The sequence below is a fragment of the Rhizobium sp. NLR22b genome (assembly GCF_019685295.1).
GTDB lineage: Bacteria > Pseudomonadota > Alphaproteobacteria > Rhizobiales > Rhizobiaceae > Rhizobium.
Map to the genome: position 1 here is coordinate 1 of NZ_JABDWM010000008.1, position 54482 is coordinate 54482.

Consider the following 54482-nt stretch of genomic DNA (forward strand, 5'->3'; position numbering starts at 1 on the left):
AGCTTCATCGCTGCCGCCGAGCCGATGCGTCGCGGCACCACCTCGCTTCCGCGGGGGCGGACTTATGGGGCGCGGCACCACCTCTCTTCGGTCATCCCAGGGCTTGACCCTGGGATCCATGCGGCTGGCACTGCGGGAAGAGCGCTGGCATCTTCTCGTAGGGAAGGAATTGAAGCCGCGTGCTTGGCTGTGGATCCCAGGGTCAAGCCCTGGGATGACGGAGTGTGGGGTGGCGATGTTGCCAAACGCACCGCCGGCGCAGCTTGAGAACCGGCGCAGCTTGTGAGACCTCGCTTTCGCCGAGGCTTGTGTGGGGTCGCTTTGCCGAAGCTTCCTCACCGCTGCTGAGCCGACGCGTCGCGGCACCACCTCGCCTCCGCGCTGGCGGCCAAATACATCCCGCCACCACCTCTCGTCCGCGCCGGCTTGTGCGTGCCGGCACCACCTCTCCTCCGTCATCCCAGGGCTTGACCCTGGGATCCATGAGGCTGGCGCTGAGCAGCAATGGCCACCCACCGCAGAGAAATTGAAGCCGCGTGCCAGGTCGTGGATCCCAGGGTCAAGCCCTGGGACGACGGAGGGTGGGGTTGGCGTCCTCGCCAAACGCCGATGACCGGCTCCCGGAGGGATTCCAGCGAGACCAGTGCCGCAGCGGTTCAACTCGCCGGCGCCGTTTCCCTCTTCCTCAGCCCGAGACCGAGAACCAGCGGCACGGCGAGCGCATAGACGGCGACGACCGACAGCCAGATGACGCCCGGCCAGTCCTGCCGGACGAGGAAATAGAGGCTGGAAAAGCCGAGCGGCGCCACGATCGAGGCGAGGCTGACGGCCGAGGCGAGCACGCCCTGGAATTGGCCTTGCCTGGATTCGTCCACCTGCCGGGTGGCGAGCGACTGCAGCGCCGGTACGCCGATGCCGCCGAGCGTGAAGACCGGCATGATCGCGAAGATCATCCAGCTGCGGTCGGCAAAGGCCATGACGGTGAGCGCGAGCGAGACGCCGGCGATGCCGCTCAGGATCGCCCCGCGTTCGCCGAGCAGCCGGACCGCCGGTCCCGGCAGGAAGGCCTGGGCCAGCGCCTGGCAGAGGCCGAAGGCGCCGAGCGACAGGCCGATCGCAAGCCCGTTCCAGTGGAAGGCGTCGCTTCCCCAGAGCGCCCAGCAGGTGCCGTAGGCCTCGCCGGTGGCGCTGAAGATGAAAAAGAGGATGACAACCGGCAGCCGGCTCCTGACCGCCAGCACCGAGCGCAGCGGCCGGAGCGGATTGAGCGCGGCAAGGTCGATCCTCGCGCGGCTGCCCCGGCGCGATTCCGGCAGGATGAAGCAGGCGAGCAGCAGGTTGGCGCCGTTGAGTGCGGCGGCCGCGATGAAGGGCAGCCGCAGCCAGTGATCGCCGAGCACGCCGCCGAGGACCGGGCCGATGATGAAGCCGAGGCCGAACATGGCGTTGAACAGGCCGAACCGGCGGGCGCGTTTTTCCTCCGGCGAGATGTCGGTGATATAGGCGGTGGCCACCGAGACGTTGGCGCTCGTCAGCCCCGCGACCGCCCGGCCGATGAAGAGCAGCAGCAGGTTGGGCGCGAGCGCCAGGAACAGGTAGTTGACGGCTGCACCGGCAAGCGAAAGCAGCAGCAAGGGCCGCCGGCCGAGCCGGTCGCTCAGCGCCCCGAGCACCGGCGCGAAAATGAACTGCATCACCGCGTAAAGCGCGGTCATAGCGCCGATATAGGGGGCGACGTCGCCACTGTGGGTGATGTCCTGGAGCAGCGACGGCAGGATGGGGAAGATGAGCCCGATGCCGATGGCATCGAGGACAATGGCGGTAAAGATGACGATAAGGGATCTGGTCATGGGTGCGTTCCACGGTCGACGCAAGCCGGGAGGCTCGCCAGCGCTTCCCTGATTTCGTTCAAATCACGGAATTGCGTCGCGACGCCGAGGGCTCACGATGAGGCCTGATCTCGTCAGGCGCTGGTTTCAGGGAGTGCTGGCCGAACCATGGCTGAAGCGCATGGCCGGCGTGTGCTCGACCGCCTGGACGACCCATTCGTCCACCTGTTTACTCCGCCACTGAGCGGATCAAGGGAGGCAGTCGCTTTTCGCGACGGGCAAGACATACGCCGGATGGTTGCGTGCGGCAAGCCCGTTTTTGTGCGGGGATGGTTGCGGCTGTGATGCTTTGTGGCGCCGCGCTCACGGTTCGCTTCGCGCCCTGACGAGGCTTTTGGTCCCCGGCACTACCTCTCCTCCTCCATCCCGGGCACCACCTCTCCTCCGTCATCCCAGGGCTTGACCCTGGGATCCATGCGACTGGGACGAGGTGGATCGGGGCAAAGAAATAGCAGTCCGCGCGTCCTTGGTTGTGGATCCCAGGGTCAAGCCCTGGGACGACGGAGAGTGTGGTTGGCTTTGTTGCCAGACGCACCGGCGATGCAGCTCGCGGCACCACGTCTGCCCCTCCATCCGCAGCACCACTTCTCCTCCGTCATCCCAGTACCGCCGATCTCCAGGCAGGAAAGCGCGTCGCGTCCCCCCGCCCATCGCGCCATCATCAACGATACGACCCCGATGACGCGTTTCGCCTGTCGTTCGGCGCAGATGAGGTTGTCTCGGCGGAACAGTCGCTTCACCATGAAGGCAACTTCAGCTCCGCAAACAGACAGGCAGGCCATGACAGATATCGCGCAGATGCAGGAACAGCGATTGAGCGCCCTTCGACAGACCGCGTCGGGCGCGCCGAAGCTGCCGTCCAACCCGTTCTTCGGCGTCGGGCCGATCACCGATGCGACGACCGATGAAGTCGATAGCCGCCTGCGGCGCATCGCCTTCGACGCCTGGATCGAAAAGACCTATCGCAAGTTCGACGATCGGGGCAACGATATCGGCGGCTTCACCACGGCCGAGATTTCCCGCAGCATGCATCGCGGCTATCCGGCCGACAAGATCCTGACCGACATGATGCGGGCGATCCATCGCTATTTCGGTTTTCCCAAGGTCAACCGCATGGCGGTCGGGCTCGGTGGCGGCCATAGCGGCTTCACCGTCTGCATCCAGCACCTGATGAATGCCAACGACGCTTCCCAGCGCGTCTATGTCGATACGCCGCGGCCGGAGAGCGATCCGTCGAAGGCCGCCGGCTTCTTCCGCCAGTCCTGGGCGACACAGCTGATCGAGATGCAGCGTTTCGCCGAAAAGGGCTGCGAGAGCCGCATTCATTTCGCCGCCTCCGAAGGCGTGATCCCCACGGCGGGCGAACTTGCCGACCTCGGCGTGTCGATCTTCGTCGGCGTCGGCCACGAGACGACGGGGGCCAATGCCTATACCAGCGGCGAGATCCGCGAGCTCTTGAGCTGGCTCGACGGCGACCCGGCCAACCGCCATGCGGTGTTCGACGCCACCTCGATGCTCGGCGCCATGCCGTGGGAGCCGGAACTGGTCAGCGCCGTGATGGCGAAATGCTGCCTGTTCATGCCGTTCCAGAAGGCGATCGGCGGCATCTCGGGCTATTTCGTCGCCTCCTTCACGCCGCATGCGCTGGCGCTGATCGAGAAGAACCAGCAGGATCCGGCCTGGGCGATCCCGCGCCAGCTGAAGATCGCCCCGCCGATCGATCCGCGCCAGCCGTTTTCGGCCAAGCGCTCCGTCGATGCCGGCCCATTCTACGATGCGGCTGAAGACCGCATGCTCGGCGGCGTCATCAACACCTACAGCGCGCTCGCCTTTGCCGAGACCACTTTCGGCCTGCTGCAGTCGGAGGCCCGGGTCGGTTCCGTCGTCGAGCTCAACCGCCGCTCCGCCGCCAATCGCGCCGTCATCGACGAATGGGTCAAGTCGCATCCGCTGCTGTCCTTGACCGTCACCGATGCCGAACGGCGCGGGGCGGCGGTGACGCTGCTGAAGGTCGAGGACGCCGATATCACCGATCCCGCCATCCACGCCCGCATCATCGCCCGTTCCAAGCAGCTGCTCGGCTATGAGGGCATCACCCATCCGAACGGCGAATACGAGCCCGGCCTCGACGCGGCCCGCTACGTCAACGCCTTCCCCGGCACGCCGGGCGATTACCGCGCCTGGGTCGGCGGCATCCGCGAACCGGACGATGTCGTCGCGCTGCTTGATAATCTGCAATACGCCTATCTCAGAGCCAAGATCGTCGTGCTCGAGGAGGAGCTGGCAAGGAACGGCGTCACCTTCGAAGCGCCCGTCAAGGCCGATGGCGCCGTGCGCAAGGACGATCCGCACCGCGCTTATACCGTGCTGATCGCCGATCTGGTGGGCTTACGCTTCGGCGCCGACGGCGAGCCTGATTATAGCGAGGTCAAGGCCTATATCGAGGGGAAGGGCGGCAGCTTCCATCTCGGCCCGCTCGGTGATCGCGCCAGCCTCGAAAAGGGCCGCATCCATTTCTTCTATCAGCCGAACCTCAGCACCGAGGCGGAGATCCTGCCGCAGACCGACAAGGGCCAGTACGACGCGCTGATTGCGGCGGCGACCTTCATTCCCAAGGCCTCGGTCTTTCCGCTCGGCGGCGTGCGCATCGGCGCCGGCACCGGCAATATGGGCTCGGCCTCCTGGGGCGGCGGCAATGGCGAGGGCGGCACTGCGGCCCTGATGAACACGCCCGGCATCAACAGCCGGGCGACCGCCCAGATGGTGATGAAGGCGATCCTGAAGGTCGTTCCCGACCTGCCGGTCGACCGGCTGCACCGGATGGTCGCCGGCGGCGATTTCGATACCGGCCGCCAGCTCAAGGATTTTCCGACGGCAAAGCTCGAGGGCCGCAAGCTCGCCGTTCTCGGCTACGGCAATATCGGCCGTGAAGTCGCCAAGCTCGCCAAGGCCTTCGGCATGAAAGTGGCGATCTATGCCCGCGAGCATCACAGGCGCTGGATCGAGGCGGAAGGCTTCGACTATGCCGCAAGCCCGGTCGAAGCCGCAAGCGGCGCCGATGTGCTCTCCGTCCATATCGGCCTCGGCCGCCTGGACGCATCGACCGGCATCTATTCCAATGCCGGCACCGTCGATGCGCAGGTGCTCTCCGCCATGAAGGACGGCGCGGTGCTGGTCAATTACGACCGCGGCGAAGTCGTCGATGCCGAGGCGCTCGACGCGGCCCTGTCGTCGGGCAAGATCGCCCATGCGGCGATCGACGCCGACCTCTTCCGGGACGCGGCGACCGGCACGCTGAGCGGCCCGATGCTGCCTTACCTGCCGCTCGAGGAGCGCCACAAGGGCAAGCTGGAACTCCTGCCGCACGCCGCCGCCGACACCGACCACCCCTCACGGGTGACCGGCGCCAGGCAGGCGGTCGACCAGATCTTCGACGTCATCCGGTTTAAAACAGTCGTCAATCTCAAGGGCGACCTGCCGGAGGGTTACGTCTCCGGCGGCAGCCGCACGCCGGCCGGCATCGGCAAGGTGACGAAGCAGGTGGTCGCGGAGGCCGGCGGCAAGGCCGCACTTCTGGAAGAGCTGCGCCAGACCTCGGAAAAGATCGCCGCCGTCACCGGCGCGCTGTCCGCCGTCTCCGACCCGGCACACCGCGCGCGGATCGTCGCGCGTTACACCGGCCTTCTGGTCGAAAATGCCGACCGGCAGCGGGCGCTTCTCGATGAGCTCGGCCTCTACGGGCCGGCGGAGGGGTGAGATCCATCGACGCGGATCAGGGGGCCACACGGCACAGGCTGACCTCATCGTTCGCTCCGTGACAACGGGCGCGAACCCGCTGGCCTGAAACAATCTCCAACTGCCATTCATGCGGATGCTTCGAGGCAGAACTTGTGGATCCCAAACGAAAACAGGCGGCACTCAGGGCCGCCTGTCCTCACATGCCGGACGAAGCGTCCGTTATTTCTGTTCGGGCGCCAGGAACTCGGCGCAATAGGACGGGCCGTTGACGCCCGGGATGTCGGCGACGGTGCGGATGTCGCGGATCGTGTAGTCGGAATTGGTGGTGATTTCGGCCTGGCAGCGCAGATAGGCGGTGCGGGCGGCGGAAATCTGCTTGCCGCGCTTGCCGTCGGCGCCCTCGGCATATTTCGCCGGAATGCGCACGGTCTTGTAGCCGCCGCGCCAGGTATAGATGGTGCTCGCACCTTCCTCGCGATCGCTGATCGGCGGCCCGTAGGCGGCAAAGAAGATGCCGGCCGATTTGCCGACCCAGCGGGCCTCGATCGGATTGCCGGCGGAAGGTAAGGTCGTGCATCCGGCAAGCGCAATTGCAATCCCGGCCGCGGTAATGGTGCGGAGTTTCATCGTGTCGTCCCTGATCTCTAGCGCAATGGCTGCGAAGCCGCCGTCGCGACGGTTTCGCCTGTCCCGCCGAGCCCTTTAGCGCGGAACCCGGCAAAAGAAAATTGCCCCTTTTGCACTTCCGTTCGATTTGCTTGCGGTGTGTCTTTTTGCAAGCAGCGGCCTCTTCCGGCCGCTGTCATCAACCCGTCAAAAAATCCCTCGGCTTTTTGAAATTTGGTGCTTGTGCAACCAGATAGGCTGTTCTATAGAAGCGCCGCTGGTCACGGAGTGTAGCGCAGTCTGGTAGCGCACCACGTTCGGGACGTGGGGGTCGAGTGTTCGAATCACTCCACTCCGACCAGCTAGAAACCCCGCCACGGCGGGGTTTTTCATTTTCTGGTGTTGCCGCTCGGGAAGAAACGGCAACGAATGCGGCAATGAATGGTCACTTCTTCCTCCCGGCGCGGCCTGTGGTGAACGCTGCACCGACATTTGCCTGGTGGTCGGGATGGTGGTGGCCGTAGGTCTTTTCCAACGTCTCAAGCGTCATGCCGAGGTAGCCTGACGTCTCCCACTTGTCGGCTGCGGCTTGCATCAGCCAAGTGGCTGCGGTGTGCCTCAGCGTATGTCTGACAACGCCTTTCGCATCATCGCCCAGCACCTCATCGACGAGATTCCTGAAGGCGCGCTTCGGGTCCGCCGGCTTGCCATTGTACTCGACAACATATTTGGCGCCCATGCGATGCCAGCGGCGCATGTGTGCGAGCAGCCGGCCGGGCAGGCGGATCGGAGGAGCGCGCTTATTGTCGGCAACTGTCTCACCTTCCCAGGCGCGATAAAAGACGCCGGCATCTAGGTCTATGTACGGCCGGCCTTCTTCTTTGACAAACGAGGCCTGCCAGACGCGAGCAGATCGGCTGCCGGTATAGACGGCGGCAAGCGTGAAGCGGGCAATATGTATGGTCGGACGCCACTTGTTTGGCACGCCACGATATTTGCTGCGCTTGCGGTAGGCCGCCCAAATCAGCTTAGCCATCGTCGACCGCTCGAGGTGCTTGACGCGGCCCTTGGCCTTCGGCGGAAGTGTGACGGTCACGGCTTCCCGAGTGACCTTGTCTGCAATCGCCTGACGGCAAGCAGCGCGGAGATCTTCTAGCTCGCGTCTGGCACCATTCGGCGTCCCTCGCTTCCGGACGTATTCGGCGCAGGTCGCACTCGTAATATCGTCGAGGGTCTTGTCGCCCCAATATGACATGAGGTTTTCAGCGCGAGCCGCGAGCTCTTTCGGCCGGGTCGCTGCATCCTTCTTCAAAGACAGGTAATGCGCCAATACCTCTGCAATCGCAACTTCCGAAGCCGGCCGGTTTTTCGATGGTGTCTGCGTCAGAAACTGCCGGCCGATGTGCTCGGCTAACGCCTTTTCAGCTCCCTCACGATCATGCTCACTGCAGCCTGTGCCGAACTGCTTGCCGCCGTCGAGGATGACCCAGACCGCGGCACGGTCCTTGCTGCCCGGACGGAGCCAGAGGCGGGCAGGTTTGCGATGACGCGACATGCTTGTTTCATCTCCTCTATCGCTCGAAGCGTTGTAAAGTCCTTGCCGGCAATGCGCATAATCATCAGCCGACCGCGCGCAGCTTCCTTGCGAAGCCCGCTCACCGTCATCCCCCCGTGTGGGAAGGCGACGGGCACAATGTCGGCTAGCCGCATGGGGGCGTCAGGCGGCAGATTATCGTTTGCAGCAGTCAGCATCGTCCCTCCGTGAAGTCGTGGGAAGTTTTGTCGGCATCGAGTTGGGATCTGTCTAGAAAATAGACCGGCCGGCGCGGCTCAGTGCAGGAGAGGGTGGTGACCGCGCCGGCCATCGGTGTTCAGTGAGCGCTCGGCCGCGTCATGCGGCGACTGCGACCGAGCGCGTATCGGCCAGGGCGGGCCGAATGAAACCGGAGGCGCATCGAGAGCGAAAACGCGTCCGGCCGCGGCACCGGTTCAAGCGGCGCCGCTGGCCTGCCAGGTGATGGACCGGCAGGATTGAAAAACTTACAAAGTGCACGAGGGATCCGCGCTGAGTTCCTGCGCAAATACCCGGAGCGGCGCGCACGTGGCGCCAATAATCTGGACGCAATATTCGTCTTCGCATCCTATGACCTGCATTCGGCCGGACACGATCGCCTCGTCGCCAGTGCAGACTAAAAAAACGGTTTGGCCAATCTCAAAATCAAAAACATATGCGGGGTTGATAAAGCGTCGTCTTCTTCCGATGAGCGAGCGCGGTAATGCGGTTCTGTCGATTTTGGATGGTGTGGCAAGCATGGCAGGCTCCTCGTGTTGAACTGCGTCAATGTCTGATGTAAGACTTTTTGTCAGACTTCGAACGTCATGTCAACAAAAAATCTAACGTTGGACAAAATGTCGATATCGCCATCTCAATGCCGCGCCGCCCGCGCCCTTGTAGACCTAGATCAGAATGGGCTCGCGGAGCGGGCTTCTGTCTCCCGCGGGGTCGTAATTGATTTCGAGAAGGGCAGGCGCACACCTGGCACGAACAACCTCGCAGCAATCAAAGCGGCGCTCGAAGCGGCCGGTATAACGTTCCTTGCCGACGGAGATGTTTCCACCGGCCCGGGCGTGTCCATCCGCAAATGAAGTTACTCACAACAAGCCAAGCCGCCGAGATGCTGGCCATCTCTGTGCCGACCCTTCGCGCCCTAGTCAGAGCCGGCGAGCTCGCCTTCATCCCTAAAGGCTTAGGGTCAGAACGGCGGCACATGGTTTTCGACCAGGCCGATATCGATGACTACGTGAAGCGGTCTAAGACGCGGCTTGTTCCGGACAGTGAGCCGATACGCGGCCCGGCGACCGATAACGGTTTCTTGGCGCAGCGAAAAGCCAGGCTGGCCGCCAAAGCCGCAGCACGAAAGGCCGCAAGATGATCACCGAACCCCGCCTCATGGGCCGAAAGGATGCCGCAGCTTACTGCGGCATCGCCGAATCGACATTCTCGCTCTGGGTCGCAACCCACAAGATGCCGCCGTGCATCCCAGGCACTCGCAAGTGGGACAGAAGAGCGATTGACGCCAGGCTTGACGAGATCAGCGGTCTCGGCGTGAATGATAATGAAGATCCATACGAAAAGTGGATGCGAGAGAACCCAGCAGATAATTAGCAGAAGTGGCGGCGTTAGGTCGCGCGCGACGGTCGGCGTGATGTCAGCCGGCAGCCTCTTCGGTTTTCGCAGCCACTGCATGATCCTCAATACTAGCTTCGGCAAATGCTTCAGCCGCGTCGGCAAGCTTGAAGAACATTGCAGGCATTTCGTTGCCGTCTCTGTCTTTCTTTATCTCGCCGTTGGCAAACCTGCTGAAACCGTAAGATTCATATATGCTTGCCACTTCTTCATTCGCTGCATGAAGAGCTAGCGCGTAAACGCCGACATTTTCACGCACCAAAAGGCACCGGCGTAGGGCGTCTTCCATTAGGAGGACCCCGAAACCGGGCTCACTGAGGTGTTTGTCACGTGCTATTGCGCCGATGTAAATCGCTGGGACTGGACGATCTTTATATTTTGCATCGGTTTCGTCATTCATACCCGCCTCAAACGTCATAAGAGTCAGCGAATAGAACCCCAAAGGCGAGTTGTCCGTGTCAGTACATGCGACGAAAACTCGCTGCTTATGTGAGGCGTGATTCTCTTCGGCGTATTTCCGGAAGAAGTGCTGTATGGGGCGGTATTTGCATGAAAAAGCCTCTCGAGGATGACCATCGAGAGGCTCGAACCGAACCTGAATTTTTTCCATGCAGATTACTTCGTCGTGACCACATACCGAGAGTGCGCGGAACGCAGGGCAGAAACAAGTCCCTTAGGAGCGCTCGGCTTGGATTCCATCGAATCCACCAGCTGCTTCAGCATTGCCGTATCACGCACTACAGGCTTCGGTGCGAATTCACCGTCCTCTTTTAGCAGCGCAACCATGTTGGCCTCCAACAATTTCAACTTCGGATGATACAATCGCGCGCTTAACGAATTGTTCCGCTGCAGCAATTGATATCGGCTAGAGTAATAGCCGTTGAAAATATGCATAATGCATATCTGGATGTTGCGCAATTAGAATTCAACATAATGTTGAATTGTCAATTCCAATTGATTTCGAATTGACCAATTAAACCTCACACTGGTATGGTCTCGGACCATACCAGTGGACGTCAATTGCGCCATTAACCCATTCTCTTAATAGCAGAATTCATGGCAATTGTCGCGTTAATTGTGAATTGGCCAAACCGTCCCCTAACGCTGCGAAGGCCGCCATAAGCGCCGCCCGCCAGTTTGGAGAAATAGAGAATCTCGGATCGTCAACGGGCTTGCGCTACCATTGATAAGTGGCACCAAGAGGCGACCCGAAGGCCGCCCCTTCTGACGTCACGTGCATTCCGCGCATGTGTCGGATCATCTCGGCCGTAGCCCTATGTCTCTTGTGCTTGCAACTGGTAGTCGAGGACGAAAGCCCCCCCGACTACACAGACATGTTTGCCGGCCACAAGCAGATTGATCGCAGCCTGATAATCATCCCAGGAGATTTCGACGTAATCGCCAGCGATCGGATCGCCGTTGCCGTCATAGGTAGGATTGTTGGTGCCGATCTGGTCTAGTCCGACTGCATAGGGCATTATGCGATCCTCATATAGGCTTTGACGCCGATGTTCTTCATGCGGGTTTCGTTGGCGGTTCTCGGCGTCCCGTTTGTCAAGTCTGTGGTTGGATCTCCAACGCTGATAGGATTTACTGCAGCGTTATTGACGGTGCCGACAGATGCGCCAGCCCCACCTGTAAAGACTGACGAAATAGAGTGTCTATGGCCCTGGAATGCGTCATCTTGGATCGTCCCAGGGGAAATGCTCGGGCGCAGGATACGGGATTCCGTATTGATCAACCGGATTGTTTGGCCGTTCATAGGTGACGGTGCGTAATTGATCACCGCCGTTGCCAGAACCAATGGGGCGGATCCAGAAACGCTCTCGGTCGTGAGCTTGCCGTTGTTGAAAGCGCCCACCCCGGTTAGACCGGATGTCAGTTCTATCCAGACTGTGTCGGTTGTCGATGAAGGCGGAACATCGGCCCCGGTAATGGCCGTGTTTGCGAACAGGACTTCACCAATTCCGCGGGACCGCCATTTTAACGCCTGCAGGAATGTGCTGGCGCTAAGGGCGGCTGATATCGCGTCGTCTGATGTTCCATCGCCATAGGTTATCTTTCCGGTAGCAATGTCGAGCGTTTGGAATAGGTTGTCGTCGGAGCCATCGTAGAAGTAGACCTTCCGCTTACCCGCAGTGGCGGTGGAGACCCAGAACGTGCCGTCGGCTGCATAAGACGGCCGCGACGCTCCCGAGTTGCCACTGAGCAGAGCCCTGAGGCTATCATCCATTCGCGTCGCCATCAGCGTCGGCGAGGCTGGGCCGGTCGTCGGCACGCTAAAGTTTGCTGCTTGGCTCATTTCTTTTCCTTTTTGAAGTGTTAGGCCACGCGCTTCGCGGCGCGGCGCTGGGAACGGTTAAGTGGCTGGCGGAATGGGTCGATCGCTTGCCCGACGGCGTCCTGCTGCCATGTGTGCACGCGCTCGACGCGCGCACCCGAAGCGTCGACTGTGGTCATGTCGACGAACCCGCCGACCCAATGATGCGGGGTTGCTCCTGGCTTGCCCTGCAACATCGTGGGAATGGATGCGACTTCCCGCATCCACGAGAGAACCGAGACGCCGAGCTCCTTGACGAATGACTCTTGGTCTTCACCAAAGCGCGGGCGCCTGTACCCGGCCAGTTTCAGCAGATCGAAGGTCGGCCCGCGCAGTGTGGTCGCTCCAAGGATCTGGAGCTCGAGCGGAACGGTATTCGGCCTGTCTGGCTCGGGGCCAGTCTGGAATCCCAAGTGCAGGATGCCGCGCGTCTCGCTCCACATGGTCATTGCCGCGACTACGTCGTTGCCCGGGACGCGTGGCAGATCCGCGTAGCTATCCTGCAGCCCGGCCAGAAAGGCCGGCAGGAATAGGTCGAGGAAGTCGTCGACGCCGAGCCGGTCGACCTGCGCGGCCAGGAAGGTGCGTATTTTCTCGCCGAGCTCAGCGTTACCTTGCGTGGTAACGGCGAAAGGTGCGGTTTGACCGACCGACACTTTCCTGGCGAAACCGCGAGCAATCCCGTCTTTGGTGGTGTACGACGCGCCGTCCGTGAACAGGAACGAGGCATCGCCGGCTTGAATAGCGAAATATGCGCTCACAGGTAAAAATCTCCAAGATCGAGGTTGAAGCTGTGCTCGGCGCCGCAAATCGGCCGCTGGATGGATTCGGCAAACGCCTTGCCTATGTCACCGCCGTTATTGAGCAGGGCATCTTTGAAATCGCCGGCGAAAGATCTGAGATCGCCGCGAAGGTCTTCCGTCCGCAGGTAGCTGCGGATTTGGTTGGCGTCGTCGCCGTGCAGATCCTCCGGCCGGCCGTATTGGCGCAGCATCGTCAAAACCTGCTGATCCTCTTTCGACAGGCTGTTGAACCGCGCCTGGCTGACCAGATCCTGCTGCAGCTTCGTCTTCGAAAGCACGTCGGCATATTGGCCGTATAGCGCGACCTTTTGCTCGATCGCCACCCTTTGCTCTGCGTTCAGCGATCGGCCCTTGTCCTCTGCCTGCTGTAGCAAATCCAACCGGAAACGGGCCGTGTCGGCCGCGACGCCATACTTGCCCTGCAGGTCGATCTCTTGGAGCATCTGACCGAGCCGGTCATCGGCCGATTTGAGCAGATCGCGGTAGGCGTTGGCCGCCTTGGTGGCCGCGGTTTCGGCCTGCTTGTCAGCCTTGTCGGCGCCTGGCAGTCCTTCCAGCTCGATGAGCGGCCGGCTCTGTGGCGTCGGGCCGACGGTAGGCGTGAAGGTGCCGGTCTGGTGGGTCTTGCCGTTCTCATCGCGAAAGGTGGCGCCGGCCGCGATGTCCTGCACCGACGTGCCGCCGGCCAGGGCTCTGATCCACTCCTCACGCGCTTGTTTCGATGCGGCAATTGACTTTTGGATCGACTCGGTGATCTTGTCGAACGCATCACGGAAGCCGAGAACCGACTTGACGCCATATTGATCAACGGCAATCGCCAGCATCTGCTGAGCGTTGTTGATGTCGGCGATGGACGCGGTGCCGTTGTCCAGCCGCTCCTTCAGGTCGCTGAAGGCCTTGCCGAAATCGCGAACGAAGGCAGGATCCGCCTGGATGCCGCGAAGACCCCGCATCGCCTCTGCAAACTGGCGATTGATGCCCTCAAGCTTTTCACCGAGTCCTTCCAGCGCCCGCGCGCCAAGGATATCGCCGGCTTCACGGCCGGTGCTAATCTGCTTGGCGCGGTCTAGTTGGTCGACGACCTTGGTGACCGACGGCAGGGCCTCACCCCATGCGGCCGCGGCGTCGCGAATGACCTCATTCTGCTTCTCGATGAGCGGCGTAGTTTTCTTGGCGCCGTCTTCACCTGCAGTGAAATATTGAACCAGCGCGGCGCTGCCGGCGACAAGGCCGATAGTGACCAAAGATATCGGCGACAACAACGAAGCAAACGCGGCAGCGAGGCCAGAGATCGCCTGCTTGCCGCCGCCCATCGTCGCGAGAACCGATGACAACTGAGTGCCTTGCTGAAGCGCAATTTGGAGCGGATTCATCCCCATCGCCGCGGTCACGCCGATGTCTTGAAACTGAGCCGCGATATTAGCGGTCTGGAATGCGCCACCGACGCGATTGTCGTTCGCCGGCATTGCCTCGAGAGCGGCGTTGCGCGCTTTGATGGCGGAGACTTGGGAGGCGAAGGCGATCTTCTCGCGATTGAGCGCCGCCGTCATCTCCGATGCCGAGATGGCACCGATAGCGTGGGCTTGCTTGATCTCCTTCAGGCCTGCCGCATAGGTCTGCTGAGCACCGAACAGCGGATTGTACTTGGCGCGGAGCCGTTCCAATTCCTTGCCCTGGTCGGCGAGCGCTCCGGTCCACTCCTTCGACGCCTTCGTTCCAATGCCGACCATGGCATTGATCCGGTTCTGCATCGTGGAAGAAATCGAGTTGTCGATCGACTTGCCGACGGCCGTGAACTGCTTCTGCACCGATCCCGACAAGCCCGCCAGATCGCGCTCGATGCGCTGGATGCTGCGGCGGAGCGTGGCCTGATCGGTGCTGATCGAAATAATCAGGTCATCGGTATTGTCAGCCATGCGCTGGCCTCCGCACGCCTGATGGCGCGGCTGTCGTCATTGTCATGGTTCTTCTTTCTGATTAACGCCTGAGGTTGCCGACCACGCAGGCGTGTGTTGTTCTGATTGTCTTGGGCTCGACTTCGGGTATCATCGCCGTGCAAGAGGAGGCCAAGAATGAAGAAGGCAACAGGGCGAAGAGGATCATGGTTCGCCAAAGTAGATGGGGAGCAACTGCCCTGCGTTCACAGATACTGGTTAAATAAACTGGACTACCATGATCCATACATCCGCGAGACGGACGGATTGCCTGCTTCCAAGGTTGTCGAATTTGTCGATGCCATCCGAAATGGCGAGCGCGTTATTCTCACAGAGGACACTCCACACATAGGGCCGGAGGGATATCCAACTGGCTTTGCTCGAAGATCGTACGTTGCCGTCTATCAGGTGGAGCAGGTCCGATACGATGAGAGCGACGGTCTGCGGTTCCGTCTTGCGCAACGGCTGGACAGCCTGATGTGATAAGGGCTCGCTAAAAATAGCGATCGGCCAGGTTCCTACAGACCTACCGCCGACGCCTGCCCCGCCGGGCGCCGGGCGGCCCGAAATTCTCTTCGGCCCAAAACGGACGCGGCGGCGGATAGAAGTTGCGATGCAGATTCTCAATGTGCTCTATTACCTCAGAGCCGATCCGGCGCCATGTTTCTTCGGCCAGGGGCTCAGCCGTCTCCTCGGTGAGATCGATCGCGGCGAGATCATCGAAGAAATCGCATCCGCTCTGGAAATAGCCAGACCATGCCTCAACCTCGCCGGCTCGGCGAAGGTTCGCTCGTCTTCGGATAGGCATTAGGCTCGCCTTCCATAGTCACGGGTGCGGGACATCCGCGGCGCTTCAGGTGCGTCGACGCCATCAAGAGCGAGCTCACGAAGCAGCCGCGCGAACGCAATGCGAGCATTTTGCAGAATGCCAACCTCAGGACGCTCTTTGGGCTGACCGAATCGGTCGGTGAAGGTCTGGCCGTCTCTATCGAGAACCTCGCGGGCGAGCTGCGCCTGGTCCCACGCTTCCGCTGCCAGCTGCAGAAGCCGAAGGTGGTGGTCTTCAAGATCAAAATCGGCGAGGACCGTTCGCCACCACTTTTGCGTCGCCGGGCGCAAATGCCCCGGCGCTTTTGGCGGTTTCGCCATCGTTTTTTCACCGTTCTTGAGGGGCTTTTGATGAGAAAATCCCAATGTTGCTGGGCTTTTCGACCGATGGAATATTTTCTGAACCGGGGCGAGGCGCATAAACACGTTGGTGCGACACCGCTACCCTAAGGGAAACGATCGAAAGGCCTTCGATACCCCCTCCCGGCCGGTCAGACGGGATATCCGTCGGCGCCATATCGCACGACCTTGCCGCCTCGCTCCTGGCGCTGCTTGTGTCGCGAGTGGCAGGATGGGCAGAGGCTGGCGAGGTTCTCCGGATTGAAGAACAGGGCGTGATCGCCTTTGTGCGGGATGCGGTGGTCGACCGTGTTCGCTGTAGTTACAACACCGAGCTCGTCGCACATCCAACATAGTGGCTCACGGGCCAGTTGGGCCAGTCTGAGCTGCTTCCACAGCCGTGTGCGATAGAGGGCATGGTACTGCTGAGCCTCAGCGCTGCGTTGCGTCATGGCGTGATGCCTCGGGCTTTCATCGCCGCCTCAACCTTGGTCTTGACGCGCTCGGCCGCGCCATTGCCGGTGGCCACGCGAAAGGTGGCGCTGGTGTCGCTGTAGGCTGGGAACCCGGTCAGCGTGACCTCCGCCAGATCAACATCCTTGATGATACGCAATGGCAAGCGGTTGCCGCCGTCCTGCCACTCTTCGGAACGCACGCGAAAACCGAACGAGCATCCACGTATGTCGCCCCGCCTTACCGTCCCGATTGCTTCCATCCCTGATGGCGTCGTCGGGTCTGGATCGAGATCGAACCAGAGGCCGGTGCTATCTTCCCTGAGGAAGAGTGTGCTTGCGGTGGTGCGGCCAAGGACGCGGCCAGAATCGTGATCGAGCAGCATGACCACGTCTGGATTGTCGCGAAGAGTGCGCGCAAAACAGCCGGGACTCAGCATCTCGCGAAATTCTCCGGCGATGGTCGTTTCACTGCGGAACTTCGCAGCATACCCAGAAATTCGCTCAGCCACCGAGCTTCGCCTCCGCGGCGGCAAGTTTCGCCTCACGCCGGCCGAGTTCTGATTTAGCGCGCAGTTCGCGCGCAATATCGATCGGTTTCGCCTCACTGTGCTGAGCCGCCTTTCCCGGTAGCTTCACGCTCCGGCCCTGGGTCGATGCCTTCTTGTTCGCGCGCTCATACATAGCCATTGTCCTTCGCTTCTTTGGTCACGCGCTGGACATGGCCGTCGTTAGCGTCGCCGAGAAAGCCCAGCGACATCGGGACCAGTGAGGACCATCTGATGTCATTGTCTTCAAATTGAAAGCGGAGCTCATCGTAATCAGCTCGTGCCGCAGCGACGCCCTGGAGTGCGTGGACGACGGCAGCTACGCGGCGACCGTACTCTTTGCGACTGGCTTCCACGACCAATTTGTTGGCCTGAATCCGTTGCTCTTCGAGCCGGCGGCCGATTACGGAGAGTGCGATCTCGATGTCCCGTGCCTCAACCCGAAGCTTCTTCAGCTTCTCTGTCAGACCGTGCTCGGATTCCCCTCCGCTGCCACTCTCGCCGAGAAGCTCCGCGACGTTGTGGGAGTACTGCGCGGGCGGGCGGGCCGCGAGCTTCTCCTCGAGACTGCGCTGTTCGCGAGTGTTGGCCGTTTGCTTGTCGATCAGCAAGCTACGGCGGTTTTCAAGGTCTTTGTAAACTGGATCGAGCTCGGCGAGTGCGGGAACGCGGAACTTCTCGGTCTTCAATGGAAAATCTCCTGCAGAGCGTCCGCCAGAGCGGCGCCATTGATTGTAATTGACTGTCTATGGCCGGCTGATTGCCAATGCCCCGATACAGCCCCGACGGCCAGGAAGCGGTGAATGGATCCGTCTTCGAAATGAACGGCAAGCTCCGGCCAGGTGGAAACGAATTCTAGCTTGAGGCGCCGAATGCCGGTGTCGCCCTCGGCAGCGAGTGCCGCAATCGACTGGAGGTACTCGGTCGCCGAGACTTTGACGCTCGCGGGCGCAGCATCGAGATTGGCGCCTCCAGGAGTAAGTGCGCCGTAGGCTTCCACCGACCGAGGTGCGTGGTGCAGCGGCGCGTCGGCGGCATAGGCAACGACCAGATCGACGACATTGGCGGGAGTGAGTTGTGGCGCGGTGCGCGGTGCGCCGGTGGGAATGACTCCGGCGTTCTGTAGACGTTGCGCCATCGACACCAGACGCCCGCGGCGGAAGCCGAGATGGCGCTCAAGAGCCGCGATCGCCGCGGCGAGAGTGGTTGTCTGCGTCATGCCGCGACCCACTGCAGCTTGTCGCCCGGCGCGGCGTAGATATCGTAGTCCGAGCCGGAGCGAACAAGAAAACGTGTGCCGGTCGTAGCGTCTGGCGTTTTTCCGATCGACACCCACGAATCGGCAGCCGCATTGAACCTGAAAATAGGGTCGCCGGCGATGTCGGATGATGCAGGAGCGACATTGGTGGACACCACGCCGCTGGCCGGCGCCTCGCTCCATGCGATCTTGCCGAAAACGGCCTGCGAAGTGTATCGCGCGGTTTGAGAGCCGGCATAACCGCATACGACGTGAAGGCCTGAAAAAGCCATGGGATTTCCTTATTTTTCTAAGTGATGGGTGAGGAGGCAAAAGAAAAGCCGGCCCCGAAGAGCCAGCTTAGCCACCACCATGTGGTTTGCCGTGCTCGTTCATCCGGAGTCACGGTAAGAAAGGAGCCCGCCACCGGAACTAGATCGACAGGCGAAGATCGCAGCATTTCTGCTGCCTCATATAAATACGTTCCGGCGCAACACTTTAGGGACGATCATGCTGCGATTTCTTGCAGCTTTCGGATGGCCGCATTGATTTTCTCGATCCCGCGGCGTTCTGCTGTCTTGCCCGAATAGCCGAAGGCCTCACCGATCTGCTGGGCCGTGGCGTCGGTGATTGCGGCATCGAGCACCGCGGCGTCTATGCCAAGAGCCAGGCGTACTGCGGCACGCTTCGCATTTCGGTCCATCTCCAATGCGGCCATGTGGTCGCCATTGTCCTGATGTCTCGAGTTTCCCGTCGTGCGCGTTACGCCACCAAGCCAGCCGGCGCCGTCGGCGATCGGGGTGTTGTCATTTGCTGGAAGCAGAAACCGGATCGACTCCCGAGACCGCTTAGGCGGCGCCTTGTATCCCTTGGGCTGCCTAGTGCGCTCCACCGGTGTCTTGCGTCTTCCGCGCGATGTCTCGCCATAGCAAACGAGCTTGCCGGCCCGGAATACAAGATTGCCCAGTTGCACCTGGCCGCCGGCGAACATGAAACCAGGCTTCTGACGGTCCGTGATCGTCCATGTGCCGTTGATCTTCGATGAGACCACCCGGCAGCGCATGCCTGGCGAAGCAGCGTCGAGCATCTCGTCGATGCTGGGGCGCATTTCATGCCGCATATCCGGATCTCCTTCCGGCGCTGCAACATCAGGATCGTTGTCGTTTGCGGTCACCATATGCGGCGGCGCCATCAGCTCCGCGTAACGATAGAGTGTTCTGGCAGCTTCAGGATTTTCCAGCCGTGAGAGACGCTCCGCAGTCGGCCACGCGAGAACCGGCTTTGGATCGTGCGTCGGCAGTGAAGCGACCCAAGCACGACGGGCAGTAAGGTCATGTGCGAATTCGTCGGCGTGACGGGGCACGTTATCGATCGCGGCGACGGGCCGCGCTCTTGATGTCATGATGTAGTTCCTGAGAAAGGGAGGCTTGTTCCGCCCGCTTTTCGCGGGTCTTGATTAGCGGCTGGCCATCGAGGGCCGATACGAGGAGTTCAATGTAAACATACAATTTTGTCAACGGCGGGCGAGGGGGCTGCCGATTTCGAATTTTGCGGATGAGAAAAATTGCCTACCGCGCCGGTCCATTTTTGGATGCCCGAAGGGACGATTGGCACCCCTGCGGCGGGCGCTGTCGATCACGGGATAATCATTCGTAAGCTTTTATGCTGGGTGCGAAAGTGGGTGTATATAAGAAGTCCACCAACGAAAGGATGGACCGTGACCACTATTCAGATCGCCTATCTTCTAATCGCCGCTTCGTACGTTTTCGCCGTCATTGCGCTGGCTGGCGGGCACTGAGGCACACCCCCAAATGCCGGAAAAGTCAAACGTTTCCGCGCGCGCTTGCGCGCACGCGCGAAGAATTCCTGTATTAGCGATAGCTCCGAGTGGCGGCACCGGTCAGTAAGGAAGGGGTGGGAGATATCTGAGGTGCCCTCCCGTGACAACGCGCGCTGAATCAATTCGCGCAAAAGTTTTCTAACGCAAGCCCCAGCTTCTGATAGGATTTGGGGAGATCGGTCATGACCGCATCAGAAAAAAATTCCAATTTTTGTTAGACTGTTGTTGACATGCTGTGGAGAAGCCATTAATAACGCAGCATAGAGAATTTCCCCTAGAAAATTAATATTGCGTTAACGGCGCGACTCGTGCAACAAGAAGGCGTGCGCAGAAATGATTCTGCCACGCCTTGTGTGTTTGCCGCGGACGCTCAGCTTGCCGTGAGGCAAACCGTGCGTCCGAAGCGGTAGTCTGAACATCTCCGAATCTAGCGCCCAAGGTTGTTCTTTTCAAGCTGAGAGAAAGAGCCATTCAAAAATGGCAAAACAACCTCCTCTGCGTCCGGGCGTGGAAGCACCACGCTCCGGCCAATATCAGATCGTTGGACCGCGTGGCGGTGCTGGACCGGAAAGGACCGTCGTTCGCGGCGAGCCTCTCCCGCCTACGCCGAAGCCCGGTTCGAGCTATCGGCTGGTGGACCCCACCAAGCACGGCAAATGATCACTGAAGAGACGGCGGGATTTCTCCCGCCGTTTTTCGTCGACGGCCACTCCATTATCATTCGCCGGCAGAGCCGCATAGTCCGGCTTCGGTAGACCGGCAAGCTCCGTGAATTCTCGCCACGACAGGCGCCGGCCGCGCAGTGGTTTCTCTGGATTGATATCGGTGTTGGTCATCGGTAATCTCCGCTTTTGATAGCGAGCGCCGAGGGATATATGCTCGTATTTCTGAGTGGATTTTTGGTTTGGCTTTTGGCTGTAGGCGCATTGTTGGCGGTCGGTTACGACCACCACAAGCGTGGGCGAAATGTCGTTGCTTTTCTCTGCGCTTCGATTGCCTGGGCGTTATTTAGCCTGCCGTATACTTGGGCAACGATAGACGGCGGCGCGCCACTCGCCCTAGGGCTGCTCGTGAACATCCCCTTAGCCGCGAGTGTTGTTCTGTTGGCGCGCAGCCTGTTCCGTCGTTAGTGATCAGGCCTGGTTGGTAGGCGCCGGCTTCCTGATGAGGTCTGCTTTGTCGAGATATGACGAGCCGTCCGCGGAGCGTATTTCTACAATGTACTTTGGTTCTTCGCCGCTGGCATCGACGCCGACAACGCGGCACGGCTGCCACTCTTGAGCTGTCCGATCGCCCTTAATGACGACCGCGTAGCGGGTGGCTTGGAAGGGGGTGATTGCAAACATTGTTCATCCTGCTGTTGTCTCCTCTGGTTTTCGTTTCGTGCGATCGTGCGTGCTATAGGAAAAGTTCCGCACGCACGATGATGGGGAATGAATTCCCCCATCGTTCGGGTGTGTGTTGTGTTATAAAATCGTGCGCCCGCACGGCATTGTTTTCATTGGATTTTCTTGTTTTTTTGGCAAAATCGTGCGCGGAAATCGTGCGGGCGCACGATCGATGTGATTATCAGTCGCCGTCGTCCATTTCGTGCGGCCTGAAATTCGACTTCCGCACGATATTTTCGGATGCCCTTATGGCGAATGATGCGGCCTGCGCCTCGCGGTGACGATCAGCTTTGATGCCGATAAGGGCATCGTATCCTCCCGCCGTGATCTTCCACTTCCGAGCCTCATATACCACAAGCTTGTCGCGCTTCAGTTTGTCTGTTGCACGCCTTGCCCGATCTTTATGAACGGATCCGTCTTCGCTCCGCCATCCAAGATCTTCGGCTATCGAGCTCAGGGAAGCATTCGCGTCACGGTCCAGGTGCAGGAGTACATCGTCTTCATCTCGTCTAGCCGATGCGGCTACTGCGACAACCTCACCTCTGGACATGTCTCTCGCCAGCACGGTCGGAACGAGCCGCCCGCGGGTATCAACAAGCATTGGTGCCGTCACGCCTTCGAGGCGAAAAATTACAGGATCGAAATCCGCCCCTCGATGCTTGCCCTGCCAATGGAGCTTCACGAGACCGTCGGACTTAGACAGCGTCAGATTGCCGTCGACCTCCGCGATAAATGCACCGCCACCTCGAGGCAGGAGGGCATCGGCCGATGCGTTCTTGGTCGGATGCGCCGCAACTATAACGGCAGGCTCGCCGGGTAGTGTCGTCAGTGTCCGCAGGGTTCGTGCATGCCGTCCAGCTTCGGTGTTTGAGTTCTCGTCAGCGCCGAAGAAAAATGCGGCACTCGTATCAACGATAACAAGATCTGCGCCGCCCAAGGCGATGAGATCGGTGCGTATCAGATCCAGCGTCTCGGCGACGTCAGTGGTGCCTTTGACAAAGTGGACGTCGATGTCTTCGGGATCAAATCCAAGATGATGACCGTACGCAATCCAGCGCATCTGAACGTCATCAGGGTTCTCACCGGCCATGTAGATCACACGCCCCTTCTTCACATCTCTTCCGCCGACGGAGAACCCCATTGCAGTTGCCGCTGCCAGCAACAGCAAAACAGCTGTCTTTCCGGTGCCGGTCGTCCCTGTCAAACTGTAGAAAAAGCGCGACTGAAAGACGCCGTCTAGATGATAGTCAGGGGGAACGAAGCCCCGCACAAAATCGCCGCTCGATATGACACCTGGATAGGGCTTGTTGTCGTTTGCGGCGCGCGGGTTCTTTCGGATAAGGCGCGCGACGCCAGCGTTGAACGCTGTTGCAGCGGCTAGAAAGCGTTCGCCATCCGTGTCCTTGCCGGATTGCAGGTCGATAATTGATTCCTGGAATTCGGTCGCAAGCGTCGAGAAGTCTGTGCTGGCGTAAGCGGTGTTTACCGGCTTAGGCCGCAGCGGCTTCGAATTTAGCGCCATGGGCTGATGTGCCTCCCATCGCCGTCAGAGCGGCGGTTACGATTTCGGCCGCTAGGGCCGGTGCGAACGATGCGGCATGCTTGCCGTAGGCGTTCGGTGCCAAGATCCGGTGATGCCCGTTCGGCAAGCGTCTTAGGGCGAGGTTGAAAAGGCGCAGGTGCGGGCCGATCTGCAGATCGAACTCCGCAAGATCCTGCGGCCGATATGGTGGCCGTATGTTGATGATTTCCATTTTTCTCCTTTCATGACGAAGAGCCCGCCGGTTGCCCGGCAGGTGGTTGAAGTTGATTTGTCTTCGGTGTCTCGCGATCCGGCAAGTTTTGCCAAACCTCGATTGACTTTGGATCGCAATATGAATGTTGCGCGCGAAGTTACGGCAATGATTGGCAACGATTGAGCAGAAAAGAGCGCGTTTAGACACCACGCGCGAGCTCAGGAAACCCCGGGGTTCTGGGCTTTTCGACGCAAACGTTGTTGTTCGGGACGTGGGGGTCGAGTGTTCGAATCACTCCACTCCGACCAGCCGAAAAGCCCGCGAAAGCGGGCTTTTTTCTTATTGCTAATATGCCTTGCGATCCGCCATCATGACAGCCACCCCGGACTTAGCATTTGATTCTGCTCTGGGGCGGTAGAATTGCTATATTGATTTTACAGCCACGGCTTTTGTCGACGGGGGCATGCGGATCGCGATCATGGGCCCGGGCGCTATCGGCGGCTATCCTGGCACGATCGCCGCGGGTGGGCATGTCTCGTGGCGGCTTCTTGCGCACTCCAGGGAAGAACCATTGCTATTCCTCGCCGGCGGTGGCCTCTGAGTCGAGAGCGGCGTCGCTTTATCAAGACAACCACCGTCAGACGCACATTGCGATTGACACCCTGTAACGGGAGAGCCTGAACCTCGCAGGAGCCGCGCTCACGACCATCACTATCCTCGTTCAGGCAGTATTTTTGTCGCGGCATCGATGGAGCGAATTCGGGCGTCCGCTCAAAGGTGGTAGGGCCGATCTCAGGGAACATCGCGAATTGCCCGAATGTCTGAAACGCCGCCGCGGCGATTGCCCCCGGCTGGTAGGAGGCGCTCATCGCCTTGATGGCAGGGTTCACCCGTGACGACGAGAAATGACCGCCGGCCGACTGGTTCGAGGCTACCGTCACGTCGGTCGCGATCCGAGGCTCTGGTTTGATGTCCTGGGGGCGATCTGGCTTCCTGACGTAGGACGCCATAAGAAAAGGCATATCATGTCCGTCCGAGCGGGCGCGGCCTACATACTGGACCCGAACATAGGCCGTGCCATGGTGCTTCAGGTCCAGCAAATCTGCTGCCTTGCTGGAAAGGTCGATGATGCGGCCCCTATGGTAGGGACCGCGATCGTTAACACGCACGATGAGCGACGAACCGTTTTCAAGATTGGTCACCCTCACGTAGCTGGGCAAAGGGAGGGTGGGATGCGCGGCGGAAAGGTGATGCCTGTCGTAAACTTCGCCATTTGCAGTCAAGCGACCATGAAACGCTGAGCCGTACCAGGAAGCGACACCATTCCTGTCGTAACTCGGGTCCTCCTTCGGTGAGTAAAGTTTGCCTTTCACCACGTAGGGCTTGCCGACGGTATAACGGCCACCACCCTTGCGAATATTCCTGCCGTGGGCGGGTCGCGGGCTCGCCGTCACACCGTAAACCTTCTCGGAAACATATCCTTTGCTGCGATACGTGTTCGGTGTTTGTGTGGTCGTACAGGCACAGCATGCGCAGACCGCCATGATCGCCAGCCATCGCAAGCCCTTTGCAGCACTTACATCAACAGCCATCCGTTCATCGTTGACAACAGTCTTCCGTGTATCGGCGCCATGCGTCGATACAAACGCTCCTGCCGGCCGCGTACTCGAAGTTTGCTACGCGTGTGGTCGAGAGCCAGGCGGAATAGCAGCCCAAGCGCACTTCGATGCGCTATTGCCTTCTGGGATTGTGCCGTCATTCGCTCCATCCCTGAGATAATTGTGAAAGCTGGCCTGAGGGCAATAGTTCCATGGGGACACGCGATTTTACGCCGTACTTTGCCGGGGCCGGTTGCTACCTCAGGCACCGAGTGGTCGCCGAGCGGCATTGGATATCGACCACTATCCAATTGCCGGGAGCAAACACGCGGCTGAAGTCTGCTGTCGCCCTAAGCGGTCATTCCTGAACCCAACGATACAGGCCCGCAAGCCGCCACCTGCTGCTACATATCAGCATTGCATAATAAGAAATATGCATTTGCCTAAGATGCGAGCATAAGGCGCCTAGCTGATGCACAGGAGAGTCGTTGTTTGGATTGGGTCCCTATAGTCTTCGTTACCTTCAAGGTTCTCGCGTTAGGCATAGCCATGTTCTTCGCCATCAAGTGGCATCACGATCAAGGCGAGAAGGGGGAGAGGCGAGCGGTACTGCGCACGGGCGTCACGATGGCCGCAGTCTTCGTGCTAGCGGTCCTGGCCGTGGGGCTCGTCGCCTTCGTGCTTAGCAGGATGCTCGGTTTGGACCTGAGCTTCCCATGACGGCATCATTGATGTCCCCAGCCCCGCAGGGGCTCCCGGAGGGCCGACGACACTTCGGTGTCATTGGTCACAAGGGAGGCCGCTCGCGGTCGCCGGATGAGAATTTGATAAAGCGGTGCGCACCACGACCGTCAGGGCCGTTTTCCTTGGTCGATCCACCTCCAGGAGCCGTCCGCATGATATTCGAGAACGGCATCATAAGCGGCGCGCGGAGCGTCCGCTTCCGCGAAGTTGATGCATGCGATTTTCCGGTCCGCGAGAAGCTTCAGGATTTCGGCCAGAAGCTCGTGGCCGAAGATGGTGTCGGCTTTTTCCACAACGACATAGGATGGAGCCGTGATCAGCACGCTGGCAATCGCAATCAGCTGTTGCTCGCGCGGTGACAATAGTGTCGACCAGTCCTGATCCTCGTCGAGGTCAGTGGAGGTCAGGGGGCGGGCAAGACCGAGCCTCTTGAGCAGGCCAAGGATCTCGTCATCCGACTCTTCCGTCGGGCGCTCCGTCGGCACCAAAATCTGGCGCAACGTTCCGGGAGCGAAATAGGAGCGCTGGGCGATGAAGCGCATATGCTCGCGCGGCGGGCGGCGGACGCGTCCGGTTCCGCAGGCGCCAATTCCCGCAGTGACCCGGAACAACGCCGTGCCCGCAGCTTCGCCCTCTCCCGCGACGATCAATCGCGTGTCGATCGGGACGACCATCGACAGGTTCTTCAGCAGTATCTCTTGTGTCGGCGACGTCAGCGTAAGCTGTTCATAGGCGAGCTTGCCTTCGGTTTCGTAAACGTCCACGTCTGTTGTTGACGCTTCGCCAGCTTCCTCGATTGCTTCCAAAAGCGAACTGATGCGCGCTACGACCGTCGCAAAGTTCGAGATCGAATTGAACTGTCTGACAATGAACGAGAATGCGCCGACCAGCATCGCAAACGCTGCGGCCGACTGGGTGATCACACCGAATTCCATGTCGCCGCGGAAGAAGGCTGGCGCAATGATGACGACCGGTATGATCTGTATCATCCAGTTGTAGCCGGTGGTGAAGTAGCCGACGTTGCGATTGACGACGATGATGCGTCTGAAGTTCGCCGCGAGTGCATCGAACTGTCTCAACAGCAGGTTTGCGTGGCGTTGCTCTTCTCCCGCGATCACGATCGACTCTGCGTTCTCCCGCACGCGGATGAGACTGGACCGGAAGGCTGCTTCGCCGTCGAGCTGATCATGGTTGAGGTTGATCAAGGGGCGGCCCAGCACGATTGTCATGTAGGATCCGAAGGCCGCGTAAACGACAGCCGCAATAAAAAGCAGCGGACTGATCAGCCACAGCACGCTGGAAAAGGTCAGGATCGTCAGCGCGCTGTTGAGGAGCATCAGCACGAAGGAAAGCGTGGTGATCGTGAAGGCCTTGATGTCCTCGGCAATTCGCTGGTCGGGGTGCGAGAGCTTGCCTCGCACCCCGACCCGGTAGAAGGTGCCGTCGCTCATATAGAAGCCGATCGCGCGGCGGGTGAGGAACTCTCGCCAGAGCAATGCCAGTCTTTCCTCGGCGAGCCGCGCTATGACCGCAACGATCGTCGAAGCGGCGAATGCGCCAGTATAGAGGATCGCCTGACGGATGAATTCGGCAGTTTGCTTTTCGGCGATTGCCGTCATGAAGTATCGGCCGACGTAGCTGTTGACGACATTCAGAGCGCTGATGCCGCCAAAAAGGGCGACCAGGGCGACGAGAAGGAGCCTGGCTCGCCTGCCGACATCCGAGGTCATGAATATCTTGACCGCGCGGACGAATCTTCTGGCCGTCAACTTGAGCGGAACAGGTTGCTGGCTCATGCTCGCCTCCGCAAGTTTGTGCCTGCAGAAGTATAACCTGAAAAGCAGTCGACGAAGAACGGGCCCGGGATTGGTAAAAACACGTAGTGGCCATTCCTAATGTTCCAGGTTCCCTCCGGGGTGTAGGGTCTTCGCAGGGGCGGATCATGAAAGCGCCAGCTATGCTGCCAGCCAAGGTTTCCGGCGCATTGACGCGGCCAGGATCAATCGTCTCGGGAATTGTGTGCCTGGGAATTGCGTGGAGAAGTCGCCGCTTGCCTTGCAAGCTGGCGATCTTATTTGGCGCAATGTGCCTTTGAGGAGCTGTCGGGGAGGCAGGGCTTCATGTGTGACGGCTGCAGGCATGCAGAGGCGAAGACAAGTCGCTAGGAGGCTGATGATGGCCAATGCCGCTCTTTCAATAAACGACAATCAGACGACAACCGCACCACTCGGAGCCGAGGAACTCCGCTTGATGGACGCCTACTGGCGGGCGTCGAACTATCTCTCTGTCGGGCAGATCTATCTTCTCGACAATCCGCTGCTCAAGGAGCCGCTGAAACGCGAGCACATCAAGCCGCGGCTGCTCGGACACTGGGGAACCTCGCCCGGCCTGAACATGCTCTATGTGCACTGGAATCGCGTGATCAAGCGCGATGACCTGAACATGATCTATATCATCGGCCCCGGCCATGGCGGACCCTCGCTGGTCGCGCATGCCTATCTTGAGGGTACTTATAGCGAGTTCTATCCAAATATCGGCCAGGACGCCGAAGGCATGCAGCGACTGTTCAAACAGTTCAGTTTTCCCGGAGGTATTCCGAGCCACGTCGCTCCCGAAACGCCCGGAAGCATCCACGAGGGTGGAGAACTGGGCTATGCCCTGAGCCACGCCTATGGTGCTGCCTTCGACAACCCGGATCTGATCGTCGCCTGCGTCGTGGGCGATGGGGAGGCGGAAACCGGCCCGCTGGCGACGGGATGGCAGGGCAACAAATTTCTCAATCCTGCCCGCGACGGCTGCGTGCTGCCGATCCTGCACCTCAATGGCTACAAGATCGCCAATCCCTGCTTCCTTGCCCGCATTCCCGAGGAAGAATTGAGGAAGTTCTTCGAAGGGATGGGATATGCGCCCCTCTTCGTGGGAGGGCGTGAGCCAGACAGGGTGCAGCAGCAACTTGCCGCAGCGATGGATACCGCTGTCGCGGAGATCAAGAGAATCTGGTCAGAGGCCCGCGACAAGGGCAACCTCAAGCGGCCGGCCTGGCCGATGATCGTCTTCCGCACACCCAAGGGCTGGACTTGCCCGGGCGAAATCGACGGCAAGAAATGCGAGGACTACTGGCGGTCGCACCAGGTCCCGATGGGCGAGATGGGCAAGCAGGAGCACATCGAGATCCTTCAGCAGTGGATGAAGTCGTACAAGCCGGAAGAGCTTTTCGACGGCGACGGCAAGCTGCGCGCCGAAATTGCCGCGCTCGCCCCGGCCGGAAAACGCCGGATGAGCGACAACCCGCATGCAAACGGCGGCCTGCTGCTGCGTGACCTGAAGATGCCCGATTTCCGCGACTACGCCGTGTCGGTGACGAGCGCCGGGGCGACAACCGCCGAATCCGCCAGGGTCATGGGCAAGTTCCTGCGCGACGTCATGAAGCTGAACCTGAACAACAAGAACTTCCGGCTGTTCAGCCCCGACGAAAACAATTCCAACCGCTGGCAGGACGTACTCGAGGTCACCGATCGCTGCTACATGGCCGAGATCTATCCCGAGGACGATCACCTCTCGCCCGACGGCCGGGTGATGGAAGTGTTGAGCGAGCATCAGTGCCAAGGCTGGCTGGAAGGCTACCTGCTGACGGGCCGCCACGGCTTCTTCTCCTGCTACGAGGCGTTCATTCACATCATCGACTCGATGTTCAACCAGCACGCCAAATGGTTGAAGATCTGCAACCACATTCCGTGGCGGCGGCCGATCGGGTCGCTCAACTACTTCCTGAGCTCGCACGTCTGGCGCCAGGACCACAACGGCTTCAGCCACCAGGATCCGGGCTTCATCGACCATGTGGTCAACAAGAAGGCGGAGGTGATCCGCGTCTACCTGCCGGCGGACGCGAACACGCTGCTTTCCGTCACCGACCATTGCCTGCGCAGCCGCGACTACGTGAACGTCGTCGTTGCCGGCAAGCAGCCAGCGCCGCAATGGCTGACGATGGATGAGGCGATCAAGCATTGCGCTGAAGGCCTCGGCATCTGGGAATGGGCCAGCAGCGACAAGGGCAGTGAGCCGGACGTCGTGATGGCGTGCTGCGGCGACGTGCCGACGCTTGAGACGCTGGCTGCGGTGCAGTTGATCCGGGAGCACCTGCCCGAACTGAAGGTGCGCGTCATCAACGTCGTCAACCTCATGAAGCTGCAGCCGTCGAGCGAGCACCCGCACGGACTTTCCGATCGGGATTTCGACGCGCTCTTCACCAAGGACAAGCCGATCATTTTCGCGTTCCATGGATATCCCTGGCTGATCCACCGGCTGACCTACCGGCGCACCAATCATGGCAATCTGCACGTGCGCGGATACAAGGAGGAGGGGACGACAACAACACCCTTCGACATGGTCGTCCTCAACGAACTCGATCGCTTCCACCTTGTCGAGGACGTTATCGATCGACTGCCGCAGCTCGGCGCTCGCGCCGCCTACTTCAAGCAGGCAATCCGCGAGAAGCTGATCGAGCACCGTCAGTATATCGAGAAGCATGGCGACGACATGCCTGAGATCAGCGGTTGGAAGTGGGGCGTCGAGAGCACGGTCCGCGTGAAGGGGGCCACTTCCACTGAGGGTGACAACGCATAGATGCCATGGGCCGGTGCCCGCTTCGACTGAGGGGTTTGTCCGATGGCTCGATTGACTGGCGAAATTGAAGACGTCGGTGAGGCGCGTCCGGCGGGCGCGCCTCCCGAGATCACGCTGCTTTCGAACGGTGGATACAGCGTTCTGCTGACCGAATCCGGTTCCGGCTACGGATCCTGGCTCGGCCTCGACGTGACGCGCTGGCGGGAGGACGGTGCGCGAGATTGCTGGGGCCAGTTCTGCTACGTCAGGGACCTTGAAGACGGAAAGGTCTGGTCCATCGCCCGGCAGCCGGTCTGCCGGGCCGATGCCGACTACCAGCACAGCTTTCCAGGGGATCGCGCCGAGTTTCGCTGTTCGGCAGGGGACATCGAGATCTCGTGGGAAGTTTGCGTCGCAGCCGACCATGACGCCGAACTGCGTCTGCTTCGTCTGTTCAACAGGGGGGCGAAGGCAAGGGAACTCGAGCTGACGAGCTATTCGGAGATCTGCCTGAATGGCCGGCGTGCCGACAGCGCGCATCCGGCATTTGCAAAGCTCTTCGTCGAGACCTGGTTTGTCGCTGAAACCACCGCACTGTTTGCAAGGCGTCGGCCACGCAGCGGCTCGGAGAAGCCGGTCTGGGCGGTGCACGTTTCGGCATCAAGCGACGACACCCATCCAGCAGTCGGGTACGACACGGACCGCTACAGGTTTCTCGGCCGCGGAAGGACACCGTCAAATCCCGGCGCGCTCGAGCGTGGCGGAAAACTGACCGGCACGACCGGTCCGGTACTCGACCCCATCTTCAGCTTGCGCAGGACCGTCCGCCTCGAACCCTCCGGAACGGAGACAATCGCATTCGTGACGGGCGCGGCTGATAGCGAAGCGGGCGCGGCAGCCATTGCAGAGCGCTTTGCCACCATCGATGCGGTTGTCCAGACCGTGTCGGATGCGAAGGAGAGGCATGCCGCTGAACTTGCTTCCTCAAAGCTCTCGCCGGCCACGGTGGCCGCCTACAATCGCCTTGCCGGAAGCCTGGCATTTTCGAATCCCGGCCTTCGATATGGTGGCGCTCCCGTCAAGGAAGGGCTGACCACGGAGGGACTGTGGTCGCTGGGCATATCCGGAGATCTGCCCATTCTGCTGCTGCGCATGGACCAGGCGGACCAGAAGTCTCTCGTCGAGGAGATTATCGCCGCTCACGCATTCATCACCAGCCGCGGACTTCCCTTCGACCTTGCGCTCCTCGATGAAGCCGGCGCGGGCGAGGCGGTGGACAGAAGCCAAGTGGCGGAGACGCTCGGCAAGGCCGGAGGCATCCACCTCCTGTCGGCGGCCGCTATTTCAAGCGCATCGGCGGATGCCCTCGCTGCTGCAGCGCGCGTCGTTCTTTATTGCAGCAAGGGAACACTTGCCGGTCAGGTTGAGACGCCGGCGGCCACCATGCCTAAAGCCCGGGAACCAATGGAGCCGTCTCGAGGCGAGGGCGAGAAACCTCGCGCGGCCGCACGCGGCGACCTGCTTTTCTGGAATGGTTGTGGCGGCTTTACCCCTGACGGGCGCGAGTATGTGATCGCGGCTGATGGAGAGGCCATGACGCCCATGCCCTGGTGCAACGTCATTGCCAACCCCGCGTTCGGCTGCCTGACGAGCGAAAGCGGCCTCGGCTATAGCTGGGCCGGCAACAGCCAGTTGAACAGGCTTACGCCATGGGCCAATGATCCGGTTTCGGACCCTCCAGGCGAAGTCGTCTACTTCAGCGATGAGCAGACCGGGGAGTTCTGGACGCCGACACTTCTGCCTCTTGGGCACTCGTCTTCGGTGACCGCCAGTCATGGGCAGGGTTACAGCCGTTACGAGAGCACCCACGGATCTCTGCGGCAGGAAATGACGGTCCACGTCGCGGACGCCGACCCCGTCAAGATCGTTCACCTGGCGATCCGCAACAATGGAACAGACGCGCGCAGGCTTACCGCCACCTATTTCGTCGAATGGGTTCTCGGTACGCTGCGCGAGACCGCAGCCGGACGGATCGAATGCGAGATTGACGGCGAGAGCGGCGCCATCGTCGCGCGGAACCTCTGGGACAGTGGTTTCTCCGGCAAGCTGGCTTTCATTGCTTCAAGCGCGCCACCGCGCTCCTTCACCTGCGACCGGCGGGAGTTTCTCGGCATCAATGGGTCCGTTTCCCGACCGGCCGGACTGGAAGGTTCCCGTCTCGGCGGCAGCGTCGGCTGCCTGCTCGATCCCTGCGCCGCGCTGATGGTCGAGATGACGGTTCCCCCCGGCCAAGGCGCCGAACTGGTGTTCGTCCTTGGGCAGGCTGGCAGTCGCGACGAGGTCCGCAGGCTCGTGCGCGACTATGCCGAGCCGGCTGGCGCCCGACGCTCGCAGGCGATCGTCTCCCGCCAATGGGACGAACTGCTCGGTTCGGTAACGGTGCGAACGCCCGATGCCGCCTTTGATCTCATGATGAACCGCTGGCTCATCTATCAGGTGTTGTCTTGCCGCGTCTGGGCCCGGACGGGTTTCTACCAGTCCGGAGGCGCGTACGGATTTCGCGACCAGCTCCAGGATGTTGCTGCCCTGGTGCATTGCGCACCCGACGAAACACGCGCCCACATCCTTCGAGCTGCTGCGCGCCAGTTCACGGAAGGAGATGTCCAGCACTGGTGGCATCCGCCGTCAGGCGTCGGTGTGCGCACCCGCATGACCGATGACCTCTATTTCCTGCCTTACGTCGTCCAGCACTACGTATCAACGACCGGGGACCACGCGCTCCTTGACGAGCGGGTTTCTTTCGTGACGTCGCCGCCCTTGAGTGACGACCAGGAGGAAAGCTTCGGCGTTCCTCGGGTCACTGAGGAAAATGGGACCCTCTATGACCACTGCTGCCGCGCGTTGGATCGGGGACTTCGCCTCGGAGCGCATGGACTTCCGCTCATAGGAACGGGCGACTGGAACGACGGCATGAACAAGGTCGGCGCGGAGGGCAAAGGCGAGAGCGTGTGGAACGGCTGGTTCTTCCTCACCGTGCTCAGGTCGTTTGCCACCATCGCATGGGCAAGGGGCGACGAGGAGCGGGTGGCATGGTGCCTCGAGCGCGCCGAAGCCTTGCGCGCTTCATTGGAGACTGAGGCTTGGGATGGTTCATGGTATCGCCGGGCCTACTTCGACGATGGCACCCCCCTCGGCTCCCACCTCAACGACGAATGCCAGATCGACGCCATCCCACAGGCCTGGGCGGTCATTTCCGGTGTCGCCGACGCAGGACGCGCTTCCAATGCCATGCAAGCAGTCTGGGAGCGGCTGGTTCGGCCCGAAGACAAGCTGATTCAGCTTTTCCATCCCCCCTTCGACAAGGGGACGCTGCAGCCCGGCTACATAAAGGGGTATGTTCCCGGAATTCGGGAGAATGGTGGCCAGTATACCCATGCGGCGGCCTGGGTTGCACTGGCGACTGCGATGCTCGGAGAGGCAGATCGGGCCTTTGAGCTCTGGAGCATGCTCAACCCCATCAACCATTCCCTCTCCGCCGAAGACGCTGCGCGATACATGGTCGAACCCTACGTTGTCAGCGCTGACGTCTATGGGGCGTTTCCGCATACCGGCCGCGGAGGCTGGACCTGGTATACCGGATCGGCCAGCTGGCTTTATCGCGTTGGTCTGGAAGCCATTCTCGGGATTCGCAGACAGGGAGACCAGCTCTCCGTCCAACCCTGCATTCCCTCGCACTGGCCTGGCTATGAGGCTGACTTGCGCTTCGGATCGGCGACCTATTCCATCAAGGTGCGGAGGGATCCCGCATCTGGCCGGGGTCATCGCCTGCTGAGCGCCGACGGCGAGGACCTCACCGCGCAGAGCGTTCCACTTGAGGACGACGGGAAGAACCATCAGATCCAGTTGGTGATGGGCTAGCCATGTCGGAACTCTTGTCGACCGATCCCGAACTGAACCGGATGCCAACCGATGAAGATCTCGGTCGCCTTCAGTTCACCACCTTGCTCTACTATCTCCAATGTACGAACCCGGACAACGGATTGGTGCGCGACAAGACCCAGGCGGGTGCTCCGGCGAGCATCGCCGCCATCGGCATGGCGCTTGCGACCATTCCGGTCGTGGTGGAGCGCGGCGTCGTCATCAGGGAGTTTGCCGCCAAGATCGCCCGACGGCGGCTGGAATTCCTGCTGCGTTGCCATCAGGGACCGGAACCGGACGCCTCGGGGTACAAGGGCTTCTTCTACCATTTCCTCGACATCGAGACGGGGCGGCGGGTCTGGCAGTGTGAATTGTCGACCATCGACTCGGCTTTTCTGTTTGCCGGTGCTCTGACCGTTGCCGCCTACTTTGACGGCGACACGGAGGACGAGGTGAAGGTCAGACGGCTCGCGGCGGCGCTCTACGAGCGGGCGGACTGGAACTGGGCCTGCGACCACGGCGCGACGCTGACCCATGGCTGGCGACCGGAAAGCGGCTTCATTCCCTATCGCTGGCGCGGCTATGACGAAGGATTGCTCCTCTATATCCTCGGCCTCGGCTCCCCCACGCATCCGTTGCCGCCGGAATCCTATGCCGCCTACACCGAGAGCTATGAATGGCGGAATATCTACGGTCGCGAGCTGCTCTATTCAGGACCGCTGTTTACCCACCAGCTTTCGCATATGTGGATCGACTTCCGCAGCATCCGTGACGAGTTCATGCGCGAACATGACAGCGACTACTTTCAGAACAGCCGGCATGCGACTTTTGTCCAGCAGGAATACGCAATCCGCAACCCTTTGAACTTTGGAGGCTATGGCGCCCACTGCTGGGGCTTCACGGCGAGCGACGGTCCCGGTTGGATCAAGCGAAATGTCGACGGTATCGACAGGGAATTCTTCGACTACATCGCCCGCGGTGCACCCTTTGGGCCGGACGATGGAACCGTATGCCCATGGGTCGTCATTGCTTCATTGCCATTTGCGCCGGAGATCGTGATCCCGACCGTCCGAAACTTCGCACGCATGAATCTCGGCATGACGCGGCTCTACGGTTTCAAACCGTCCTTCAACCAGACCTATACTTTGGAGAACGGCGACGGCGGATCTTGGGTCAGCCCCTACCATTTCGGGATCGACCAGGGGCCTGTGGTTCTGATGATCGAAAACTACCGAACCGGCTTGCTATGGAACATGATGCGTCGATGCGCGCCTTTGGTTGTGGGGCTAAGACGGGCCGGGTTCTCGGGCGGCTGGTTATGACAGCGACTGAACCGATTTGGCCTTTCAGTTGCGGCGGGACCATCGGCGATCGCGCAAAGTGCGAACCGGGGGCCTTCCACGGGGCAAGCCGCCATTCGGCGCACAGGCCGGCATCACCGTCTGACTGCTCCCCGCCGGCGGAGGGGGCGATCGAGTGGCATTGAGGACAAGAGCGAAGATGATTCTCGTTGAGCCCGTGCGTGACAAAAACATCCTGATCATTACACCGCAAGGTCCTCTCGAGCAGGCGGACTTCGAGAGGATCGCGACAGAGGTCGAGCTTTGTCTCGACGCAAATGGAAAACTCAACGGGCTGATGATCATCATTGAATCATTTCCCGGGTGGAAGAGCTTCGAGGCCGTGGCTGCTCATCTGAAATTTGTCTCTGGCCACCATCGACAGATCGAACGGCTTGCGGTCGTAACCAGAAGCAGGTTCCTTAGGATCATCCCCGCCGTCGCCCGCTATTTCGTACATCCCGAGGTTCGGCTATTCGACATCGGGCAACGAGCACCAGCGCTTTCGTGGTTGGAGACGGGCCGACGATGACTTGGCTGCGGGGGAAAGTTGCAGATGCAGGCCTCTGGTTGCGTCGTGCCGGTCGGTGGAACCTCCTGGCTTCTGTTCTGGCCATGGTTTGGGTGGCTTGTCTTCCCGCATCATCCTTTGCGCAATCGCCGCTCGGACCGGATGTGCCAGCGGTGGAGTTCGGTGCGCGCAAAATATTCCTCATGCTTTTCTTGATGCTCGGTCCGATCAAGATACTGATGCCGTTCAAGGCGCTGGTCGGCGGCCATGAGCCCACCTTTCGGCGACGAATAGCCGCCAGGGCGATCCTGTTCTCGGCGGCGGCACTGGCGATCGCCGGGCTGCTCGGACGCACCATGCTTGAAAATCTGGATATCTCATTGCCGGTGCTGGCGATGACTGGTGGCATCATCCTGTTCATCGTGGCCTTGCGAACCGTCTTGCAGCCGACTCCTGACCTCCCGGTACGACCAACAGAATTGGGCCAGACGGATCTGCGGCTGGCTCTCACACCGCTGGCGTTTCCAACGATCGTGACGCCTTATGGTATAGCCGCTGTCATCGTCTTCGCCACGTTGGCCGGGGGGCGCCGAACGGAAGGGCTCACAGTGGCGGCCATCGTAGCACTGATCTTGGCGCTGGACTGGATGGCAATGATTTTCGCAGAGACTATCCTCAGATGGATCGGAACTTCCCTACAGGTTTTGGCAGTGGTGCTCGGCGTTACCCAGGCTGCTCTGGGGCTGCAGGTGATTTTGCATAGTTTGAGCATGCTATCCTGGTAACGGCATCTACCGAGTAACGCTTAGACGCAATGGTTGATGTGCTGCCATTGGCAAATCGTGTCGAAAAACCGCTGTTGCTGGTGCTTGGGACGCGCCGGCACGGTCGGGAATTGGCAGGAGCGCGCTCGCTGCCTGCTGCCGGAAGTCCTGACTTGCATGCCAAAAACAACAAAAAGCCCACCTGCTTCTCAAACTACGGCTGAGATAAAGAAAGCCCCGCAAAAAGCGGGGATCAAGAGAGGGGGTGTTTCCTAGGTATTGGCGTCTAGGTGCTGTGGAATTATTATACACAAATCAATATTTATTGCAATGATTAATACTATCGTGAGTGCTATTATCGCGGCTATAAATAGAGGGAATATTCGTACAATTGCATTTTATTCTGCAGGGGAAGCAAACTATCCACAACCCAGGCTCATAATTTCTTGGTATTCGGTGGCCGTTTGCTAAACCCCAAGCATGGCGTCCCTGTACGTCAGGCGGTCGACCGAAAAACGGGTCGCCAGGTTTGCCGGCTCTCGCAGGTCTGGCTGCAGGCAAGTTGATTCGCCTGACGGCAGCGAGATGTGACATAGTCACTTCAACCGGAACGAGTCCGAACCTCGTTCGTTGAATTGCGTGTTCCGCGTGGGGGCTGCATCATGAGCAGGCGACGAAGCTTCAAGCCGGTGAAGATCACCATCAATGGCAAGACCAGGACCGTTTATAACGTCGTCCAGGCCGGCAATACCTTGCTCAACGATTGGCCCGAGCAGACGCCGGCGGCCAAGGCTGCCGAGCTGCTGGTGCTCGATGTCTTCAATGACGTTGCCGAGCCCGAGCAGGTGCGGCGGGCGTTCATTACCGCGGCCAGGGCGAGCGACATCAAGTTCAGCTCCTGACCGGTGGCGCGTCGAAAACCATTCGCTTACTTCCATGACACCTGCTCCTGGTGATCGAGATCGCGATGCTTGAGTTGCGGCTCCATCCAGGCGGCCAAGAGGATCGCGGCCAGGAAGCCGAAGGCGATGCAGGTGAACGCTTGAATCCGCCACGAGACGAAGGTGACCGGCGCCGGGATGATGGGCTTCTCGGCGCACTGACCCGGCGGGCAGGCGCAGCCGGAAAAGGCTTTAATGACGCAATCGGCGGACATCCCCGTTTCTCCCTCAGGCATAAAGCTGATCGCCATCGGTGATGCCCATGATTTCGCGGGCGTAGCGGTAATGCGCTTCGACGCTTGCCGTGGCGCCGCGCAGCCATGACGGGCCGCGGACCGAATGTTCCGGGCGGCCGAGATAGGCAAAGCCGAGGGCGCCCATGCGCTGGGCCTCGTTGGCCATATAGGCATCGCAGTCGTCGAGCCTTCGCGCACCATTCCAGCGGGCGTCCCGCCGGCTCTGCTCGGTCTCGATCCCGCGGATATGCTGCATCGCTCTGCCCTCTCTCGCGCCGGCTAATTGGCGTGCTGAAGAAGGTATATAGAATACCCTATATCGTCAACATGGAAAGGTATAAAAAATACCTCAATGCTTGACGGGGTACGAATCGTAGGCGTATGTCTCAGCCAAGTGATTGGGCGACCGGGTGCAACTCCCGAGCTGACGAAGCCCAGCGGCGCGGGAAGCGAAAGTCCTTAAGTGCGCTGTCAGAAAATCAGGACGAGGGTGAAGCGAATGGCCCCTCTGGCACGTGTCCCATCCCGGCTCCGGCCTTCAGGACATGGCCAATGCTCTCCCGGCTTCATGGGCTTTGCTCATGGGGTAGGGGGAAGCTTTGGCCGGAACCCTCCCTCACCAGCCTTCAGGAACTGGAAAGAGATGGAAGAGAGAGGAAGTGAGAGAGATCGGGATATCGCAGGCGCGCGGGCGGCGACGCTGATCCGCTCTGCTCTGCGGCGCGGCTTTCAGATTTGGCGCCTGCGCTCGAAGCGCGTGTTTGCAGGCATGTCATTCCCGCAAGGATCGCTGCACGCATTATGCGCATGGCGATGGAAGCGAGGGGCAGAGCCGGTTTCGGCCTTGAGAGGTTCACCTCAAAGCAGGGTCGCCGGCGCTGAAAGCGATGATCAGCAAAGCAAGAGAACCAAATTCTTCCGGCTGGTGAGGGCGGCGGATCATCCTGAATCTAACTGGGAAGAGGTTGGCGCTTTGCGGGAACAGAGAGAGTTATCTCACGGAATCAGTTCATCTTTTTGAAAGGCTTGGACTCTCACATTTCGATCACCGATCGGCGGACGCGGCCGACGATGGTGACGGCGCCCTGGAATTCCGGCGGCGGCACGTCCTCGTAGGAAGCGGGCTGGAAGGGCGGATTGTCGTTGGGACGGTAGCGCTTGTAGGTCGCGGCCCCGGTCTCGTCGGCGACGACATAGAGGGCGTTCGGCGCCAGGCGCTTGTCACGGCGGTTGACGAAAATGATCGAGCCCGGCGGCGAGATCTTGTTCATCGAATTGCCCTCGACCTCGAGCGCGATCCAGTCGCCGTCGGGCAGGTCGAGCGCGGCGACCGTCGGGAATTCCGAGAAGTCGGTGATCGGCGCCTGCTCGGTCAGCTGCCCGGCGCTGACCCAGGAGATCTTTGGCACGTCGGCGACCGAGACCGGCCGTTCCTCCGGATCGAGCGCGTCGCCGGTTCCGAACTGCAGCCAGTTGAGATTGACCTTGAACGCCTTGGCGTATTTCTTCGCGTCGGCGATGCCGAAGCCGTTCCGGCCCGACTCGTGCGCCTTGTAGACATTGGCGTTCCAGCCCAAACGATCGACGATCGCCTTCGGCCCGGCAAAGCCCGCGTTCTTCCTGGCCATGACCAGACGCCTTGCGCGTTCTTCGCGCTCGAATTGTTCCTGATCTTTCAACATGATATAAATTATACCCTAAAAAAAGGTACATGTAATGCCCTAAATCGCTTGACGTGCGAGGTATTTTATATACCCTTATTGTCATGACAAGCACCGATATCATCAACGGCCGGCCCCGGCTTTCGGGTTCCGCCAATGCCCGCTACACCGGCTGCCCGCACTGCGGCAGGGCGCTGTCGATCGCCGAGGTGATCGAGCGCCATTGCGAGAATTGCGGCCGGCAGACGGAGCCGGAAGAGATGCGGCAGACGCCGGTCTTGCCCCGTTCTCGGCCAATCACCAATTCCGACAGCCTCACTCCTCCCTGAAGGCTATCGGCAGCTGGCGTCGTCGCGCTCCCTCGGCGACGCCAGCCTCTTTCACCAGTTTGAAAATGAACGATCTGGCCGGCGTCCGCTTGGCGGGAAGGGCCGGCTGCGGATCGAAATGAAAATGAGGATCAAGTGATGAGCACCGCCCCGGCGCATCAAGGCACTGACATGAACGCCCTCGAGCTCTTCCGCTCCGGCCGGGATTATATCGAAATATCAGCCATCCTCGGGGTGTCTGTGCCCTCGGTGGAAAACGAGATCCACCGGCTTCGCAGCGCCGAGAAGGGCGACACCGCCCAACAGGATCATGCCGGCCGCGCGGTCCGGCGTTTTCCCGGCCGCGCCGTAAGGCCGGGCGCCCTGGTCAACTTCGCCCGAGGGCGGCTGAAGCTGCGCGCTTGACGACGGCGACACGCCGCGAGCGGGAAGGCAATCGCATGGAAAGGCAGGAGATGAGCAAGGACATCATGGAAATCCTCAGCCCTGTGCTGGGGCAGGAGCTGGCGGCGGCGATCATCGAGCATCGCGCCCGCAGCCTGAAGAAGCCGCTCACGGTCTATGCGGCGAGGATCCAGCTCAAGGAGTACCTCAAGACCGGCAACCCGGTCGAGGCCGCCGAGATGCAGATCCTGCGCGGTTGGCGGGCGATCAAATCCGACTGGTATTTCAATGAGAAGGCGAGGCAAGCCGGGCCGATCAATGCAAGCGTGGGCAGAAGGACAACGGTCGATGCCGCAAGAGATTTCCTCTCCGGTCAAGATCATAGCGGGGATGCTTTCGGGATTTCCGGCCTCCGCCGGCATTGATCCCGACATGCAGCTCCGCGCCTACCTCGTCGCCATCGACGGCATTCCGGCAGAGGCGGTCTGGCGCGCCGCCAGGCTGTTCCTGTCGGGCCAGGTCAGGGACCATAACCGCGCCTTCGCCCCGAGCTCGGCGAGCTTCGCCGAAATCGCCCGCCAGCAGCAGGCGGTGATGACGGCGCAAAGCCGCCCGCGCGTTAAAGCTGAGCCCGAACAGCCGCAGCCGAAGGTCGCGGCCGAAAAGATGGCCCTGCTGAGGCAGGCGGCAAACGGCAGCCGCAGCGCCAAGCGGGCGCTGGCTGAGATGTTTCCCGACAACCCGGTCATCGCAAGGGCCGCACGAGACGCACAGGAGGCAGTGGGATGAGAGATCTGTTCTGGACGGAAGACAAGATCGTCAAGGCGCAGAAGCTCTGGCAGGAGGGGTTCTCGGCACGTCAAATCGCCGAACTCTTCGGCTCGAAGAAGAACACCGTCATCAACATGGCGCATCGCAACCGTGACCGGTTCCCGTCCAGGCAGGATGCGCGCAAGCAGCTGGCGGCCACCAGCGCGGCACCCGCGCCGATCCGCCATCCAGACCGGGTGCGGCGGGTGACGCTGTCGGGCGCCGAGGTGACGATGCCGCGCGTGCCGACGATCGACGGACCGGCGCCATGAGGGCCGTGACCCCGCGCGAGCGAGAGATCATCGGCTGGATGGCGCAAGGCAAGACCGCTGCCGAGATCGGCGCGATCCTCGGCATCTCGCCGATCACCGTCAACACCCACATTGCCAACGCCAAGGCGAAGCTCGGCGTGTTCAAGGAGACTGCCCTGGTCGCCGCCGCACTTCGAAACGGCATCATTCAATAGGAAGGAGATCCCGATGGGCGGCAAGGCCACCAAGGTGAAGATACAGCGGGCAAACAAGGGCGCCGGCCGGCCGCGCAAGGCCAATGTCGAGCGTTTCCCCTGCGGCAAGATCAAGCCGTTCGAAACCGAGAAGGAGAATATCAGCGTGGCGATGGCGGCGCGCCGGCGCATCCACGGCTTCGGCAGGACGGTAGCCGACGAGACCGTGAGAAGCCCCTATGCCGGTTATACCCTCGGCCGCATGTTCCTCGACGGGCTGATCACCGACGAGCAGCGCCAGGCCGGCGACGACTATGCCGAGGTCATGGCCCGCTACCACAAGACGACGGGCATTCCCGCCCCAAGCCCCAGGGCCCAATCGCTCTTCGCCGTCAAGGGCCACGAAGGCGAGGTGACCGAAAGCCTCGCCGACCGCGCCCGCAAGGCCAGCAACCGCATGATGGAACTGCAGGCCGTGCTTCTGCGCTGCGAGGACGGGCCGCAGGTGCGCAGCACCGTCTATAACGTCGCGGTGATGGATTACGAACACCTGCGCCACATGCCGCCGCAGCAATTGCTGTGGCTTCGCCGGGGGTTGATTGCGCTGCGCAGGGCGAAGGGGTGATGCGGTTCTTTCGCTACGCGCGCTGTATTGCGGCAGAGCTCACCATTCTCCGTCATCCTCGGGCTTGACCCGAGGATCCAGGCTGATCTCCAAATCCGGGCATGGATCCCAGGCTCAAGGCCTGGGATGAGGGAGGTTGCGGCGGGTGCTCTCGCCGGACGTGCCTCCGGGCTGTCGCTCCCATCGCGATGCCGATCGGGACTGGGCAATGGCGTGGGCGCTTCCAAACATACGGGAGCGCCCTGGCTTCGACTGGAGTGGGCCGCACAGAGTATCGAAGTGCATGGCTGTGTTAAAGCACCTCCGCACGGCCCACAAACCTTACGATCGGCGAAGCCTGTTGTTCCCGAGCTGGCGGAGTATTTTGGACGCGAGGCGCGGGACGCAATGGGTCGCCGTCGTCAGCGAAGGCCTGATGAGTGTCGTCATGATCGCGGGAAGGGAAGTGACCCATTGCGTGCAGCACGCGAGGATGTAGCGCGGCATTCTTACCGGCTCTTTGCCGGGACAATACCGATCCGTAAGGATGCATTCCTCGGCTGGCGATGGCGCAGCTTACGAAAATGTATGGTCCGGGCGAAGTCCCGGTGAGGTTTGCAGCGCAGGCTTGGCGTCGTCATTGCCAAGTCGAGGCCAAATCTCATGAACATGCGCGCCACACCTGCCGCCCTTATGCCGGCTCTTCATCCCGTCAGCCTGCAGGTGAATACCTACCTCATCAATCTCGACCGCGCGCCGTTGCGGCGGTTTCGGATGGAACGGCTGCTGGCAGGCTTCGGCCTTGCCTATGAGCGCGTGGCGGCGGTCGACGGGGCGGGGCTGAGCCTGCCGCATCCCGACTTTGATGAAGCATCCTATCTCCGTCGGCATGGCCGCCGGCCGAACCCTTTCGAGATCGGCTGCTATCTCAGCCACGTCGAATGCGCCAGACGCTTCCTCGCCAGTGAGGCGGAATTCGCGCTTATTCTGGAAGACGATCTCGACTTAGACGACGATTTTGCCGAACTGCTCGAGGCCGCGCTTCGCCACCAGGCGCACTGGGACATTCTGCGGCTGTCGACGGTCAATTCCGGTCGCAAGCACCGGGTCGAGCCGCTGACCGGCTCGCGCTCGCTCGCCATCGCGCTGACCCGCGAGAAGGGATCGGGCGCCTATCTGGTCAACCGCAAGGCGGCGGGCTGGATTGCCGGGGCGCTGCTGCCGATGCGGCTGCCCTATGATCTCGCCTTCGACCTGGAGTTCGATGAGGGGCTGCGCGCTTGCTTCGTCGATCCGCTGCCGGTGAGCCAAAGGGCCGATCCCTGTTCGCAGATCCAGGCGGGGCTTTCGGCCTACCGGCTCGGCCGCCGCCGGCCGTGGAGCGTGCTGTCTTTTCGCGCTGCTGCCGAGATCCGCCGTTTTGCCGCCCGTTTCGCCCGGCTCGCGGCATGGCGGCTCAGGATTTCTCCGGCATCAGCGGGAAGGCGATCGAAACGCGAAGGCCGGGATGATTGTCCGCCAGTGCGATCTCGGCCGAATGCAGCTCGGCGATTGCCCTGACGAGGCTGAGGCCGAGGCCGCTTCCCGGCGTCGTGCGGCTCTTGTCGATGCGGTAGAGGCGGCGGAAGACCTTGTCCCTTTCCTCGGCGGGGATGCCGGGGCCGGTGTCGGCGACCGAGAGAATGGCGCGGCCGCCCTGGCGGCGAAGCGACAGCGTGATGCCGGTTCCGGGCGGGCAGTGGTTGATCGCGTTCTCCACCAGGTTGGCGATCATCTGCGTCAAGAGATCGCGGTCGCCCCCGATGACGGCGGGCGCGCGCTCGGCGATCCGGAACGACTGCCCCGCATCTTCGGCGACATCGACATAGACCTCGGAGATGACGCTCAGCACGGCGTCGATATCGGTCGCCTGGAAGCGCTCCTTGCGGGCGCCGGCCTCGATCTGGGAAATGCGCAGCAGCGCCTCGAAGGTGGCGTCGATCCGGTCGCTCTCGTTTCTCGCTTCGTCAAGCAGAGCCGAAACATCCGCTTGCCGGTTGATTCCAGCCACGGCGGCATCCAGCGTCAGGCGCAGCCTGTTGAGCGGTGTTTTCAGATCGTGGGCGATATCGGCGCTCACCTGCCGCATGCTCTCGACCAGTCTCTGCAGCCGCTCCAGTGCCGCGTTGATCTGGATCGCCACCGTATCGAGATCGTCGCCGTGGCCGGTGATCGGGACGCGAGCGTCGAGGGCGCCGTGAGAAACGTCGTTCATGGTGTTGGCGACCCCGTCCAATCTCGCCTGGGCGCGAACGGCCAGAAAGGCGCCGCCGCCGATCGCCGTCGCCACGACGATTGCCGCAGCCCATTCGAAGCTTACCAGAACGATCCGCAGCATCTCGTCGACATCGTTGAAGTTTTCCGCCACCACCAGATTGTAGGGGCCGATGGTCGACACCCGCATCCGGTAGCGCTCACGCCCCTTCAGCCCGACATCGCCCGAGGTGACGGTATAGACGCCGTCCGGGATGCGGGGCGCCGCAAAATTGCCGGCGAGCTTGCGCCCGCCGGCATCGGTCAGCGAATAGAGCCCGTCAGAGGTGGACTGGAAACTCGCATAATTGTTCAGCGTGTTGATCAGATCCTGGGTGTCGCCGGGCTCATAGGTCGAGGCGATGAGCGAATTCATCTCGGTGAGCGACTGGTCGACGTCTCGGTCAAGGCCGAGGCGCAGCATGTGATAGATGATCGCGCCGCTGAAGATGAAGGCGACGACGAAGAGGACGCCGAAGGTAACGGCCAGGCGGAACGGCGTGCTTCTTCGCAGGCTAGAGCATGATGCCGAAAAGTGTGCGCGGTTTTCGGACGACATCATGCTCTTACTCTTTAACTTGCGAACAGGATTTGAGATTTTCAGGCCGATGGGCCTGAAATCATCCTGTTCGAGGCGCATGCAGGCTGTATCCGGTGTTGCGGATCGTGTGCAGAAGCTGGGCCTGGAACGGCTTGTCGACCTTGGCCCTGAGGCGGCTGATATGGGTCTCGACGACGCTGGTCTTCGGATCGAAGTGGAAATCCCAGACCCGCTCGAGCAGCATCGTCCTGGTGATCACCCGGCCTTCGCCGCGCATCAGCACCTCGAGCAGGGTGAACTCGCGCGGCTGCAGCTCGATCAGCTGGCCGGCGCGGCGGGCCTCGCGGCGGATCAGATCGAGCTCGAGATCGGCAACCTTCAAGACCGTCCGCTGCTCCTGCACCGGCGGACGCCGACCGAGCGCATGGATGCGCGCCAGAAGCTCGGAGAAGGCGAAAGGTTTGGTGAGATAATCGTCGCTGCCCGCCTCCAGCCCTTCGACGCGATCGTCGACGCCGCCGATCGAGGTCAGGAACAGCGCCGGTGCGCCGACCCTGGCAGCCCTCAGCGAACGGACGATCGACAGCCCGTCGAGGCCCGGCAGCATGCGATCGACGACGATGACGTCATAGGTCTCGCGCTGCGCCTGAAACAGCCCGTCGCGGCCGTCGCTGATGACGTCACAGACGTGCCCGGCCTCGGACAAGCCCTTGGCGATATAATCGGACGTCTTGATATCGTCCTCGATTAGCAGGATTCGCATCGGCCGCTCCGGCATGCCTGGTGCGGCAAGATCTAGCCGAGAGGGCGGCCCGGCGGCAACTTACGGATTGGTAAGGCGAGGGGCGGCAGACGGGTACCGGCGCGAGCCTTCTGCTGCCGTGCCTCGTCGGGTCGTTGCGGCGCCGGCATGTCATAGCCGGTCGCTACAAACGAAAGCCGCTCGACGACTTCAAGCCTGCGAGGTCCAGCGGACCTTGACGGCAGCAGGACAGAAGGCGTCAAAGTGTCGGCAGAATCGAGGGACCCGACGCATTATGATCGACAAAATCTCACAACTGCTCGAAGTTGACCAAAGCAAGGAACTTTCCTCACTTGAGCCGCTCTCAAACGAGAAGCTGTCGGGCATCGTCGCTCGCTATCCCGCCATTTCTCAGCAATATCTAGAGTTCATCCGCGTCATCGGCGTCGGCTCAACGACGAAAGGGTTCTACATCTACGAGCCCGAGCCCGCATCCTTCGTTGAACGACACCCCTCGTTTCAGCTTTATCAATCTTCCAGCTATAGCAAGGTTTATGGAGCGCGCCCAAAAGGCGATTCCATTCCCGCCGATGCGGTTTCAATTGCGGACTGTGGGGCTTCCTGGCGCTATTGCCTCTGGCCATCGAGCGGAGGCGGTGTCTTTTGTCTGGATATGGCCGGCCCCAGCTTCGAGCCGGAAGCCGATGACTTCTATTCTTTCGTGCTGACAAACGTGATTTTGGATAAGGCGCTACAATAACGTGGTCGGGAGGAAGGGCGGTCCATCGTCGGGCGGCTCGAGCATCATGCGACATCACTTCTGCCGAGTTTTGGCTCTCAACTTCTCCAGATCGGGCATCTCCGATCCAAGAGCCTTGCCGAGCGCTTCGACACCCTTATGAGGAAGCCTCAGGAGACCGTGGCAAATGCCGTCTTTCCATGAATCCCCTCGATCCCAGGCTTCCGCCCAAGCATCTGTCAGCTCGGAGTCATGGCGTGTCTCGACGAGGGCTTGGAAAAGCAGTGACGCTTGCGTGAGGTCTTTGTCGGCCTTTACGCGTCCCAGAGTGTCCGTGAACCTTCTGGACGACACGATGAGCTTATGGACTGCATATCGCTCGGGCGCGGGAACGAGGACGTTCACGCCCTCGCGGAAGAGGAGAACCGTGCGGACGGGCTCGTAGATCAGGTAGTCCAGGAAGCGCAGGTTTTCCGCCGACGCACCGCCGAGGGCAGGCATGGGGGAGGGTTTGCCGGTATAGTCATCCGATCCGCGGTTTCCCGTCAGGAATTCCACCCGATAGCCCTTGGCGTTCTGAAAGGCGACGACCCTAGCCTTGTCTGCCTCATGGGGAACTGCCCTGAATTCGGGATCGACCGACTGGAGGACCTCAAGAACCGGAGGCAGGCTGTCCTGGACACCCGCAGAAATAGCAAAGTCCTGCGCGAAGTCCGCGTCGCCGGTCTGCATGGCGGATGAGGGCAGGCGAACGCCGAGCATGCCTGCATAGGTGCTGAATGCCACCGACCCGATCAGGACTGCACGCAGACGGAACAAGCCCGCATCCGCGAGGGCTTTGGTGATGTCGCCCGCAAAATTATCGGGACCCGGAAGGCCGGCACGACGGAGCGTGCTGACCATCCGCCGTCGCTCCCGGACGTTATCCTTGATCTCCTTGTGGGCCATCACCCGCGCCGTGATCGCGTCATCGCTCTGCGGACCGACATAGCTTCGCTTGTCCTTGCCTTCGGGAGTCGGGAGATCGAAATACCAGTAGTCGCGCCCTTTCACGGTGACGGTCACAAACCAACCTTCCAATGGAAAGTCCGACAGAAACTGCCCGTCCAACGTCCGCTGCGCCAGTTCCGCGAACATTGTCCTATAGCTGATGTCGATCTCTTTCATCATTGGCGGCTCGTCCTTTTCGAGTGCAGCGACCATCCACACGGGTCAAAGCGGCGTTCCCCGCTTAAGTGCAGTCCTCGCTCGCTCACATGCGCGTTATAAGTATCTGCCAAAGCCTTATAACTCCTTTTGGCCATGATCTCCAGTTATAAGTTTCTGCCAAGACCTTATAACTAACTGGTTTCCCGACATGCGTCGGCAAGTCGAGTATGGATCCCGGGGTCAAGCCCTGGGATGACGGAGAGTGGGGTGGGCGTTCTCGCCAAACGCGCCGTCGGCGCAGCGGATAGGCATCGGGTAGCGTGAATGACGAAGTCTGGCAGCGAGATCAGAGAGTGTGATTGCATCGGGTTTGCCGAACCTCACCCTGTTACCGCAGGGCACCTCACACTCTCCGTCGTCCTTCGGGCTTGACCCGAGGACCCAGGCGAGCCACCAACGGCAGCTGCTATCTTCCAAGAGCCGTCAACCCGTCTTCATTTGCTCGGGAAGCTGTCCGTAAGCCGTCAGGATCGCCCTGACCAGCCCGGGGAAGCGCTCGTCGAGCTCGGCGCAGCGGGTCTGGTTGCGCATCTCCACCCCCTGGCGTTCGCTGCGGATCAGGCCGGATTCGCGCAGCACCTTGAAATGGTTCGACAGCGACGATTTTGGAATGATGCGGTCGCCGAGATCCGCAAGCGCCGAACAGGTGCCGCCGCAGGCGGTGCCTGCGAGCTTGGCGAAGATCGCCACGCGCTCCGGATCCGACAGCGCATAGAGGATCGCATCGGGCTTGATATCCTCGAGAGCTGGGTGAAAGAGCGGTCGCATGAATTTTATATAGTGCCCCTTGAAACCGAGATCAACAGTTCCGAATTTCTGAACTACGGAACAAGGCCGTCAATTCCGGCGGCCTTCCGGATCAGAAGGAACGAGAGATGGCTAAGCTCACAGGGAAGGTCGCAGTGGTCACGGGAGCCTCCAAGGGCATCGGCGCCGCGATTGCCAAGGCGATGGCGGCCGAAGGTGCACAAGTGGTGGTGAATTACGCCTCGAGCAAGGCCGGAGCCGACGCCGTGGTCGAGGCGATCGACGCGGCCGGCGGCAAGGCCATCGCGGTGCAGGGCGACGTTTCCAAGGCCGAACAGGCGCAGGGCGTGGTCGATGCCGCAGTCAAGGAATTCGGCAAGCTCGACGTGCTGGTCAACAATTCCGGCGTCTATGAATTCGCCCCGATCGGCGAGGTGACCGAGGAACACTACCGCCGCATGTTCGACGTCAATGTTCTCGGCGTTCTCCTGACCACCCAGGCGGCGGCCAGGCATCTCGGCGAGGGCGGCAGCGTCATCAACATCTCCTCGGTGGTCACCAGCCTGGGTCTCCCGAACTCGGCCGTCTACACCGGCACCAAGGGCGCCGTCGAGGGCATCAACAGCGTGCTCGCCAAGGAGCTCGCCCCGCGCAAGATCCGCGTCAACGCCATTCTGCCCGGCATGGTCGAGACCGAGGGAACGCACACGGCTGGCGTCATCGGCTCTGAGCTCGAACAGACCATCGCCGCCCAGACGCCGCTCGGCCGCATCGGCCAGCCGGACGACATCGCCGACATCGCCGTCTTCCTCGCCTCCGACGACGCCCGCTGGCTGACCGGCGAACGGCTGTTCGCGAGCGGCGGTTTCCGCTGAGATGGGAGAAAAAAGCGCGCGCTTCTTGAGCGCGCGCATACGCGGATACCGGTCCACCCGCCCTCCGTCGTCCTCGGGCTTGACCCGAGGACCCACGCCGGCATCATCGGCCTTGGCCATGGATTCCAGGCTCAAGGCCTGGAATGACGAGGCCGGAGGTCCCCTAGGCCTCATCCGCGATCCATGCGAGCGAAGCTCCATGTGGGTCGGTCCAGGCGACAGGAGTGCGGTTCACAGACAGGAGGAAGCGCCCGGGTGGCCAGCTTGTTCCTGCGCGCGTGGCGATGAACGGGAATGCGCGGGGGAACTCGTTCGATACCCAATACGGAGCGAGCCGCATCGCCTGTTGGGCGAAAGCCTCCCTATCTGCGGGGTCGGAGATATAGTCGAGCACCGCCGTGTGAAAGACGACAAGGGTGGCGTCCTTTGGGGCTTCGCTGCAGAGCCGGGCGAATTCGCTCCCGCGCAAGTCGCCCTTCACGATCCGTGGCTTGACCGTAGCGGCGATCTTGACGGCCGCCTGCAGGTTGGCAAGCCGTTCCGTCTGCTCCGGCCAGACCAGTGTCTCAAGCCATGCGACTTGCGCAGCATCCGAAGCATCGATTGGGCTGAGGTCCAGCCCCGCTCGCCAGACGACGTGTGGCGCGGCCGTCGGCAACGGGGTCGTCTCGCTGACGGAGCAACGCAAGACAGGCGGCTCGGAGGCCATCGAGGGTGGGCGGATCGCCTTGCGGCCGTAGTCGTAGCCATAGAGGTCGGGCATGAGGCAGAGCCCGGCGGAGGTTCCGACCTCGAGGAGCGCCAGCGGCTGCGGCAATCGCGCCAGGACGGGGAGCAGCGAGGCGCACCTTCCTGGTTCGTTGGTTTGTGTCGACCGCTCGAGCATCAGCGAACGGACTGCATCGGGGTGGGCCAGGAGCACCTGACGAAACTCGGTCCAGCCCTTCGGCGTGCCGAACAGGTGACGCACCGCCGCAAGCAGAAGGTTCGGTTGCCTTTTGGTGTCCGGGAGGGTCGATAGGAAGCCGAGTGTCTCCCGGTCTCCAGCAACCGCACGAGCCAACGCCTCGTAGAGCGGCGAACGGCCGTGGGCTTCCGTATCGGCGAAGTGAACATACCGGGCTGAGATCTCAGCCAGGCCCTCCTCATCCATGTCCGATGATCCCTCGACTACGACTTCTGGTCACAGTACACGATCTTCGGGTGTGATGGCAGTCAAACACGCGATACCTCGGAACACCGTCCGACGGAGGACCGGTGTGATTCCAGGGGCTTCCGCTATGTCATGTTTTCTTGAGAAGTGCTAATAAGCTTCCGCTGGACTGCCCGGCGTGACGGCGATACGCGCGACCTGTTTGGCCGTGGTAATGTCCATTCTTGATCAAGGGAGGATGGCGCCATGGAAACCGCAGAACTGCGATACAATTGGGCCGATCCCGACGTCTACGAGTCATTCATAGGGCGCTGGAGCGAACATCTGGCGAGCCCATTTCTCACCCGTGCCAATGTTGCTCCGGGCAGTCGCGTGCTCGATGTGGCATGTGGGACGGGTGTGTTGTCGAAAGCCCTGGCCGAGGCGGGAGCGCATGTGATCGGTGTTGACGCATCGGAGGGATACCTGGAAGGAGCCCGCCGTCGACGATCTCACCCCAATATCGCATATGAACACGGCGATGTCCGGCAACTGCGGTTCGACGCCAACTCTTTCGATGCGGCAGTTTCCACCCTGGCCCTGGACGTCATCCCGGAAATTGAACAGGTCGTTGCCGAGATGAAGCGCGTGACCCGTCCAGGCGGCGTGGTCGCGTCCGCCGTTACTCAGTTCTTTGGTGGCATGCCCGCATTTGACCTCGTCATTAACACCGGCGCCGTGCTTGAGGCCGACTTTGCAACGCTGAGATCCATGCGGGCGGGACGTCAGCTCTTCTGGCCTGATGGTCAGGCGACGCTGTGGCGGAAGATCGGCCTCGTTGACGTGACCGAGATTCCCATTGTCGTGGATTGCGAGTATGCGTCCTTCGCGGATTATTGGGCTACGTTCACCGACGGCCCAGGCAGCACCACAAGCACATTGACGGCACTTTCTGACGACGCCCGCGGTTCGATCGAACAGCATGTTCGTGCTGGGTATCTGGTTGGCTTGCCCGATGGACCCCGGTCATTTCCTATGATGTTCCGTATGGTGCGTGGCTTGGTCCCAGCGTAACACTGGAGAGCATCAGCTATCGTTCCTCGGCAGCCAAAAGCCGCCAGGCCGCTAACGGCTCCAAATCGGTCATTCCTTCTCGGCCGCAGCCGAGCCTGCTGCTGGAACATGTGAGATATCGGGCTTCACTTTGCATGATTTACAGCAAGATTGCGGTCTCGGCCGGTTCCAACAATCGGGCATCGACCTCTGCGGGTCGAGCCTCAAGGGGCCATATAGCCTAGCGTTTCAGATCGTAGGCTTGATGGGAGGCGCGAAGCTCGGTCAAGGTCTTGCCGACGCATGTGCCTCCACCTTCACTGCCGGTTGCCTTGGCCTTGCCGTCGAGGGTGATCGTGCCGGCGATCCGTTCGGATGCCCGATAGGTTGCGATGCCATCCTGTGAAATGCGCGACAGGTAGAAAGTGTGGTAGGTTTCGTTGGACTTGCACTGGATGACCAAGGGAAATTGCTCAAACGGATCGTCCTGCGCCTGAACGATCGCGAGTGGAAAGGTCGCCAGCGACAGCAGGACCGCAATGCATGTTGTGACCGCTGCATTCGATCTCCGGCAGAATAGGCATCTCATTGTTCAATCCCCCTTTGCACGATCGATTTCAATCCATGACCGCTGAGCGCACCGTATGAAACTTGATTCAGCGGTGCGCTTTGGCTTCTTTGCTGTGGCCAGGACGTTATCCCGGAATCGTCCACGCTTCCGGGCGTCATGCATCAGATGGTCAGCGCGATGAGCGCGTCGCGGTCCAGAAGGCGAACGACGCGCTGCAGCTTGCCTTTCAGGCAAAGGACGCCTTTTTCGCGGAGTTTCGTGAAGCAGCGGGCAACGGTTTCGACGGTCAGACCGAGATAGTCAGCCACATCGCTGCGCGACATCATCATGTCGAATTCCAGATCCTTCGGATGACGGTCGGCCATTTCGCAAACGAAGGCCGCGACCCGCTTCAGCGCGCTTTGCTCGGTGATGACGAGCTGCTTGTGCTGCGCCTTTGCCAGGTTCGTCAGCGCGATGTGAAGAAGGTCGACAGGAACGACTGCGTTCTGGTTGGTCCGAAAGGGCTTGATGGAGGCCTCGCAGACGGCTTCCGCAAAGTCGGTTCGAACATTCCCGGTTTCAAGGCCGAACCATTCGCCCTCGCCGCAGAATGTTAGGATATATCGCTGTCCGCTGGCCATCAGGCGATAAATCCGCACCGCACCGGTTTCGACCTGATAGATCGCAAGTGCATGTTCGCCTTCGCTGTAGATTGTCTCGTTGGCCTTGAGCTTGATCGACTGATCTCTGGTTGTTCCGACAGCTGTTCCATGTCGGCGGCCCGGAATTGCAGTTTGCCTTATGGTCGCGTGGTGTTGAAGCATATGCGTCGCCCCCCAATCCGCTTGGCAACATAACCAATCGCCGTCTGCTCTGATATTCGAGAAACCCCTTAAGTATCGCTACGGAAGCCCGATCACCGGCAGCTCTTTGGCGCGGTCCCGGGCCTATCGGGCAGGCGTCCAAGCACCGTGGTCGGGCAGGGCCCTGGCGGTTTCGACAGGCTGCGCTGCCGTATCGAGGGTGATGGCCATCCGCATGAGTTCCGCCAGATTGCGGGCGCCCATTTTCGCCATCACATTGGCGCGGTGGACTTCGACCGTGCGTGCGCTGATACCAAGCTGATAGGCGATCATCTTGTTCTGCAAGCCATCAAGAACGCCGGCCAGAACCTGGTGTTCGCGCTCCGTGAGCTGGCGAAGCCGTGCTGCAACGCTCTCAGAATCAGCGACGGCCCCGCCGGGGCGCTTCTGTCCCACCGCCGCGTTGATCGCGGCTATCAGCGCCTCTTCTCTGACGGGCTTTTCAAGGAAATCCGACGCGCCGGCCTTCATTGCCCGGACGGCGGCGGCGATATCGCCCTGACCGGTAATGACAATGACCGGAACGTTCAGTCTCAAACGGCGCAGGCGCTGGAGCAGCTCGATGCCATCAATTTCGGGCATGCGCAGGTCCGTCACGAGGCAGCTTCGTCCCGAAAGCGGCAACAGTTCCAGAAAGGCTTTGGCAGAGCTATGGGTCCGAACCGCGAAACCTGCCGACACCAACAGAAACGTCAAAGATCGCCTGAGCGACTCCTCATCATCGACGAGATGGATCGTAAGGTCGTTTGCCATTGGTTGTTGTCTCCACCAGCGGAAGGGAAAACGAAAGGATAGAACCGCCATCCATTCGATTGCGCGCGCTTATGCGGCCCCCATGCGCCTCGATGATGCGCTTGGACAGCGCCAAGCCCATGCCGAGGCCGCGCGGTTTGCTGGTCACGAAGGGACGAAACAGCGCCTCTTCGATGTCGACCGCAATTCCGCAGCCATTGTCGGACACGTCGACAATGAGACGGGATAAATCGTCGGTTCTGGTTCGGATGGTGATATGCGGCTGCGCAATACCGTCGGTAGCCTCCACGGCGTTGCGAACAAGGTTCGTCAGCACCTGCACGATCTGGACCCGGTCGGCAAGCACGACGTCCCGTTCCGCTACGAGCTGAAAATCGGCGCGAAGGCCGTTTCGCTGGGATCCGGCAAGCGCGAAAGCCGTCGCCTCATGGATGAGCGCGTGCATCGCTTCAATCTTTCTCTCGTCGGCGCCGCGCTTGGCGAATTCCCTGATGTTCTGCACGATCTTTCCCGCCCACAGGGCGTGCTGCGTAATCTCGGACAAGGCTTCACGGAGTTCTTCGCCGTGGCCATGACGATCCTTCGTCACAAGCCGCGCGCAACCTTGCGCGTATGCGGCGATCGACGTCAGCGGCTGGGCAAGTTCGTGGGCCAGCGTCGATGTCATTTCCCCGAGCCCAACTATTCGGGCGATACGGGCAAGCTCACGCTGAAGCTCCTGAACACGCTGCAAAGTCTCGCGCTCGGTGCGGAAGTCCTCGAAGATCACCGAGGAGAAGTGTCCTTTGCCGTCTTGCTGTCTGATGATCGTCATGGCGGTCGGAAATTGGACGCCGCTCCTGGTCATCGCCACACCGGCCCGCACCACTCCCCTGTCCGCCCAGCGTCCCTTCAACGGAACATCCGGCGTCGGATACCAGACAAGGTCGATCCTCTGACCAAGCAATTCGTCTTCCTCATAACCGAACAACGCCACAGCGGCCCCGTTGCAGGCCGAAATTCGGTGGCAGTCGGTGATGAAGAACACCGCGTCCGGCAGGTGTTGATAGAATTGCCGGATCCAGTCTATCGACGGCTCGCCATCTTCCGCACGCAAAGCGCCTGGCCGGTCGCGCCCTGTTATCCCGCCCGTGAACGAGGTTCGTCCGGCGACGTCCGGGTCAATGCGATCGCATTCGTCAACATGCGGCGCCTCCATCTTGATGGACACGATGGTTTCCTCCGCCCTTTGAGCCGGTCAGCCCCTTGACG

The 54482-nt window shown here is 60.9% G+C and carries 61 protein-coding genes and 1 tRNA gene; 27 read left to right on the forward strand and 35 right to left on the reverse strand.

Annotated features, from left to right (window positions below; genetic code table 11):
- Positions 1-656 precede the first annotated feature (656 nt).
- Complete coding sequence (locus tag HJC00_RS14360; RefSeq protein ID WP_221164241.1) at positions 657-1850, reverse strand: MFS transporter; 1194 nt, start codon at positions 1848-1850, stop codon at positions 657-659.
- 819 nt (positions 1851-2669) lie between these two features.
- Here HJC00_RS14360 and HJC00_RS14365 point away from each other — a divergent pair.
- Positions 2670-5645 carry an NAD(P)-dependent oxidoreductase gene (locus tag HJC00_RS14365; protein WP_210628864.1) on the forward strand — a complete coding sequence of 992 codons (2976 nt, stop codon included), beginning with the start codon at positions 2670-2672 and terminating at the stop codon, positions 5643-5645.
- A gap of 201 nt (positions 5646-5846) precedes the next feature.
- Here the strand turns inward: HJC00_RS14365 and HJC00_RS14370 are convergent, their stop codons facing one another.
- Entirely contained in the window at positions 5847-6254 is a 408-nt protein-coding gene (locus tag HJC00_RS14370; RefSeq protein WP_221146754.1) for a hypothetical protein, read from the reverse strand.
- Between the two features lie 263 nt (positions 6255-6517).
- On the opposite strand from HJC00_RS14370, the gene HJC00_RS14375 reads away from it, so the two are divergent.
- A tRNA-Pro gene (locus HJC00_RS14375) sits at positions 6518-6594 on the forward strand.
- An 84-nt stretch (positions 6595-6678) separates the two neighbouring features.
- Here HJC00_RS14375 and HJC00_RS14380 read toward each other — a convergent pair.
- Together HJC00_RS14380 and HJC00_RS14385 are read right to left on the reverse strand one after the other, a co-directional pair.
- A complete protein-coding gene (locus HJC00_RS14380; RefSeq protein ID WP_221164242.1) occupies positions 6679-7788 on the reverse strand; it encodes an integrase in 1110 nt (369 codons plus the stop codon).
- 485 nt (positions 7789-8273) lie between these two features.
- Positions 8274-8546 carry a hypothetical protein gene (locus HJC00_RS14385; protein ID WP_221164243.1) on the reverse strand — a complete coding sequence of 91 codons (273 nt, stop codon included), beginning with the start codon at positions 8544-8546 and terminating at the stop codon, positions 8274-8276.
- A 96-nt stretch (positions 8547-8642) separates the two neighbouring features.
- Between HJC00_RS14385 and HJC00_RS14390 the strand changes: the two genes are divergently transcribed.
- From HJC00_RS14390 to HJC00_RS14400, 3 genes are read left to right on the forward strand one after another with little or no spacing between them, the layout of a single operon-like run.
- Entirely contained in the window at positions 8643-8879 is a 237-nt protein-coding gene (locus HJC00_RS14390; RefSeq protein ID WP_259672276.1) for a helix-turn-helix transcriptional regulator, read from the forward strand.
- Positions 8876-9166: a helix-turn-helix domain-containing protein gene (locus tag HJC00_RS14395; RefSeq protein WP_221164245.1), complete on the forward strand. Its 291-nt coding sequence runs from the start codon at positions 8876-8878 to the stop codon at positions 9164-9166. Before HJC00_RS14390 ends, HJC00_RS14395 begins: the two co-directional genes overlap by 4 nt.
- Positions 9163-9399 (forward strand): AlpA family transcriptional regulator, encoded by a 237-nt coding sequence (locus tag HJC00_RS14400; protein WP_221164246.1) that lies wholly within the window; start codon positions 9163-9165, stop codon positions 9397-9399. Before HJC00_RS14395 ends, HJC00_RS14400 begins: the two co-directional genes overlap by 4 nt.
- Before the next feature lie 43 nt (positions 9400-9442).
- On the opposite strand, the gene HJC00_RS14405 is transcribed toward HJC00_RS14400, so the two are convergent.
- The 6 genes from HJC00_RS14405 to HJC00_RS14430 form a co-directional block, all read right to left on the reverse strand.
- Positions 9443-10030, reverse strand: coding sequence for a hypothetical protein (locus tag HJC00_RS14405; RefSeq protein WP_221164247.1), 588 nt, complete (start codon positions 10028-10030; stop codon positions 9443-9445).
- A gap of 5 nt (positions 10031-10035) precedes the next feature.
- Positions 10036-10314 (reverse strand): hypothetical protein, encoded by a 279-nt coding sequence (locus HJC00_RS14410; protein WP_221164248.1) that lies wholly within the window; start codon positions 10312-10314, stop codon positions 10036-10038.
- Between the two features lie 380 nt (positions 10315-10694).
- Positions 10695-10898, reverse strand: coding sequence for a hypothetical protein (locus HJC00_RS14415; protein WP_221164249.1), 204 nt, complete (start codon positions 10896-10898; stop codon positions 10695-10697).
- Complete coding sequence (locus tag HJC00_RS14420) at positions 10898-11722, reverse strand: hypothetical protein (RefSeq protein ID WP_221164250.1); 825 nt, start codon at positions 11720-11722, stop codon at positions 10898-10900. The genes HJC00_RS14415 and HJC00_RS14420 overlap by 1 nt, the downstream gene beginning before the upstream one ends.
- 20 nt (positions 11723-11742) lie before the next feature.
- Positions 11743-12501: a hypothetical protein gene (locus tag HJC00_RS14425; RefSeq protein WP_221164251.1), complete on the reverse strand. Its 759-nt coding sequence runs from the start codon at positions 12499-12501 to the stop codon at positions 11743-11745.
- Entirely contained in the window at positions 12498-14459 is a 1962-nt protein-coding gene (locus tag HJC00_RS14430) for a phage tail length tape measure family protein (RefSeq protein ID WP_221164252.1), read from the reverse strand. Before HJC00_RS14430 ends, HJC00_RS14425 begins: the two co-directional genes overlap by 4 nt.
- Before the next feature lie 156 nt (positions 14460-14615).
- Here HJC00_RS14430 and HJC00_RS14435 point away from each other — a divergent pair, with 156 nt between their 5' ends.
- Entirely contained in the window at positions 14616-14960 is a 345-nt protein-coding gene (locus HJC00_RS14435) for a hypothetical protein (protein ID WP_221164253.1), read from the forward strand.
- 130 nt (positions 14961-15090) lie between these two features.
- Positions 15091-15288, forward strand: coding sequence for a hypothetical protein (locus HJC00_RS14440; RefSeq protein WP_221164254.1), 198 nt, complete (start codon positions 15091-15093; stop codon positions 15286-15288).
- Here the strand turns inward: HJC00_RS14440 and HJC00_RS14445 are convergent.
- The 9 genes from HJC00_RS14445 to HJC00_RS14485 all read right to left on the reverse strand — a co-directional run bounded on the left by HJC00_RS14445 (position 15285) and on the right by HJC00_RS14485 (position 20557).
- Complete coding sequence (locus tag HJC00_RS14445) at positions 15285-15725, reverse strand: P27 family phage terminase small subunit (protein ID WP_259672277.1); 441 nt, start codon at positions 15723-15725, stop codon at positions 15285-15287. The genes HJC00_RS14440 and HJC00_RS14445 overlap by 4 nt on opposite strands.
- 71 nt (positions 15726-15796) lie before the next feature.
- Positions 15797-16096 carry an HNH endonuclease signature motif containing protein gene (locus HJC00_RS14450; protein WP_221164255.1) on the reverse strand — a complete coding sequence of 100 codons (300 nt, stop codon included), beginning with the start codon at positions 16094-16096 and terminating at the stop codon, positions 15797-15799.
- Positions 16093-16608: an HK97 family phage prohead protease gene (locus tag HJC00_RS14455; protein WP_311044181.1), complete on the reverse strand. Its 516-nt coding sequence runs from the start codon at positions 16606-16608 to the stop codon at positions 16093-16095. Before HJC00_RS14455 ends, HJC00_RS14450 begins: the two co-directional genes overlap by 4 nt.
- Positions 16601-16780 (reverse strand): hypothetical protein, encoded by a 180-nt coding sequence (locus tag HJC00_RS14460; RefSeq protein ID WP_221164256.1) that lies wholly within the window; start codon positions 16778-16780, stop codon positions 16601-16603. The genes HJC00_RS14455 and HJC00_RS14460 overlap by 8 nt, the downstream gene beginning before the upstream one ends.
- Positions 16773-17333 carry a hypothetical protein gene (locus HJC00_RS14465; protein ID WP_221164257.1) on the reverse strand — a complete coding sequence of 187 codons (561 nt, stop codon included), beginning with the start codon at positions 17331-17333 and terminating at the stop codon, positions 16773-16775. Before HJC00_RS14465 ends, HJC00_RS14460 begins: the two co-directional genes overlap by 8 nt.
- The gene (locus HJC00_RS14470) at positions 17330-17863 is read right to left on the reverse strand and encodes a hypothetical protein (protein ID WP_221164258.1); all 534 of its coding nucleotides are present in this window, start codon (positions 17861-17863) and stop codon (positions 17330-17332) included. Before HJC00_RS14470 ends, HJC00_RS14465 begins: the two co-directional genes overlap by 4 nt.
- Entirely contained in the window at positions 17860-18174 is a 315-nt protein-coding gene (locus HJC00_RS14475; RefSeq protein ID WP_221164259.1) for a hypothetical protein, read from the reverse strand. The genes HJC00_RS14470 and HJC00_RS14475 overlap by 4 nt, the downstream gene beginning before the upstream one ends.
- A 215-nt stretch (positions 18175-18389) precedes the next feature.
- Positions 18390-19073 carry a hypothetical protein gene (locus tag HJC00_RS14480; RefSeq protein WP_221164260.1) on the reverse strand — a complete coding sequence of 228 codons (684 nt, stop codon included), beginning with the start codon at positions 19071-19073 and terminating at the stop codon, positions 18390-18392.
- Between the two features lie 1271 nt (positions 19074-20344).
- A complete protein-coding gene (locus HJC00_RS14485) occupies positions 20345-20557 on the reverse strand; it encodes a hypothetical protein (protein ID WP_221164261.1) in 213 nt (70 codons plus the stop codon).
- Between the two features lie 39 nt (positions 20558-20596).
- Between HJC00_RS14485 and HJC00_RS14490 the strand changes: the two genes are divergently transcribed.
- The gene (locus HJC00_RS14490; RefSeq protein ID WP_221164262.1) at positions 20597-20851 is read left to right on the forward strand and encodes a hypothetical protein; all 255 of its coding nucleotides are present in this window, start codon (positions 20597-20599) and stop codon (positions 20849-20851) included.
- A gap of 3 nt (positions 20852-20854) precedes the next feature.
- Here HJC00_RS14490 and HJC00_RS14495 read toward each other — a convergent pair whose 3' ends face one another.
- Together HJC00_RS14495 and HJC00_RS14500 are read right to left on the reverse strand one after the other, a co-directional pair.
- Positions 20855-21067, reverse strand: coding sequence for a hypothetical protein (locus tag HJC00_RS14495; protein WP_221164263.1), 213 nt, complete (start codon positions 21065-21067; stop codon positions 20855-20857).
- Positions 21068-21290: 223 nt separating this feature from the next.
- On the reverse strand, positions 21291-22631 hold the full coding sequence (locus HJC00_RS14500) for an AAA family ATPase (RefSeq protein ID WP_221164264.1): 1341 nt from the start codon (positions 22629-22631) through the stop codon (positions 21291-21293).
- 157 nt (positions 22632-22788) lie between these two features.
- Here HJC00_RS14500 and HJC00_RS14505 point away from each other — a divergent pair, with 157 nt between their 5' ends.
- The gene (locus tag HJC00_RS14505; protein ID WP_221164265.1) at positions 22789-23028 is read left to right on the forward strand and encodes a hypothetical protein; all 240 of its coding nucleotides are present in this window, start codon (positions 22789-22791) and stop codon (positions 23026-23028) included.
- A gap of 308 nt (positions 23029-23336) precedes the next feature.
- Here HJC00_RS14505 and HJC00_RS14510 read toward each other — a convergent pair whose 3' ends face one another.
- The gene (locus HJC00_RS14510; RefSeq protein WP_405048790.1) at positions 23337-24437 is read right to left on the reverse strand and encodes a septal ring lytic transglycosylase RlpA family protein; all 1101 of its coding nucleotides are present in this window, start codon (positions 24435-24437) and stop codon (positions 23337-23339) included.
- Between the two features lie 555 nt (positions 24438-24992).
- Here HJC00_RS14510 and HJC00_RS14515 point away from each other — a divergent pair.
- Positions 24993-25163 (forward strand): hypothetical protein, encoded by a 171-nt coding sequence (locus tag HJC00_RS14515; protein WP_247241673.1) that lies wholly within the window; start codon positions 24993-24995, stop codon positions 25161-25163.
- Positions 25164-25294: 131 nt separating this feature from the next.
- Here HJC00_RS14515 and HJC00_RS14520 read toward each other — a convergent pair whose 3' ends face one another.
- The gene (locus tag HJC00_RS14520; RefSeq protein ID WP_221164266.1) at positions 25295-26983 is read right to left on the reverse strand and encodes an ABC transporter ATP-binding protein/permease; all 1689 of its coding nucleotides are present in this window, start codon (positions 26981-26983) and stop codon (positions 25295-25297) included.
- Positions 26984-27359: 376 nt separating this feature from the next.
- On the opposite strand from HJC00_RS14520, the gene HJC00_RS14525 reads away from it, so the two are divergent.
- The 6 genes from HJC00_RS14525 to HJC00_RS14550 all read left to right on the forward strand — a co-directional run bounded on the left by HJC00_RS14525 (position 27360) and on the right by HJC00_RS14550 (position 37224).
- Positions 27360-29810, forward strand: a complete 2451-nt coding sequence (locus HJC00_RS14525) for a phosphoketolase (RefSeq protein WP_221164267.1) — start codon at positions 27360-27362, stop codon at positions 29808-29810.
- Between the two features lie 42 nt (positions 29811-29852).
- Positions 29853-33707 (forward strand): GH36-type glycosyl hydrolase domain-containing protein, encoded by a 3855-nt coding sequence (locus HJC00_RS14530; RefSeq protein WP_221164268.1) that lies wholly within the window; start codon positions 29853-29855, stop codon positions 33705-33707.
- Between the two features lie 2 nt (positions 33708-33709).
- Positions 33710-35029, forward strand: coding sequence for a glucoamylase family protein (locus HJC00_RS14535; protein ID WP_221164269.1), 1320 nt, complete (start codon positions 33710-33712; stop codon positions 35027-35029).
- A 178-nt stretch (positions 35030-35207) separates the two neighbouring features.
- Positions 35208-35579 carry an STAS/SEC14 domain-containing protein gene (locus tag HJC00_RS14540; RefSeq protein ID WP_210628857.1) on the forward strand — a complete coding sequence of 124 codons (372 nt, stop codon included), beginning with the start codon at positions 35208-35210 and terminating at the stop codon, positions 35577-35579.
- Positions 35576-36343 (forward strand): MarC family protein, encoded by a 768-nt coding sequence (locus HJC00_RS14545; RefSeq protein WP_210628856.1) that lies wholly within the window; start codon positions 35576-35578, stop codon positions 36341-36343. The genes HJC00_RS14540 and HJC00_RS14545 overlap by 4 nt, the downstream gene beginning before the upstream one ends.
- A 641-nt stretch (positions 36344-36984) precedes the next feature.
- Positions 36985-37224, forward strand: coding sequence for a DUF982 domain-containing protein (locus tag HJC00_RS14550; protein WP_210628855.1), 240 nt, complete (start codon positions 36985-36987; stop codon positions 37222-37224).
- A gap of 26 nt (positions 37225-37250) precedes the next feature.
- Here the strand turns inward: HJC00_RS14550 and HJC00_RS14555 are convergent, their stop codons facing one another.
- The 3 genes from HJC00_RS14555 to HJC00_RS14565 form a co-directional block, all read right to left on the reverse strand.
- Positions 37251-37478, reverse strand: coding sequence for a hypothetical protein (locus HJC00_RS14555; protein WP_221146758.1), 228 nt, complete (start codon positions 37476-37478; stop codon positions 37251-37253).
- 13 nt (positions 37479-37491) lie between these two features.
- A complete protein-coding gene (locus tag HJC00_RS14560; RefSeq protein ID WP_210628854.1) occupies positions 37492-37755 on the reverse strand; it encodes a hypothetical protein in 264 nt (87 codons plus the stop codon).
- A 778-nt stretch (positions 37756-38533) separates the two neighbouring features.
- Entirely contained in the window at positions 38534-39181 is a 648-nt protein-coding gene (locus tag HJC00_RS14565) for a S24 family peptidase (protein ID WP_210628853.1), read from the reverse strand.
- 83 nt (positions 39182-39264) lie between these two features.
- Between HJC00_RS14565 and HJC00_RS14570 the strand changes: the two genes are divergently transcribed.
- The 8 genes from HJC00_RS14570 to HJC00_RS14605 all read left to right on the forward strand — a co-directional run bounded on the left by HJC00_RS14570 (position 39265) and on the right by HJC00_RS14605 (position 43292).
- Entirely contained in the window at positions 39265-39489 is a 225-nt protein-coding gene (locus tag HJC00_RS14570) for a hypothetical protein (protein ID WP_210628852.1), read from the forward strand.
- Between the two features lie 138 nt (positions 39490-39627).
- Positions 39628-39894, forward strand: a complete 267-nt coding sequence (locus tag HJC00_RS14575) for a sigma-70 family RNA polymerase sigma factor (RefSeq protein WP_210628851.1) — start codon at positions 39628-39630, stop codon at positions 39892-39894.
- 35 nt (positions 39895-39929) lie between these two features.
- The gene (locus HJC00_RS14580; RefSeq protein ID WP_210631681.1) at positions 39930-40298 is read left to right on the forward strand and encodes a hypothetical protein; all 369 of its coding nucleotides are present in this window, start codon (positions 39930-39932) and stop codon (positions 40296-40298) included.
- Positions 40264-40662 (forward strand): hypothetical protein, encoded by a 399-nt coding sequence (locus tag HJC00_RS14585; protein WP_221164339.1) that lies wholly within the window; start codon positions 40264-40266, stop codon positions 40660-40662. The genes HJC00_RS14580 and HJC00_RS14585 overlap by 35 nt, the downstream gene beginning before the upstream one ends.
- Entirely contained in the window at positions 40659-40955 is a 297-nt protein-coding gene (locus tag HJC00_RS14590) for a GcrA family cell cycle regulator (protein ID WP_210628850.1), read from the forward strand. The genes HJC00_RS14585 and HJC00_RS14590 overlap by 4 nt, the downstream gene beginning before the upstream one ends.
- Positions 40952-41149 carry a response regulator transcription factor gene (locus HJC00_RS14595; protein WP_221146760.1) on the forward strand — a complete coding sequence of 66 codons (198 nt, stop codon included), beginning with the start codon at positions 40952-40954 and terminating at the stop codon, positions 41147-41149. Before HJC00_RS14590 ends, HJC00_RS14595 begins: the two co-directional genes overlap by 4 nt.
- Positions 41150-41162: 13 nt before the next feature.
- Positions 41163-41753 carry a hypothetical protein gene (locus HJC00_RS14600; RefSeq protein ID WP_221146761.1) on the forward strand — a complete coding sequence of 197 codons (591 nt, stop codon included), beginning with the start codon at positions 41163-41165 and terminating at the stop codon, positions 41751-41753.
- Between the two features lie 642 nt (positions 41754-42395).
- Complete coding sequence (locus HJC00_RS14605) at positions 42396-43292, forward strand: glycosyltransferase family 25 protein (protein WP_210628846.1); 897 nt, start codon at positions 42396-42398, stop codon at positions 43290-43292.
- On the opposite strand, the gene HJC00_RS14610 is transcribed toward HJC00_RS14605, so the two are convergent.
- Positions 43189-44586 (reverse strand): HAMP domain-containing sensor histidine kinase, encoded by a 1398-nt coding sequence (locus tag HJC00_RS14610; protein WP_221122564.1) that lies wholly within the window; start codon positions 44584-44586, stop codon positions 43189-43191. The two genes, HJC00_RS14605 and HJC00_RS14610, sit on opposite strands and share 104 nt — an antisense overlap.
- A gap of 58 nt (positions 44587-44644) precedes the next feature.
- Positions 44645-45328: a winged helix-turn-helix domain-containing protein gene (locus HJC00_RS14615; protein WP_221164270.1), complete on the reverse strand. Its 684-nt coding sequence runs from the start codon at positions 45326-45328 to the stop codon at positions 44645-44647.
- A gap of 274 nt (positions 45329-45602) precedes the next feature.
- Here HJC00_RS14615 and HJC00_RS14620 point away from each other — a divergent pair, with 274 nt between their 5' ends.
- On the forward strand, positions 45603-46067 hold the full coding sequence (locus tag HJC00_RS14620) for a hypothetical protein (RefSeq protein WP_210628843.1): 465 nt from the start codon (positions 45603-45605) through the stop codon (positions 46065-46067).
- Between the two features lie 54 nt (positions 46068-46121).
- On the opposite strand, the gene HJC00_RS14625 is transcribed toward HJC00_RS14620, so the two are convergent.
- Positions 46122-47216 (reverse strand): GSU2403 family nucleotidyltransferase fold protein, encoded by a 1095-nt coding sequence (locus HJC00_RS14625; protein WP_210628842.1) that lies wholly within the window; start codon positions 47214-47216, stop codon positions 46122-46124.
- A 462-nt stretch (positions 47217-47678) separates the two neighbouring features.
- Entirely contained in the window at positions 47679-48023 is a 345-nt protein-coding gene (locus tag HJC00_RS14630) for a helix-turn-helix transcriptional regulator (protein ID WP_210628841.1), read from the reverse strand.
- A 107-nt stretch (positions 48024-48130) separates the two neighbouring features.
- Between HJC00_RS14630 and HJC00_RS14635 the strand changes: the two genes are divergently transcribed.
- A complete protein-coding gene (locus HJC00_RS14635; RefSeq protein WP_221124269.1) occupies positions 48131-48877 on the forward strand; it encodes a glucose 1-dehydrogenase in 747 nt (248 codons plus the stop codon).
- A gap of 163 nt (positions 48878-49040) precedes the next feature.
- Here HJC00_RS14635 and HJC00_RS14640 read toward each other — a convergent pair whose 3' ends face one another.
- Positions 49041-50030 carry a DUF2332 domain-containing protein gene (locus HJC00_RS14640; RefSeq protein ID WP_221124268.1) on the reverse strand — a complete coding sequence of 330 codons (990 nt, stop codon included), beginning with the start codon at positions 50028-50030 and terminating at the stop codon, positions 49041-49043.
- Between the two features lie 246 nt (positions 50031-50276).
- Between HJC00_RS14640 and HJC00_RS14645 the strand changes: the two genes are divergently transcribed.
- On the forward strand, positions 50277-51083 hold the full coding sequence (locus HJC00_RS14645) for a class I SAM-dependent methyltransferase (RefSeq protein WP_221124267.1): 807 nt from the start codon (positions 50277-50279) through the stop codon (positions 51081-51083).
- Positions 51084-51303: 220 nt separating this feature from the next.
- Here HJC00_RS14645 and HJC00_RS14650 read toward each other — a convergent pair whose 3' ends face one another.
- The 4 genes from HJC00_RS14650 to HJC00_RS14665 form a co-directional block, all read right to left on the reverse strand.
- Positions 51304-51651 (reverse strand): hypothetical protein, encoded by a 348-nt coding sequence (locus tag HJC00_RS14650; protein WP_210628837.1) that lies wholly within the window; start codon positions 51649-51651, stop codon positions 51304-51306.
- Between the two features lie 143 nt (positions 51652-51794).
- A complete protein-coding gene (locus HJC00_RS14655) occupies positions 51795-52439 on the reverse strand; it encodes a helix-turn-helix domain-containing protein (protein ID WP_221122578.1) in 645 nt (214 codons plus the stop codon).
- Positions 52440-52562: 123 nt separating this feature from the next.
- A complete protein-coding gene (fixJ, locus tag HJC00_RS14660) occupies positions 52563-53231 on the reverse strand; it encodes a response regulator FixJ (protein ID WP_221122579.1) in 669 nt (222 codons plus the stop codon).
- A complete protein-coding gene (locus HJC00_RS14665) occupies positions 53197-54441 on the reverse strand; it encodes an ATP-binding protein (protein ID WP_311044182.1) in 1245 nt (414 codons plus the stop codon). The genes fixJ and HJC00_RS14665 overlap by 35 nt, the downstream gene beginning before the upstream one ends.
- Positions 54442-54482 lie beyond the last annotated feature (41 nt).

Coding starts and splice junctions, on each gene's coding strand:
- HJC00_RS14360 (WP_221164241.1), bottom strand. CDS start 1,850: ATGACCAGATCCCTTATCGTCATCTTTACCGCCATTGTCCTCGATGCC.
- HJC00_RS14365 (WP_210628864.1), top strand. CDS start 2,670: ATGACAGATATCGCGCAGATGCAGGAACAGCGATTGAGCGCCCTTCGA.
- HJC00_RS14370 (WP_221146754.1), bottom strand. CDS start 6,254: ATGAAACTCCGCACCATTACCGCGGCCGGGATTGCAATTGCGCTTGCC.
- HJC00_RS14380 (WP_221164242.1), bottom strand. CDS start 7,788: ATGTCGCGTCATCGCAAACCTGCCCGCCTCTGGCTCCGTCCGGGCAGC.
- HJC00_RS14385 (WP_221164243.1), bottom strand. CDS start 8,546: ATGCTTGCCACACCATCCAAAATCGACAGAACCGCATTACCGCGCTCG.
- HJC00_RS14390 (WP_259672276.1), top strand. CDS start 8,643: ATGTCGATATCGCCATCTCAATGCCGCGCCGCCCGCGCCCTTGTAGAC.
- HJC00_RS14395 (WP_221164245.1), top strand. CDS start 8,876: ATGAAGTTACTCACAACAAGCCAAGCCGCCGAGATGCTGGCCATCTCT.
- HJC00_RS14400 (WP_221164246.1), top strand. CDS start 9,163: ATGATCACCGAACCCCGCCTCATGGGCCGAAAGGATGCCGCAGCTTAC.
- HJC00_RS14405 (WP_221164247.1), bottom strand. CDS start 10,030: ATGGAAAAAATTCAGGTTCGGTTCGAGCCTCTCGATGGTCATCCTCGA.
- HJC00_RS14410 (WP_221164248.1), bottom strand. CDS start 10,314: ATGCATATTTTCAACGGCTATTACTCTAGCCGATATCAATTGCTGCAG.
- HJC00_RS14415 (WP_221164249.1), bottom strand. CDS start 10,898: ATGCCCTATGCAGTCGGACTAGACCAGATCGGCACCAACAATCCTACC.
- HJC00_RS14420 (WP_221164250.1), bottom strand. CDS start 11,722: ATGAGCCAAGCAGCAAACTTTAGCGTGCCGACGACCGGCCCAGCCTCG.
- HJC00_RS14430 (WP_221164252.1), bottom strand. CDS start 14,459: ATGGCTGACAATACCGATGACCTGATTATTTCGATCAGCACCGATCAG.
- HJC00_RS14435 (WP_221164253.1), top strand. CDS start 14,616: ATGAAGAAGGCAACAGGGCGAAGAGGATCATGGTTCGCCAAAGTAGAT.
- HJC00_RS14440 (WP_221164254.1), top strand. CDS start 15,091: ATGCAGATTCTCAATGTGCTCTATTACCTCAGAGCCGATCCGGCGCCA.
- HJC00_RS14445 (WP_259672277.1), bottom strand. CDS start 15,725: ATGCGCCTCGCCCCGGTTCAGAAAATATTCCATCGGTCGAAAAGCCCA.
- HJC00_RS14450 (WP_221164255.1), bottom strand. CDS start 16,096: ATGACGCAACGCAGCGCTGAGGCTCAGCAGTACCATGCCCTCTATCGC.
- HJC00_RS14460 (WP_221164256.1), bottom strand. CDS start 16,780: ATGTATGAGCGCGCGAACAAGAAGGCATCGACCCAGGGCCGGAGCGTG.
- HJC00_RS14470 (WP_221164258.1), bottom strand. CDS start 17,863: ATGACGCAGACAACCACTCTCGCCGCGGCGATCGCGGCTCTTGAGCGC.
- HJC00_RS14475 (WP_221164259.1), bottom strand. CDS start 18,174: ATGGCTTTTTCAGGCCTTCACGTCGTATGCGGTTATGCCGGCTCTCAA.
- HJC00_RS14480 (WP_221164260.1), bottom strand. CDS start 19,073: ATGGCGCCGCCGCATATGGTGACCGCAAACGACAACGATCCTGATGTT.
- HJC00_RS14485 (WP_221164261.1), bottom strand. CDS start 20,557: ATGACCAACACCGATATCAATCCAGAGAAACCACTGCGCGGCCGGCGC.
- HJC00_RS14490 (WP_221164262.1), top strand. CDS start 20,597: ATGCTCGTATTTCTGAGTGGATTTTTGGTTTGGCTTTTGGCTGTAGGC.
- HJC00_RS14495 (WP_221164263.1), bottom strand. CDS start 21,067: ATGTTTGCAATCACCCCCTTCCAAGCCACCCGCTACGCGGTCGTCATT.
- HJC00_RS14500 (WP_221164264.1), bottom strand. CDS start 22,631: ATGGCGCTAAATTCGAAGCCGCTGCGGCCTAAGCCGGTAAACACCGCT.
- HJC00_RS14510 (WP_405048790.1), bottom strand. CDS start 24,437: ATGGCTGTTGATGTAAGTGCTGCAAAGGGCTTGCGATGGCTGGCGATC.
- HJC00_RS14515 (WP_247241673.1), top strand. CDS start 24,993: ATGTTCTTCGCCATCAAGTGGCATCACGATCAAGGCGAGAAGGGGGAG.
- HJC00_RS14520 (WP_221164266.1), bottom strand. CDS start 26,983: ATGAGCCAGCAACCTGTTCCGCTCAAGTTGACGGCCAGAAGATTCGTC.
- HJC00_RS14525 (WP_221164267.1), top strand. CDS start 27,360: ATGATGGCCAATGCCGCTCTTTCAATAAACGACAATCAGACGACAACC.
- HJC00_RS14530 (WP_221164268.1), top strand. CDS start 29,853: ATGGCTCGATTGACTGGCGAAATTGAAGACGTCGGTGAGGCGCGTCCG.
- HJC00_RS14535 (WP_221164269.1), top strand. CDS start 33,710: ATGTCGGAACTCTTGTCGACCGATCCCGAACTGAACCGGATGCCAACC.
- HJC00_RS14540 (WP_210628857.1), top strand. CDS start 35,208: ATGATTCTCGTTGAGCCCGTGCGTGACAAAAACATCCTGATCATTACA.
- HJC00_RS14545 (WP_210628856.1), top strand. CDS start 35,576: ATGACTTGGCTGCGGGGGAAAGTTGCAGATGCAGGCCTCTGGTTGCGT.
- HJC00_RS14550 (WP_210628855.1), top strand. CDS start 36,985: ATGAGCAGGCGACGAAGCTTCAAGCCGGTGAAGATCACCATCAATGGC.
- HJC00_RS14555 (WP_221146758.1), bottom strand. CDS start 37,478: ATGTCCGCCGATTGCGTCATTAAAGCCTTTTCCGGCTGCGCCTGCCCG.
- HJC00_RS14560 (WP_210628854.1), bottom strand. CDS start 37,755: ATGCAGCATATCCGCGGGATCGAGACCGAGCAGAGCCGGCGGGACGCC.
- HJC00_RS14565 (WP_210628853.1), bottom strand. CDS start 39,181: ATGTTGAAAGATCAGGAACAATTCGAGCGCGAAGAACGCGCAAGGCGT.
- HJC00_RS14570 (WP_210628852.1), top strand. CDS start 39,265: ATGACAAGCACCGATATCATCAACGGCCGGCCCCGGCTTTCGGGTTCC.
- HJC00_RS14575 (WP_210628851.1), top strand. CDS start 39,628: ATGAGCACCGCCCCGGCGCATCAAGGCACTGACATGAACGCCCTCGAG.
- HJC00_RS14580 (WP_210631681.1), top strand. CDS start 39,930: ATGGAAAGGCAGGAGATGAGCAAGGACATCATGGAAATCCTCAGCCCT.
- HJC00_RS14585 (WP_221164339.1), top strand. CDS start 40,264: ATGCTTTCGGGATTTCCGGCCTCCGCCGGCATTGATCCCGACATGCAG.
- HJC00_RS14590 (WP_210628850.1), top strand. CDS start 40,659: ATGAGAGATCTGTTCTGGACGGAAGACAAGATCGTCAAGGCGCAGAAG.
- HJC00_RS14595 (WP_221146760.1), top strand. CDS start 40,952: ATGAGGGCCGTGACCCCGCGCGAGCGAGAGATCATCGGCTGGATGGCG.
- HJC00_RS14600 (WP_221146761.1), top strand. CDS start 41,163: ATGGGCGGCAAGGCCACCAAGGTGAAGATACAGCGGGCAAACAAGGGC.
- HJC00_RS14605 (WP_210628846.1), top strand. CDS start 42,396: ATGAACATGCGCGCCACACCTGCCGCCCTTATGCCGGCTCTTCATCCC.
- HJC00_RS14610 (WP_221122564.1), bottom strand. CDS start 44,586: ATGATGTCGTCCGAAAACCGCGCACACTTTTCGGCATCATGCTCTAGC.
- HJC00_RS14615 (WP_221164270.1), bottom strand. CDS start 45,328: ATGCGAATCCTGCTAATCGAGGACGATATCAAGACGTCCGATTATATC.
- HJC00_RS14620 (WP_210628843.1), top strand. CDS start 45,603: ATGATCGACAAAATCTCACAACTGCTCGAAGTTGACCAAAGCAAGGAA.
- HJC00_RS14625 (WP_210628842.1), bottom strand. CDS start 47,216: ATGATGAAAGAGATCGACATCAGCTATAGGACAATGTTCGCGGAACTG.
- HJC00_RS14630 (WP_210628841.1), bottom strand. CDS start 48,023: ATGCGACCGCTCTTTCACCCAGCTCTCGAGGATATCAAGCCCGATGCG.
- HJC00_RS14635 (WP_221124269.1), top strand. CDS start 48,131: ATGGCTAAGCTCACAGGGAAGGTCGCAGTGGTCACGGGAGCCTCCAAG.
- HJC00_RS14640 (WP_221124268.1), bottom strand. CDS start 50,030: ATGGATGAGGAGGGCCTGGCTGAGATCTCAGCCCGGTATGTTCACTTC.
- HJC00_RS14645 (WP_221124267.1), top strand. CDS start 50,277: ATGGAAACCGCAGAACTGCGATACAATTGGGCCGATCCCGACGTCTAC.
- HJC00_RS14650 (WP_210628837.1), bottom strand. CDS start 51,651: ATGAGATGCCTATTCTGCCGGAGATCGAATGCAGCGGTCACAACATGC.
- HJC00_RS14655 (WP_221122578.1), bottom strand. CDS start 52,439: ATGCTTCAACACCACGCGACCATAAGGCAAACTGCAATTCCGGGCCGC.
- fixJ (WP_221122579.1), bottom strand. CDS start 53,231: ATGGCAAACGACCTTACGATCCATCTCGTCGATGATGAGGAGTCGCTC.